Raw genomic sequence first — 57,671 nt, forward strand, 5'->3', positions numbered from 1 at the left:
GCCGGTTCGGATTTAACAGTATCGACGTGGATTGCGGAAATCTGTTCGCTAGTGTTGATGGAACCCATCGTGTAGATGAACTTCACGTCACGAGATGTGACCTTTTCACCATCGCTCCACTTTGCGGCCGGGTTCAAGTCAACGACGATAGAATCGTTGTTCCTGCTCACGAGAGAGCCGAGGAGGGATTCAATTTCACCCGTCAAAGAGTTGTAGGTGAGAAGCGGTTCGTACATCAAGTTGAAACGACCACTCACAGGCCAGGTTGTCATCCAGCTTTCTGCAAGGGGGTTGAACGTACCAGGAGCATCATTCTGCTGCCCAGACAAGTAGAGCGTTTCCTGACGCGGCAAGGAACCGCTGGCAAGCTCGTCTTGCGATGAGCTACCGCACCCAAAAAGTGCGCCAGTTGCCGAAAGCACCAAGGCCGTTCTAGCAATCGATTTCAATCCAATCATTTGAGTCCTCTTAGAATAGGGCCTTTGCAGGGGCCCCTTTTAATTGAAAATTCAAATCTAATATAGATTATTCCAATTCAAAATTATTTTCGAAAGAAATAAAAAAGCCTTGATGATTTCTCAAAACGGATTAACAAAATTTTACATTTAGGAATGTTTACAAACTAGTTGTTGGTCAACAGTCATTGGCCATTAGTTATTGGATAACAGCTGGAAGAGCTACGATTCTTCAGCGCCGCCAGCGCAGTATTCAGCGACTTGTTCGCGAAGTTTTGTGCCACGCACTTTGCCAAGCAAATCAATGATGTCTTCGAGCGGAGCGTCCATAAACGCTTCGGCACTCTTGTACTTGCTCAGAATCTTGATGCGGGTTTCGTGCCCGACGCCAGGCATTTTGAGCCATTCGACTTCGAGGTCTTTTTTGCGCTTGCTACGCTGGTACGTAATAGCAAATCGGTGCGCCTCGTCGCGAGCGTTCTGCAAAAGCTTCAACGCGGGACTCGTGCGGTGTAACACGATACTTTTGCGGTCATCAGGGAACACGATTTCTTCAAGACGCTTTGCAAGCCCAATCAGCGGCAAGTCCTTATCGTGACCAAGTTCCTTTAAAATCTGCATCGTGGCATCGACCTGGCCTTTACCGCCATCGCACACCCACAAGTCGGGCATCGGAATTCCTTCTTCTTCCAAACGGCGGATGCGGCGGGTCATCACTTCGCGCATGCTTGCAAAGTCATCGACACCCGTTACAGTCTTGATGATAAACTTTCGATAATTGCTCTTGTCGGGGCGCCCGTTCTTAAACGCGACCAAGCTCGCCACGGTGTTCGTACCGGACAAATGCGAAATATCCACGCATTCGATACGGAACGGAGTCTTCTTTAAGCCGAGAACTTTTTGCAGTTCGAAAACGCTGCTGTCGATTTCGCTGTACTTCTGCACTTCGGCGCGCATTTCCACGAGAATCATGTCGGCATTCGCGGAGGCGAGTTTCAGGAACCCGAGCTTTTCACCGCGCTGCGGATTCGTGAGCACGACCTTGTGCGTCGTCTTGGACGCAAGCGCCTGTTCAATAGATTCTCGTTCCGCCATGTCCGTCGGGAGCGGCACATCCGTTGCAATTTCGCCCGGAATAAATTCCACGTCCATGTACCATTGCACCACCATCTGGCGGAAAATTTCCGTTTCGTCATCTTCGAGCTTGCATTCCAGGCGGTAGTGGCGGCGCCCGCAAAGCACGCCGTTGCGGTACTCGAAAATCACGGCGGCAGCCATCGTGCCGTTACGCTTAAGCGAGAGCACGTCCACACAGAGGCTTGCATCGGACACATCCGTTTTCTGGTGCGCGCTCGTCGCCTTGAGCGCCTGAATCGCGTCGCGCTTTTTCGCCGCCGTCTCAAAATCCATGCGTTCGCTCGCCTCGAGCATTTCGCGTTCCCAAAGTTGAATCAAGTCATCGCGTTTGCCACCCAAGAGCATCTGCGTCTGCGCCACTTTTTTCTGGTATTCTTCACGCGTCACAAGCCCCGCACACGGAGCACCACAGCGCCCGATGTGGTAATTGAGGCAAGGGCGCACAGGCCGATTGAGTGGCAACTTCAGCTTGCATTCACGAATCTGGAACAGTCTCGCCGCAATATCCTGCAGCTGGCGGATCATACGCGAGCTCATATAAGGCCCGTAATACAAGCAGCCATCCTTCTTGACCGAACGGCTCAAAAAGAGCCTCGGGAAAGGTTCATTCACAGAGAACGCGAGATACGGAAAATGCTTATCGTCCTTGAGCAATACGTTGTACTTAGGCGTATGCTTTCGGATGAGGTTTGCTTCCAGGATGAGCGCTTCGGTTTCGCTCTCGGTGATAATCCACTCGATATCGCGGATATACGGGAGCATGAGCGTCGCCGCACGGTGGCCGGCATGGTCGCTGCCGTCAAAGTAGCTCGACACGCGGTTCTTCAGGACCTTCGCCTTCCCTATATATATAATCTTCCCCTGGGCGTTCTTCATGATGTACACCCCAGGTAGCAGAGGGAGTTCCGCCAGTCGCCGCTCAATGTGTTCACTTACTGGAATCATGTAAATTCAAATCTATTTAATTTTTTATATTGTCGCGCCCCAATAAAATCAACCCCTTACCTTTTCTCATTTATGAAATGGTGATCCCCGAATAAATCGGGGATGACAGCATAAAAGACAGGAGATCGCAAAGCCTCAAAAAAACGAAAATACAAAGGTCATTTTACATTTTATCATACTCTAGTTACAAGAAAATTTTATATATCTTACATAGTAAGTTTCGCACCCCGCCAAATATGGAGAAATAATGAATTTCGAAAACATGAACTTGTTGTCGCAGAAGGTTGAAAGCGTCCTCGGAACAGTACGCGCCCTGCGTGAAGAAAACGCCAAACTCAAACAGCTTCTGGAAGGCAAAGACGCCCAGGCTGAAGACCAGAAAAACCTATTGGACTCTGCCAACGCAAAGATCGCCGACTACGAAGCCGCCCTCAATGCAAGAGCCAACCAGGCGGCCGCTCAGGACGAAGCCATCAACGAAAAGAATGGCATCATCGACAACTTGAACGCACAAATTAACGAAAAAAACGGCATCATCGATGCTCTCAATGGTCAAGTCGCCGAAAAAGACAACACCATCAATTCTTTGAACGGACAAGTTAACGAAAAGAATGGCATTATCGACAGCCTCAACGGCCAGATCAACGAAAAGAACGGTATCATTGACGCCCTTAACGGCCAGGTCGCCGAAAAGAATGGCATCATCGATTCCCTCAACGGCCAGGTTGCCGAAAAGAACGGCATCATCGATTCCCTCAACGGCCAAGTCGCCGAAAAGAATGGCATCATCGATTCTCTTAACGGCCAAATGGACGAAAAGAACAACATCATCGATTGCCTCAACGGTCAGGTCGCCGAAAAGAACGACATCATCGACAACCTTAACAACCAAGTCCAGAACCAGGGCAACGAAATTTCCGAAGCCCAGAGCAAGTTCCAGCAGCTCCTTTCTACGATTGAAAGCGAACTCGGTACCGAAATCAACATCAACAACGAGCCGGCAGCAGAACAAGCACCTGCTGAACAGGCAGAAAACAAACCTCAAGAAGAAAACCCTGACCTGTTCGCGAGCAATGGAGGCTCGCAACCCGGTTTTTTCGGCTAAGGTGGTTGTTGGATAACGATCCATTCGGCGTAGGAATGAAATAATATGGCAAACGAGACACTTAGATCAGTCAGCATTAACGTCGCTCAAGAACGCATCCACATCCGCACAGACTTGCCCGATACGGACTTGAAGGAAATCGTCGATTTCATCGAAAGTCGTCTCGATAATTCCTCGAAATTTAAACTGGAACTGAAGAAGCAGCTGTGCCTACTGGCTGTGGAGCTCACTTCCGAGATTGTCGAGCTGCGCAAGCAATTGCGCAAGGCCAAAACATACCACGACCTGATGGATAAGGACCTTAGGGAACTTTCGCTCCAATTGGACGAGGGCCTCCCTAAAGCCGACAACCAAGTTTAAGCCAATCCGGATACATTTAATACACTTACGAAATCTCGGTATTTTTGCCGAGATTTTTTTTGTGATTTTCCCTTGTTTTTATCCATCAAGAAACATATATTATACGTGGGCATCCCACGGATTTTACACCCGATCTAACAGGAATAAATCAGCTCGTTGCTCTTGTGGTTCAGTTTAGGCGCGCATCGACGCGAAAAACAAATCCCCGAGGCGCTGCTATCATTGTAAAATAGTAGTTTCGAGTGTTCGTACCGTAGGAGATGCCCTTTTTTTATTGTGGCAAAATTTGCCGGGGCGAAAATGGAGATCTCCGAAAAACTATCCGAACTTTTAGAGAAAGCAGAATCCGAAGATATTTTTGACAAGGCCGTCGTAGGTTATTTGCTCCCAGACGGCACGAGCCACACCGTTACGCTCAACACTCCCGAAGACACTGTTTTCGACATCGCGTCGCTCACGAAGGTCTGCCCCACCTCGACGCTTGCGCTCTCGTACATTCTCGAAGGCAAGCTCTCCATTGATGCCAAAGTCATCGACTTTATCCCGGAACTCAAGACAAACTACCGCGACCAGATTTGCGTTTCGCACCTGCTCACGCACAGCCTCGATTACCGAGTGCCGATGAAGACGCTCAGAACGCTCTCGCCCGAAGGAATCCTCAACGCCCTTTACACGTACCAGTTCGCCGCCGCTCCGGGAACCATCTTTAATTACGGGAACCCCGCAAGTGTGCTACTTGGCATTTTGTTGCAGAGACTTACAGGCAAGAACTTGCAGGAACAAGGTAACGAACGATTCTTTACACCGCTCGGCATGACGCGTTCAGGCTACAACCCGCTCACGCGAGTCCCGAAATCAGAAATTGCGGCAACCGAGCTTTGCGAGTTCCGCCATCGCGAAATTCAAGGCGAAGTCCACGACGAAAGCGCCTGGGTTCTGCAAAAGCTGTTCCCCGTCGGGAGTGCCGGCATGTTCAGTTGCGTCCCCGACCTCCTCAAGTTCGTGAAAATGATTCTGATGGACGGCAAGTTTGAGGACAAGCAAATTGCCCCTGCCGGAATTCTGGACATCGTGAGCCACAACGCCCTTGCCGATAGCGTCGGAGCAGAAACCGCCCTCGGCTGGGAGCTGAACGCAACCAAGTTCATGGGCACAAAGGTCTCACCACAAGCATTCGGCAAGACAGGATTCACGGGTGCAAGCATCGTCGCCGACCCGGACAAGGGAGGCGCCATCATTCTCCTTAGCAACTTCACCTACCCGCACCGCGAACCGAACGCCGACAGGATTCACGCATTCCGCGCCACACTTGCAGACGCGTTCTTTGGCGCAATTTCGGAATAAAAGGAGAAGCCCGCTCGATGGCGGGCTTGACAAGTTCTACAATCGATAGATCCTTCGACTTCGCTCAGGATGACACATTAGCGGCCAGCGGCCTTGCGGAGCATTTCCTTGCGCTGAGCTTCAGCAAACATCTTTGCCATTTCCATGCGGTTGTCAAGGATTTCCTTTTTCTTGGTTTCTTCCTTGCAGTTCACGCACTTGGTAGCAGTCGGTACGGCCATAAGTCTCGCCTTCGGAATCAGCTGTCCACAAATCTTGCAAACGCCGAAAGTTCCATTCTTGATGCGCTTAAGAGCTTCTTCCAAATAAACGAGGTACTTGCCTTCGCGGGCTGCCAATGAAAGGTTGGTTTCGAGCGAGTTGATATCCGTTGCAGAATCTGCACCTTCGGAATCGCCACCGTCACCGGACTGATTCTTCTGGTCCAAAAACACGTTAGCCTTTTCAGAATCGCTCTGGGCGGTCACAAGCTCGCGTCTTTTTTCCAAAAGCATTTCTTCAAAAAACTTAAGATCAGCATCGCTCATCTTTACGGGTTTCTTCTCAGCCATATTAAACTCCTTCTTTGTGAGTTACACTGTAATAAGTACCGCTTTAAATTATCTTTTTTTTACAAAAAAGAACAATTAAAATAATATTTTTCAAAAAAAAATGTTGATAAGTCGGTAAAAAAGGAGTTGTCCGGCTAGAATATATCCACGTTGAGCTTGAGACCGTCTTTTTTGACACCACTGAGCAACGTGTCGAAGTCTTTTTTCAGGACATCAAAATCCTTATTCAGCTTGGAAGACCCATCGAGGAACATCCTTGCCGAGCCTTCGCTTTCGTCAAACTTGGTGACAATGGCGAGCGCCTCGTTCTTAGAAACTTCAACACGGTCCAACAGTGCACGCACGCGGTCCATAGCTTCGTTTGCCTTTGTCGCAGTTTCGCCACCGCGATCCGAAAGTTCCTGCAACGAGCGTTCAAGATTTTCACCTGCCGCCTGGTAACCGTCGAGAAGCTCATCCACCATGGATTTCCACTTGCGGATATCGGCATTGGTCACGCGCAAAAGCTTCTTGACCTTCTTGCCGACACGGTCCAAGCGCTTGCCCGTCTCGCCCACTGTTATCGAATCACAAAAATCGGTGATGGTCTGCTTGATATCGCCAATGTCCTTGAAAACTTCGGCAAGATTCTTCGAAATTCCGGAAGTACCTTCATCGTAAAGACCGCTTACGGTATCGCCATCTGCCACAAGTTTGCTCGAATTGCCGGTAATGATGCTCATTTCGCGTTCGCCCATGAGGCCCGCCGTCACAAGTCGGAATTCAGAGTTCACAGGAATCTTTGCTTCGGCAAGTACGCGTGCAGAGACATAGACCGCTTCGTCCGTAAGCTTCACATCGACAATCTCGCCCATCGCAATGCCACGGACGCGCACAAGGTTCCCTGGAGAAAGCGTACCGATAGTCTCGTATTTTACGACAAACGTATAGCGCTTGTGGTACGGGCTAGACGGATGGTAATAATAAATCGCCAGCCCACACGAGACCACGATAATGAGAAAAATAAGACTTGCTACAAAATTTTTTTTGATTTTAAACAGCAAACTATTCATAGAAAGACCAGTTCTGCGGATTAAAATCTAGCAAATCATCGGTGAATTCGCCCTTCGCCTTCGCCTTAATCTTTTGCAATAACGACTCGTTGAAATCCTTTGCCACGTTCTGGCCGCTCATTTTCATGAGGGCATTCATCGCAATGACTTCGGAAATCACAGTCATGTTCTTGCCGGGCGCCACAGGGAGCACCACCTTCGGGATGTTCACGCCCATGACGTTTTCTTCCATCTCATTTAAGCCAGTGCGTTCGTACGAGACGTCTTGACGCCACTGCTGGAGCTCGACAATCATTTCAATTTTCTTGACTTTGCGAATCGCGTGGATACCGAACATCGAACGGATGTCCAAGATGCCCACACCGCGAATTTCCATGTGATGGCGGATCAACGGATCTGGACGGCCAATAATCGACTTGCCCACATGGCTGATGTGAACAACATCGTCTGCCACCATGCGGTGCCCACTTTCGACAAGGTCGAGCACGCATTCGGACTTACCGACGTTACTGTCGCCCACGTAGAGCATGCCCACGCCATAAACGTCCACGAGGCTTCCGTGAATAATGGCATGCGGCGCAAAGAACTCGTCGAGAATTCTCTGGCCCATCTTGAAAAATTCAAAAGTATGGAGCGTCGTCGAGAACAGCGGGATGTGCAAACGGTTGCACATATTCCTAAGTTCATCGTGCGGGGTCTGTGCATGCGTCACGACCCACATCGGGGCACGGAACACAGACAAGTTCTCGAAAATTTTCGCACGCGCTTCAGGGCCGACCGACTCGAGGTAATTCCATTCCGTGTGTCCAATGACCTGAATCTGCTGCGAACTATAAACTTTAGTATAACCCGCCATGGCAAGGCCAGGGCGGTGAATTCCGCTTTCTTCGATGCAGGATTCCATATCCTCATCGGGGCAATGTTGCACCATCTGCAAATCTTTGCCGTAGCGGATAAAAAAGTCCCGCACCGGGAAGCGTTCCCGATGCAGGATCTTGATGTCATTTAATCTATCAGCCATTAGGTGAGTTCAGAAACCGGCTGAGATCTGTGATCGTTCTGCTTGTCGTTGGCCTTCTTGAGCTGGACCTTGATACGTTCAAGCGTGACATCGACAGCCTTGCCCATGTTTTCTTCGTCGGCAGAAGCGACAATGACGGAACCTGTGATGTTGACAGAAATTTCGCAATGACGCTGGTGTTCAACTTCGTGGTCGAGAATTACAGAGGCGCTAGTGATATTCGGGTAAAATTTGGCCAACTTATCCATTTCTTCCTGAATACGGTCCTGAAGACCTGCCGATGCGTTAAAATGACGAGCAGAAAACTGAATATCCATGATAAACCTCCGTATGTTAATGTTACGATTTATTTACGTTTAAAAACACTTTGGAACTACCGTTCCGCAATTAAAGTATATACATCTTTTTTTTTCAAAAGTCCACAACTAAATTGGATTTTGCAAAAAAATTCGTTCCATCTTGGAATATTTGCTATAGCGAATTGCCGAAATTTCGCTTTTTTTAGCGTTTTCTTTGGTTCTTGGGCAAAATCTTGAGCTCTTTTTCGCGGTATTTGGCGACTGTACGGCGTGCCACCTTGATTCCCTGCTTCAAAAGCTCGTCGCTGATGTCCTGATCGGAGAGCGGAGAGGACTTGTCTTCTTCGTCAATGAGCGTCTTGATGGCATCGATAATCTGCGCAGAACCGACTTCTTCGGCATCCGGAGCTGTGCCCTGCTTCACACCCGATGTAAAGAATTGTTTAAGTTCGTAGATGCCGTAAGGCGTTTCCACGTACTTTTTGTCGGTCGCACGCTGCACCGTGCTCACAGCTAAATGAACATCGTCGGCCACATCCTGGAGGATCATCGGCTTGAGGAATGCGGGGCCGTTTTCGAAGAATCCGCGCTGGCGTTTGACAATCGAGCGCATCACAAGCTCAATCGTCGAGAAGCGGTTATCGACCGCCTTGATGAGGTCCGTTGCCTTCGCTAGCTGCGCCTTCACATATTCCTTGTCCTGCTTCGATGCAGACGGGTCCGTAAGAATCGCCTTGTACGTCTGGTTGATGCGGAGCGACTTCTGCATCTTGGTCTTAAAGCAGACGACTTCGTAATTGCCCTTCTTTTCGACGACTTTCAAATCCGCATTGATAATGTGCGAATACGAATGCGAAAGCTGGAAGCCCGGATGCGGACGCAAACGCGAGAGGCTTGCGACAGCCGTCTTGACTTCGTCGGCGGAAACGTTCAACGCCTTTGCAATTTTTGCATAGCGGAGCTGCAAGAGGTTCTCGTATTCTTCTTCGAGAATGCGGATGGCAAGGCTCGGGAAATTTGGAATCGCGTACGCCTGGATGAGGAAGCATTCACGCTGGTCGCGGGCACCAATGCCGCTCGGCTTGAAGGACTGCAAAACGTGAACGGCTTCGCGCACCGGGAGGCTTGCGTCTTCGAGCTTGAGTTCCCCGCGGAGCATGCGTTCAATCTCGTCGATGTACTTGTCGTCCGACTGGACAACCATCGCTTCGGATTCATTGTCGCGGTTTGCATCGCAAAGGAATCCATCGTCATTAATGGAGTTGATGAGGTACTGGACCAGCTTGCGAAAATGTTCTTCAGTCACGCCGTTTTCTTGCAACTGTTCCTGCAATTCACGGGTGCCGTTCCAAAGTCGGAGCTGGTCTTCGAGCTGTTCCTGCAAGCTCTTGCCCACGTCCTTGATCGGGCGGTCCCAATCTTCGTCCGGGTCCTTCCCGCCAGAATTCAAATCGTTAAAGGGAGCGTCATCGTACGATGTGCCATCGCCCAAATAGCTATCCCAGTTCACATCCGAAGATTCCCCATCGAGGTAACTGCTATCGACATCGGCGGTATCGTCCAAAGAACCGCGAGCCTTGTCCTCGATATCATCGGGAATTTCATCGGAATCGTTTGCTCTCGGGTCGAGTTCTTCGGGGTCCTTGTCGACGGGAACTTCCTGATCGTCAAAGTCGCCATCGTCCACTTCCAAAAGCGGGTTGACTTCGACTTCTTCCTTGATGGCGGTTTCCAGTTCCTGCGAAGTTTTCTGAAGCATCTTCACAGACTGGAGAAGCGCAGGAGATAGAGTCTGCTCCTGCGTCTGTCCGATATTTGCCTGCATTCCAAGATTCATAAAAACTCCTAATCCAAGCGGAAAGAATCACCGAGATAAATGCGACGTGCTTCTGGGTCTTCGGCCAAGTGTTGCGAAGAACCTTCCGTGAGCACCTGGCTCTTGTACATAATGTAGGCGCGGTCCGTAATCGAAAGCGTTTCGCGAACGTTGTGGTCCGTAATGAGCACGCCCATGCCGCGGTCCTTGAGTTCCGAAATAATGGACTGGATGTCGGCAACGGCAATCGGGTCAATGCCTGCAAACGGTTCGTCGAGCAAGAGGAACGACGGATCGCTTGCCAGCGCTCGTGCAATTTCCAAGCGGCGGCGTTCGCCACCGGAGCAACTCATGGATTTCGTCTTGCGGATGTGCGTAATCTTGAATTCTTCGAGGAGCTGTTCCAACTTCTTTTTGCGCTCGGCACGCTTCATGTCTTGCGTTTCGAGGATCGCCATGATGTTGTCTTCAACGGAGAGCTTACGGAAGATGGAAGCTTCTTGCGGGAGGTAACCCACACCGAGACGGGCGCGCTTGTACATCGGCTTGTCCGTCATCTCGATATCGTCCAAAAAGATGTGACCTGCATCCGGGCGGACCATGCCCACAATCATGTAGAACGTGGTCGTCTTGCCGGCACCGTTCGGGCCGAGGAGCCCGACAATTTCGCCCTGCGAAACTTGAATGGAGACATCACTCACCACCTGGCGGTGGCCATAAATCTTGCGCAGCTTGTCGGTGCGTATCGTGCTAACCAAATTTTTCACTGTGCGTCCTCCGTTTTCGCAGTTTCGTCCGTCGACTTTGCCTTGTTTTTACGGCGGCCAAAAATGTTTCTCATTTTACGGTCTTTAAAAACTTTATCAACTTTTGCCGAATCGGCTGCAGTCAAATTCTTTTTCACGCTCGGATCTTTTGCGGCAAGCGAATCAAGCCTTGCGAGCGAATCCTTCTTGGCATTTTCCGCAATGCGGTTCGCCTTTTCCAAGTCGATAAATCGCCCACTTGCGTTTGTCTTTCTGCCCATGAGCTTGAGCGACTTCACCGCGTTCTTTTGAGCATCGAACAAGATGTGAATCGTGTCGCCCGTCGCTTCGTTCTTGCCAGAGACCGTCCTATCCTTTTTCACATAGAAGTAGGTGCTCTGAGCTTTGCCCGAAACAATCGCGCGGTCCATGCGGCCCTTTTTAAAATACAAATCGAGACGGTCGCCGTCCATCAAATTGCGGTATTCTTTTAAATCCGTTTCGTAGAAAAATCCCTTGGCGTTCACGTTCACGTAAAGGCGTTCAATTTTTCCTTTTTTGAATTCGCAGTAAAGCGTATCGCCGAAGGCTTCGGTCACGTTGCCGGGATTGCCTCGTTTCGGGGCTTCGTTCTGGATGCCGTGTGCGTTGCGGATCACGAGTGCGGACTTGAGCATCTTGCCCGTCTCGTCGAGCACGAGGAATATGGAGTCGCCCGTGAGGTGGTAATTTTTCATATCGCAAGTCGGGTGGCCCTTCAGGCTGAGCCAATTATCTTTGCGATTAAAGTAACCCGTATCGCAAGTGACCACGAGATCTTTCTGCGTGAGCTTCACATCTTGATAGGCTTGCGCAAAACTGTTCTTCTTGTCGAAAATGAGGGAGCGCGAAGAAATCGTTACGGTATCAATCGTACCATTTTTCTGCTTTTCGTACTGATAAAGTCTCGGCGACATCGGAATTGTCACGATGTCTTCTTTGCGGTCGTACTTGAGGTACTGACCGGTCATGAGGTAGTTGCCTGCGGAATCGCCTGCGCTCACTTCGCCAGAGGCAATCGCAATTTCGCTCTTTCTTTGGTAAGAGCCGTTCCTTGCGCGCACAAATCCAGACGGATGCGTGAAGAGGAACCCGCCGCCACATTCAACTGTTTCGGTGTTACGGTTCCAGGAGGCGCGCTGCGTCTTGAACGCAACACTATCGTGAACAAAGTGGACATTGCCGGTCAAGAGGAGAGTTCCGCGCTTGCGGGACACGTCGAGGTTGTCGGCGTGGTACATGATGAGCGGCGAGGACTGCGCAAATGCGAAATTAGCCGCAAAAATCAATGCGACGATGGAAAGGAGTGCGCGGAAATTCATTACGGCATCCCTGCCTTTGGCCTAAACGGGAGACCGCGCGGCGGAGCCTTCCTGGACGGTGACGAGGCAGGCTTTGCAGCCTGCGATGACGAGGACGGCGGATTGCTTAAACGTTCCGCCTCAGCCTGTCGTTTGTCTTCATCCTTCATGCGCTTTGCCGCATCCTGGAAAATACCCGTCACGTTCGAAAGGATTTTCCAGTTGTCGAACTGCGCATCGCTTTCAAAACCGACACCTTGCAACACGTCGCCGTCTTCGGAGACAACGCGCACATAGCTTGCGGTTCTGACCAAATTATCCTTCTTATTCCAAAGGAGCGAATCGGCACGGACCGAGGCGCCCTTCGGAGTCAGCGCATAAACGTGGCCGTAAGCGTAAACGTACGTGAACGTCATGTCGAGACTGCCGGAGTCCGCACGCAAGAACGCCACGCGCTCGCCGATGGAATCGTAAATGTCCACGAACACCGGACGCACCGTCACGATTTCCTTGTCGGCCCAGCGTTCCAGATAAGCGGTTTTCAATCGCCAGTTGAGCACGCCCTTGTCGTAGCTGTCGAGAAGAGTCGTATCGGTAAAGAGCATCTGCGGGCGCTCGACACGAATCCAAGGCTTGGGTTCTTCGATTTCTTCGCAACCGAGCAAAAATGGAGCAAGAATGGCACATGCGAAAACGCCCCACAAGCGAGATGCCTTGCGAGACACATTACGAGATGCACGGGATGCACAACAAGACGCCGCCGGGCGAGATGTCGGCGCAAACGCATTTTGGACATTCTGAATATTCTGCAAAAATTGTGCCACAAACACAAATTACAAATATAAAAGCACGTTATTTAGGGTTTTCTCGGAAATTTGAGGGAATTTGGGCGATTTTCCTCGTGACAAGCTCCATTTCAGCAGGACTCAATCCGAGATATTCGTCAACATCCCCTACTTTCCACCCTTTCTTTTCCAACTTTCGTTTCTTTAATTTGTCCATAAGCTAAAATCTTCCTCATTTCAGTCATTTTTTCTTCTTTCGTTCCACATCCAACAGAATTTCCGACTGAAGAAATTCTGCGTATTCCTTTTCAAAAGCCATCTTCTGTTTCAGGTCAGACATAACCCTTTCAAAAGTTGATTTCATCTTTTTCATGACAGACGCACTCCTCATACTAAAAGTATCATCCCTTTAATGTGGAGTCAAGGGAGCGATTTTCAAGAGATAACCAAAATATTCATTACAGCTAATATCAAAAGTATTGATTTGTAATGACATTTATAGTATATTTAATAAAAAAAAGGAGTCGAACATGGCGACATTGCAATTAAGAGTAGATGATGAATTGAAGAAAAAGTCAGACGACTTGTTCCAATCGCTTGGTTTGGACACATCCACCGCTATTCGCATTTTTTTGACATTCGCTATCGAAAAGAACGGCATTCCATTCGATGTCCGCCACGCCCCTGAAGATTTATCTCTTGAAAAGGCGATTAGTGATACGCGGAAGCAAGAGAATCTACACGGTCCCTATTCATCTGCGCAAGAAGCAGTAGCCTCCATGCTGGAGGATTAAGTTTGTACCAAATCAAATATACCAACAGAATGAAGCACGACGTCAAGACCATGCAAAAACGAGGCAAAGATTTAAACAAGCTCGTTTCTGTTCTTGACAAACTATCAAAAAACATTCCTCTCCCTCCCAAGTGTCATGACCACCAACTTGTCGGCAGTTTGAAAGACTTTAGAGAATGCCACATTGAACCCGATTGGCTTTTGATGTACCAAATAATCAACGACGAACTAATCCTTTCCGCTACCGCAACAGGAACACACGCTGATTTATTCGGGAAATAACACAATAAAGAAAAAAGGACTGCTCGGGGGCAGTCCTTTTGAAATGTTACTGGATCCTTCACTTCGTTCAGGATGACGAGTGAAAGCGGCGTCAGGATGACGCTATAAAAAAGGCGACCCCAGCACAGTGGCCGGGGTGACATTGTAAAGGTGATCCCGCAACAAGTGCGGGAATGACAACGCTAATTAGCCTTCTCGGCCGAGCATGAATGCCTTCTTGTTGCCTTCGTGGAACTTTTCGGCAAAGAGCTTGTTCAAAGCGACCATCCACTGATCGACGGTGAAGTCGAAGTGCTTGGAGAGCTTGCCGAGCATGGCGACGTTCAAAGCCTTCACGTTTTCGAGCTTCGAAACATCGATGTCCGCCGGCGTGAGGAGCACGCCGCCCTGCTTCATGTAGGCTTCGTTCACGACAACCTGCGTCTCGTCAAAGACGACGAGGTAGTCGGCTTCGCCGCACGGGATCATCGGGGACTGCACTTCTTCATCTTTTGCAAAACGCACGTCAGAAGCAATGGAACCGCCGCGCTGGCTCATGCCATGGACTTCGGCTTTCTTCACGTCGTAACCTTGTTCGAAAACAAGTTCGGCCATCACGTCACTAGCCTTGATAACACCTGTGCCACCGAGGCCTGCAAATTTAACGTTCATTACGCTCATAATTATTCAACCTCTCTATTAAAAGTTATTGTTCTTCTTGGCAGCGGCTTCTGCTTCGGCAAGTGCCTTTTCGGCCTTTTCCTTGTTCGCCTTGTCCCAGGCAAGGATGCTCTTGAGGGCGAGAATGCAGGGGCTCTTAGCAACGATAAGCGTGAGTTCGTCCTTTTCGAGGGATTCCTTCACGAGGCGCTTGAATTCTTCCGGTTCCTTGACCTGGTTCACTTCATAGACGTTGTCGAAACCGGCGACCTTTGCGACTTCCTTGTAGTCAATCTTGTATGCCGGAGAGTGGTCGAGGTGACGGCCCGTACCCGGGTGTTCCTGCTGACCGGTCATAGCGGTAATGCTGTTGTCGAGAATGATGACGACATGGCCAGTTTCCGGGCGGTTGTAACCCGCTTCCACAAGGCCGGTGATGCCGCTGTGAACAAACGTAGAGTCGCCAATCACGGAGACAACGCGCTTTGCCTGTTCGCGCGGAAGCACGTTACGGAGACCGATACCCATACCGATTGCGGCACCCATGTCAATCATGTAGTCCATGGCGCTGATCGGCGGGAGAGCGGCGAGCGTGTAGCAGCCGATGTCACCGGAAACGATGCAGTCGAGTTCCTTGAGAACTGCGAAGGAACTGCGGTGCGGGCAGCCCGGGCAAAGCATAGGCGGCTTACCCTTGACCGGAACCGGATCCGGGTTCTTGTCGCCTGCGATAATGCGGCGGACGCGGTTCACGTCGAGTTCACCAAAGCGGAAAATCGGGTCAAACTTGCTTTCGCACTGGATGCCAGCGGCCTTGATGTTTTCAGCAAGCCACGGGTCGTTTTCTTCGATGACCATGAGGCGCTTGCCTTCGAACTTCTTGGCGAAATCCTTGATGAGCTGCATCGGAAGCGGGTAGGTCATACCGAGCTTGAGGATGCTTGCTTCCGGGGCGGCTTCGCGGACGTGGTGGTAGCTGATGCCGCTCACGATGATACCGAAATCAGCGCTACGCATTTCGACCTTGTTCGGGCCTTCAGCAACGTTCCAGGCTTCCATTTCGTCCATCTTGGCGCGGAGGCGACGGCCAGCCGGCTTCGAGAAGCCAGGCACCATCACGTGCTGGGCGATGTTGCGTTCAAAGTTCGGCACCATTGCCGGGAGTTCTTCCTTCGGCACGACGATAGACTTGGAATGGTCCACACGGGTGGTCATGCGGAGGATGACAGGAATCTTGAACTTTTCGCTCGTCTGCATGGCGATACGGAAGAAATCATAGGCTTCCTGGGAGTTGGACGGTTCGAACATCGGGCAAACGGATGCCTTAGCGTGATTACGCGTATCCTGTTCGTTCTGGGAGCTGCCCTGACCCGGGTCATCGGCAACAATCCACACCATGCCGCCATCGACACCCGTGTAAGTTGCAGTATAGAGAACATCACTTGCCACATTCAAGCCAACCATCTTCATGGTGACAACACTGCGGGCGTGTCCAAAAGCGGCACCGAGAGCGACTTCGGCAGCGACCTTTTCGTTCGGAGCCCACTGGGCATAGCCACCCAGTTCAGAGTAATCTTCCAAGATTTCGGTGGACGGAGTTCCCGGATAACCTGCGGCAAGCTGTACATTGCAATGACGCATGGAAAGGGAAATGGCTTCGTTGCCCGAAATCAGCATCTTTTTCGCATTTGGATCAAAAGCTGGCATGATATTCCTTTTTTGTTTTAATCGTTTTTAAACGAACTGCAATATAGAAAAAAACTATTTTGTATATTCAGGCCATGGCACTAAACAGGCTCTTCATCGCTATCCTGACATTTTCATCCTTGTTGCTCACGGGCTGCTTTACAATGCTCATGATGCAAGATAACAAGAACACGCAGACTATTTCCATTAAATCGGGAGACGGTGAAAAATACGATTTTTACATCGAAGGGAAACTCCTTTGCAAAAACACAGATGTTTGCAATTACATCCACGATGCGGACACCCCTTGCCGGGTTTCAATCCTGATGAAACGGGGCGATGTCACCTACAGGCACATGCTTTACGGCTATTGGGGCGAAGGGGACAAGGTATACAGCCAAAACATGAACTATTGTCCTGGAAACAGCCTTACCATTGAACCCGACTCGGTCATCAAAAAACAAGAAGAAGCTAAACGAAAGAAGGCCGCAGAAGACGTTTGGGTCAATGGCCCAGCAAATTAAATTTCAAAAAGTTATTTTTTGTTATATATTGTCAAGGTTTTAAACAAAGAAGGAGATGCCCGCTCGGAGGCGGGCATGACAAGTTTAGGATTAAAATAAGAGGTAGAAAAATGATTGTTTCAGATTTTAGCGAAAGCATTAAGTTCGTGGGTGTGGATGACCGCGAGATTGATTTATTTGAAGGGCAGTACAAAGTTCCTGACGGAGTTTCGTACAATTCCTATGTAATTTTTGACGAGAAGATTGCGGTCACGGATTCCGTAGACGCACACAAAGTAAGTGAATGGTTGACAAATGTTGAAAATGCATTGCAAGGCAAAACGCCCGACTACCTGATTGTCCATCATTTGGAACCCGACCACGCCGGCGGCTTTTTCGAATTTATCAAGAAGTACCCGGACGCAACCATCGCCGCATCTGCAAAGGCACTTGCGTTCATTCCGCAGTTCGTCAAGCTCCCCGAGGGCACAAAGACGCTCACGCTCAAGGATGGCGACACGCTTTCGCTCGGCAAGCACACGCTAAAGTTTATCGCGGCCCCGATGGTCCATTGGCCTGAAGTCTTGCTCAGCTATGACGAATCCGAAAAGATTCTGTTCTCCGCCGATGCGTTCGGCACATTCGGACTTTCTGGAAAACTCGGCGATGACTGGGTGAGCGAAGCAAGACGTTACTACATCAACATCGTCGGGAAATACGGTATGCAGGTGCAGAGCGTTTTGAAGAAGCTCGCCGGTATCGAAGTCAAAACGATTTGCCCGTTGCATGGTCCGGTTCTTACAGACAATTTAAGTTTCTACATTGACAAGTACAACACCTGGAGCAGCTATGCGCCTGAAACACAAGGCGTATTTGTCGCTTACGCAGGCGTTTACGGCCACACGGCAGAAGCCGCAAAGAAGCTCGCGGAATCGCTCCGCGAAAAAGGCGTTGATGTAACGATTATGGATTTGGCCCGCACGTATTCTTCGGAGACGGTCGCACAGGCTTTCCGCTATAGTCATCTCGCCGTATGCGCAACAACGCTTGATGCCGGGCTCTTCCCCGCTGCCGAAAAGTTCCTCACGCACCTCAAGGCGAAAAACTACGGCAACCGCAAAGTCGGCATTGTCGAAAACGGCACATGGGCTCCGATGGCAGCCAAGAAAATGCACGAGATTCTTGACACGCTCAAGAACGTGACATTCTGCGAAACGACGGTCACGCTCAAGTCCGCACTCGACGAGACTTCTGCAGCAAAGCTCGAAGAACTTGCCGTAGAATTCGCGAAGGATCTCGGGAAAGCGTAGTAGACGATAAAGGAGATGCCCTGTCGGAGCAGGGCATGACAGAATCCATGCAAAAAAAAGTCGGCCTCCGCCGACTTTTTCGTTTAAATAATGAGACTGGATCCTTCAACCCTTACGGGTTTCAGGATGACAAGTATGGAAGTTCCGGCTCGGGGGCCAGAATGACATAAATTACTTTTTGCTGGCGAGTTCGTCTTCGAGTTTCTTGTTGCGGCTGTCCTGCATTTCGCAGATGTTCTTGAGGTTGTTGATTTCTGCGTTCTGCTTGGCCACCTGGTCCTTGAGGTCTTCGCACTTGGCGGCGTAGGTCTGTTCGGATTCGATGCGGCTGTTCAGCTCCTTGCGGAGGCTGTCCACAGAATTGCGGAGCTTTTCGACGGCATCGTCGGCATCCTTGATGACCGGGTTGTCGCAGGCTTCGTTTTCGTTGCAAGAGCAGCACTTAAAAAATTTCTTCGTCACGGCAACAGTCGCTGCGGCACCGAGAATGGCGCCGAATAAAAAGCTATTCGTCTTCATGGTCAAACTCCTTGTAATTAAATCCACCTAATAATATCCATTCTAAGAACGTAAAAGTCAAGAATTTTTTAGAAAAATGCCTTTTTTACGAGAAATTATGGATTCCCTCCCGTTGGTCGAGAATGACAAAAGCGCATAAGTCGGGATGATAAATGCATATGCCGACCCCGGCACGGAGGCCGGGGTGACAAGTGTAAAAGGCCGGGGTGACAAAGGTTAAAACTTGCAAAAACGGTACAAAAATCTTATATTGCATTACAGTAATCAAGGTGTATATGGCAGATTCTCTTTACTCTGTATTATCGTTCACTTGCGCGCTCGTGTTGCTGATTTTCATGAATCAGTTCAGGTCCGTGCTGGATAAAAGCGAAAAAACGGACAAGGACTTCCTTTTCCTGTCTAGCTGGGTGACCATTTTCTGCCTCCAAGACGGCATCTGGGGCGTTCTTGCGAGCGGCGCCGTCCCCAACAATACGCTGTTTTTCATTTCGTCCTCGGTTTTCCATGCCGCGGCAGCATTTTCGGCCTACATCTGGCTGAGCTACATCCTGAACTTCATCAGTATCGAACGCGAAAAGGCAATACCAGCCAAGATGCTCTCGATCGCCCTTGTGATTTTCCAACTCGTCTTGCTCCTCGTCAACATCAAGTCACGGTTCATTTTTGACGTGGGCGAAGACGGCTCGTACATCGCACGCCCGGGCAGAAACCTGCTTTATTACAGCCAGTACTTTACGTTCTTCGTCATCGCCATTTTTGCCGCCTACAGGATTGCAAGCGCAAAAAAGATCGCCTCGCGCCGCCATTACGCTGCAAGCTTTTTGTTCATCTTGGCGCCAGTCCTTTGCGGGCTCCTCCAGAAAGCATTCCCGCTTGCCCCATGCGATTCCATCGGGTTTATGCTCGGTTGCTGCACCATCTATGCATTTTTCATCTCGAAAATTAGCCGCAACAGGGACCTCTCGCAAAGGGCGGTCATCATCGCAGGGCTTTCTGCTGACTACGACCTGGTCATGTACGTGAACATCACCAAGAACCAGACAAAGTATTACCAGGTAAGCGACAGGTTTGCACCGCTCCTTGCCGAAAATCACATACTGCCTAGCCCGCAAAACTTTGACAACCTGATGAGGCGCATTTACGTCCCTAACGAGTTCAGCGGCTTTATCGAAAATTCGGCTTTAGCCAAGTGCATCGAAATTGTGCAGACGACGCCGTATTATTCCATTCCCTTCCTTGCAAATATTGACGGGCACGTGGAACACTACCGCATGAAAATTGCAAGCGACAAGGGCAACACGCAATCGTTTGTGGTCGGCATCATCAATGTCGAAGTCGAACACAAGCTCGAAGAAACCGCGCTGAAGTTGAGAAAGGACCTGCAACACACCAAGCTAATTGCCAACAAGGACCCGCTCACGGGTGTCGGAAGTGCAGCGGCGTTCAAGGCCAAGTGCGAACTTATAGACAGCGAGATTAAGGCTAAGGACAAAATAAAATTTGCGATTGTAGAATGCGACGTGAACGATCTGAAGGTCATCAACGACACGTTCGGGCACGACATGGGCGACGAATACCTCAAGAACTGCAGCAAGGTATTCTGCAATATATTCAAGCATAGCCCGGTGTACCGCATCGGGGGCGACGAATTCGCCATCATTTTGCTTGGCGAGCAGTACGACCTGCGTTCGTCGCTTTTCGAGAAGCTGAGGGCGTCTGTAAACCGCAAGCCGGATGCCCCGAAGGAGAGCATTTCGTTTGCCGCGGGGATGGCGGATTTCAGCCAGCAAATTGACGAATGCGTGAAGGACGTGCTCAAGAGAGCCGACACGTTCATGTATATAGATAAAGGGAAGTTGAAGAGCTAGGCGTTTGTTACGTGATGCTGACCCCGGCACGATGGCCGGGGTGACAAGTGTGTATGCTGACCCCGGAATAAATCCGGGGTGACAATGCAAAAGGTCGGGTGACGAGTGTAAGAAAAAACCCCGGGTCTTGCGACTCGGGGCTTTTCAGCGGGAAGAGCGAGATTCGAACTCGCGATAGGATTTAGTCCTATACGTCCTTAGCAGGGACGCGCCTTCGGCCAACTCGGCCATCTTCCCATCTTGGGGACCAAATTTTAACAAAATTCCGGCGAAATTTCAAGGGGTAACGGGCAAATTCATCGTTTTTCCACAAAAAAGCCCCTAATTTTTACATATTGCACGCCCCCAGGCAGGCCACCCCTCCAAAAGTTTTATATCTTGTAAGTCGTTAATACTCAATAATTTACGTAAATATGAATAAGTTTGTTAAAATCATCGTCGCTATCTTCCTTGTAGCCTTGATTTGCTACATCCCCTTTTATATCGTCGTGTTCAAGATTCTCCCCGAACGCGATCCGGACAACCAGTTTAACCGCGCCACCATCTTGCAGGTGCTCTCCGGCGAAACCCGCGTCTTCTACGAAGACGGTGAAAACCTGCTCGGCGCATTCTTTGACGCGAACCACCGCGTTTACGTGCCCTATGGCGATATTCCGGTCAACCTGATCAATGCCCTTATCGCTGCCGAAGACTCCCGCTACTGGACCCACAACGGCTACGACCTCAAGGGGTTCATGCGCGCCATGGTCAACAACGTCAAGTCTGGGCGAATGAGCCAGGGCGGTTCCTCGCTCACGCAGCAGGCAGTCAAAAACATTTTCGGCCGCGAAGAACGCAGCATCAAGGAAAAGCTCAAGGAATTCTTGAACGCGCTCCGCATGGAAAAGCACTTTTCCAAGGAAGACATCCTGGAATTTTACCTGAACCAGTTCCACGTCTCGGGTACGGGCAAGGGTGTGGCTATCGCAGCCCAGTACTTCTTCAACAAAGAACTCAAGGACCTGACGCTTGCCGAATGCGCATTCATCGCAGGCTCGGTGAAGGGACCGTTCAACTACGACCCGTTCATCCAACGCACCGAAGAACGCAGGCAAAAGGCAATCGAACGCGGCGAGACGCGACTCCGCTACGTGCTCAGCCGCATGGTCGAAGAAGGCTACATCGAGCAGGCCGACATGGACGCCGCCATCGCAAAGCCTTTGGAATTCAACCACGGCAATTTCCGCTTCACGATGAGCACGACGCTCGAACGCTTGGAAGAACGCCTCGACAGCGACTTTTTCCACGAGCTCTTCCAGCAGGAAGGTATCGAAGATTGGCGCAAAGCACAGCTCGAAATCACGACAACTTTGAACGCCAAGTCGCAGGACGCCGCCAAACGCGCATTGCAGACAAACATCAGCAACTTGCAATTACAGCTCGGTGGCTTTGTGCTCCCGAAGGCGCAATTCGCAAACCGCGCCCGCACCGCTCGCAAAGGCGACTACCTCTACGGCGCCGTGGATAGCGTTTTCTACGATACGACCGGCAGACTGCAATCGCTTAAGTTAAACTTCGGGCAGCTCAAGGGCATTGTCACGGAGCAGTCCGTAAACGACTTTGCCAAGCTCGCCGGTGGCGATGTGAACAAGATTCTTGCGACCCAGCTCAAGCCGGGCGCCATCCTCCTCGTGAGCATCATCGACGAAACACCGATTGACGGTTACGCACAGTGCAAGATTGAAACGGAACCGGTGCTGCAAGGCGCCCTCGTTGCGATCCAGAACGGCAAGGTGCTCGCGAGCCAGGGCGGGTTCCACAACACGGGATTTGACCGTAGCTTCAAGGCACTCCGCCAGCTCGGTTCTAGCTGGAAGCCGATTCTTTACGCGCTTGCTCTTAAGTACCACTGGAACTATCTCGACAATCTTGAAAACGAATTCAACGCCTTCCAGTACGGGAACCAATTCTACTTCCCGCGCCCGGACCACAAGAACAAAGGTGACGTTGTCAGCATTGCATGGGCCGCTACGCGTTCCGAAAACATCGCTAGTATTTGGCTGTTGGAACACCTGTTGGACAAGCTCTCAGACAAGGAATTCGAAGACGTTGCCCGCGAAAACGGCTTTGCTCGCAATCCGGACGAAGAACGCATCAAATTCGTGGAACGCTTGCGCGACAAGTTCGGCCTCATGATGAAGGAAGACGTCAAGCGCGAAATCGAATTCACGAAGGCACGCGATGCGCTCGTGGAACGTTATATGAACGACGGCAAGGTATTGCAGGCACGCGCCGTGCAGAACATGCGCTACGGCACGTTTACGGACATCGGTTTGAAACAAGCGAAGCGCGACCCGAAAATCACAAAGTACGTAAACCACAACTTTAAGCGTTACTCTGAAATCTGGCGTGCCCGCGAAATCCAGGAACTCGACCCGGATGAATCGACAAAGCTGTTGCCGCTCGATTCCGTACAGCTGATTGAAAACTTCACGCTCGCTGACTTTAAGCGCTTGAACGCCATGATTGAACCGGTCGATGGCGACGCAGACTACTTTGACATGGCTCATTTGCGTTACTGGCCGGATTACCGCCGTGCGCTTGCGATGGCCGACTATGCCCGCTTTGCAAACGAAATCGGCATCCACCAGAAATTGCAGAAAGTGTTCAGTATGCCGCTCGGCGTGAACGACATTACGCTTGCCGAAATCACGACCGCCTACCAGACGCTCCTCACAGGCAAGATTTTCAAATGCAAGGACGCTAACTGGACCGAAGCTTGCTTTATCAAGGAAATCAAGAACCGCGACGGCCGTACGATTTTCAGGAACAAGATGGAATCGATGACGGTGCTTGACGATACCGTGACAACGCAGATGGGCGTGATGTTGCGCTCCGTGTTCACGAACGGTACGGCACACAGCCAGCTCACCGCGCTTAGCGTCAAGAATCCTGAAGGGGCCTCGAAGCTCCGCTATCCGGTAATGGGTAAGACGGGTACAACAAACGATTACCGCAACGTGGCGTTCCTTGGAGCGCTCCCGACGTACGTCAAGGAAAAGAACGGCATCGCACTGGATTCCGTGATTGCTATTGGTAGCTATGTGGGCTTTGACGACAACAAGCCTTTGAAATCAGGACGCACGCGTATTGCAGGCGCCTCGGGTGGTTTGCCGCAGTGGGCTTCATTTGCGAAGGAAGAAATCGACATTCTTGGCATTCCAAAGCAAATCGACTTCCTTGACATTTCGATGATCGCCACGGGCGAAGTGCCGCTGATGCTGACAAATGAACGCGGCGAACTCACGGTGGACCCGATGACCGGTGAAGCTTTGATAAACGGAGAAAAAGGCCGCCCGCTCCCGTGGCTCGATGTGCCGGGATTCACGCCGCCGCAAGTGCAGAAGATTGCCGCCGAAACGATTGCAAAATCTGGAATTGTCGTGAGCTTGCCGATGCCGCAGACAAGCACGCCATCGCAAACCGGAAACGCAACAGATTCCGCGACGGTTAAAGCACAAGAAGCCGCACCCAGTGTCGCACAGCCCGCTACTTCGCAAGCTGGGACAGCGCCAATCACAAGTGCGCCGAAGCCGCAGCAAGTCATCCCTGCTGATGCAAGACCAGTTTCAGAAGTCATGAAGGCAGATTCCATCAAGAAGGCAACGGAAGCAGCAAAGCAGATTCCGCTTGATCCGCAGCAGACGTTCACGCCAGTTCAGCCGCCAAAACCGCAGGCCGCCATGCCCAAGGATGACGACTGGGATTTGCCCGAAAACTTCAGCAGCAAAAATGCATTCGTGCCTATCGAAGCCGATGCTGAGTAATTGCTATTTTTGTTCACGATTAAAAAACGGAGTGTTTCATGTCTAAATCAACGGTTTTCGTTCAGGCAGCCACATTCGCCGCAGCGTTCTCGCTCACCGCATGTATCGGGACTAGTCAATGCCCTTCTCCAGACGTAAAGCCTACTGAAACTCCGTTCACGAAAATCATCGGGCAAGATACAGTCCAGTCTGCAGAAACACAGACAGGCAAGTATTCCGAGATGCAGGTCGTCACCGGCGATAGCGCTTCGCAGATTCTCGACCAGTTCAAGCTCTCTACGCCCGACCAGATTTTGACTCCGGAACAGACGCCGACTATTCTCGTACAAACTCGAGTCGATACGGTTTTGATGATGTTGCCGCCGTGCGACAAGACGCACTTTTCGCATTGCACGCTCGAAACGACGATGGACCCGTACAAGGCATTCCCGGCGCTCGCCAATTACGTCTTTAGTTACGCCGACACGCTCAGCCGCGCAGGCCAAACGGACTCCGCCTCCGTCATCTTGAACAGTTTCTCGACAATGGCTCCGATGTGGGAAAAATGGCAAGCGCATTCAGATACGCTCCGCGAAGCATTCGGCAAGCGCCGTGAAGAAAAGGCAAAAGAATTTGAGTCAATGGCACTCCAAATTCAGAACATGAACCGCGTACAGGCCTCGTACAGCATGGTCGCCGAAACGGCCGACAGCTTGATTGCACAGCTCGCTCCGGGAGACTCGCTCGCGAACTGGGCACAAGGCCAGAAAAAAATCGCTTATTCGAACACGCTCAAGAAAGCTTCCAAGGAATTTGAATCCATCAAGGTTCTCGCTGACGAAAAGGCACAATTCGCCGAAGCTCGCAAGCAGACCGAGATGTTCCGCATCCGCTACCGCGATTTCGAAGACACGCTCCACGTGCAGGCATTCCTGAATCACGTTGACGAACTTGAAAAGGCTACCGATTCCGAGACCGCTAAAATGTGGGAAAAGCAAGACCCCGCCGCAGCACTCGCCCAGGCCGATACGCTCATCGCAAACGAAAAGTTCGATAAGGCCAAGGATTTGCTGAACAAGCTCAAGACGAGCAAGCTCCGCAAAGAAGCAAACGAAAAATACATCGTCCTTGCTGATGCTTACTGCAACAAGCAGCGCAAAACCACATCGCAGATTTTCTCAAAGTCCTTAAAGCAAACGGACGAAGAAAAGAAAAAGAAATTGCTGAACGACGCCCTCGCACCGCTCGACAAATGCCTTGCGGAATTCCCAGAAACAACGCAACGCGAGAAAGTCGAAAGCAACAGAAAGTTTATTGAAAAGGAACTCGCCAAGTGACAGACTGGTGGAATTACGCCCAGTACCCGGCGTTCTTTATTTTGGGAGCAGTCGTAAGCCTCATCAACAGCATCGCAGGTGGCGGTTCTACGCTTAGCCTCCCCATCATGATTTTCCTCGGGCTCCCCGCGACTGTTGCAAACGGCACGAACCGCATCGGGCTCATCATCGGGAATTTCAGCAGTGCCTACAACCTTGCGCGTCACGGCTACCTGAACAAAAAAATCTTTTTGCAACTCTTGCTGCCGACATTCTTCGGCGCACTCCTTGGCGCATGTTTCTTGGTCCGCATTGGAGACAAGCTCTTCCAGGCAATTCTCGCCGTCGTGATTTGCCTTGTGGTGGTCATGAGCAACTTGCGCAAGGACATTCTCGGAAAGCCTCCCGAGAACCCGCCCGAGAAACTCACCGTCAAAGGCGCCATCGGATTTTTCGCCATCGCTGTCTATGGATGCATTGTGCAGGTAGGCGTTGGGTTCGTGCAAATATTTGGACTCACGCGGTACACCGGACTAGACCCAATTCACGTGAACGCCATCAAGAATGCGCTCACGAACGTGTTCCTCATTGTAAGCACGGTCGCGCTGGGCCTCGCCGGAAAAATCGATTGGCCCGTTGCGATTATCATGGCGGCAGGCGCATGGTTCGGCGGCTACCTCGGCAGTTTCACGCAGCGCAAAAAAGGCAACAAGTTCATCCAGCGATTTATCAGCATTTGCAGTATCGGCATGGCGATTGCACTCGTGGTGGACTTGGTGATGAAATAACCCTAGCTCACCGGATTTCTGTGACTTTCGAAGAGTTGCCGTAGATTCACGGCATCTCTTTTTTCTTGCTCCGTTTTGAGGTCTTCCATAATCTGTGCGAAATAGGCGGCCCGTCCTGTATCTTTGGCGAGGAAGGCGTCTTCGTAACTGTCTTGCGCCACAGCAACGACTTCTGGATTGAAGGTTGGCATAAACCCATATTTTTTGCAAGTTTCAATCATGTCGTCATCGTTTATGCTGCTGTAGTCAAAATTCGTGCGCTTAAGGAGCGTGACCATATCGCCAACGATTTCGATGAGCACATTTTCAGAAGATGAAAAACGCGACCGTAAAAAACTGCAATATACAGCCACATCGTACATCTTTTTGTATATAAAATAATCCTTCAAAAAGCGGAAGCAATGAATCATATCGCTAGAGCGATACGTGTACTTCATGGCAGAAACGATTTCCTTGAGCAAGTTCTCCCAACGGCCTTCGGCACTGCAAAGCATCGCATACAAGATCCTGCATTTTGCAGAAGTCGGATTCCACTGGACCGCTTCGGTGACGCCCTTCAACGCCGTAGAATAGTCGCCCAAGTCCAAAGCGGCGAGCGCATATTGGCGGTAAATCCAGTCCATCGGGCAGACAACGCTCACGTTCTTTATCTGTTGCGACGGGTTCTGGTAAAAATGCTGATAAAGTGCCCATTCCATTTCGTCCGAGATAGCGACGTAGCTAACATCATCACTAGACACAAATGGATGTTCTTTAAGAACCTGCATTAGCGGTTCAAGAATCTTCAGCGACTTTTCATAGTCCTTATTCTTGTACGCATCCAGGGACAAACTCAAAATTTCCATCACGCCTTTTCGGCCGCCAATATCTTCGAGCTTCTTGCTCATGATGGCGGACTTGATTTGGAAGAGGTCTTCCTGATTTTTGGCGTCTTCGATGGATATCATAGTCTACTTTCAAAAAAGTTCTTTAATAAAATACACTATTTTGAAAGCAATAGGCAATCCCCCAAAGAAAGACTACACACGCTTTTTACGGCGTTTCTTTTTCGGCTTTAGGCGTTCGCCAAGGCCTGCTCGCAGTTCACCTTCTAATGCAGGATCACCCGCAGCAAGGAGTTCCTTTTGCGGGCGTTTAAGCTTTTTAATACGCGCTTCCAGGCGGAGCGCTTCTTCGCGAGTTTCAAGTTCGAATGTTTGTAAAATACATTCCGGCGGGAAAGCTTTGGTAAACCTCGCCCCACGCCCACTGCAATGTTCCTCATAGCGGGCGTCGACATCCACGGCATAGCCCGTGTAAATGCGGTCACCCTTGCAACGGAGCATGTAGACGAAATGAGCTTTGGTCATTACCGTATATGGAGATGCCGGCATGCTTCGACTACGCTCAGCACAGGCTGCGGCCGGCATGACATTCCTAAGTTCTAAGATCTAAGTTCTGCCAACTATTCTTTCTTAGATACGATACTCATGTAGATGGTGCCGAGAATGGCAGCGCTAAAGCTTCCAAGAAGGATGCCAAGCTTTGCAGAATCCTTGTTCGCACCGTCTTCAAAAGCAAGGCCAGCGACAAAGAGAGCCATCGTAAAACCGATACCGGCAAGCATGCCACCACCCCAAAGAACCTTCCAGGAGTAACTCGGCTTCTTGGAAACGCCAATCTTCACGGACAAGAGGCTGAAGAGGAAAATACCGATCGGCTTACCGAAAATGAGGGCAAGAGCCACAGCACCAAGCACAGGCACATCCAGACCGCCGAGTTTGATTTCGACACCGGCATTTGCAAGCGCAAAAATCGGCATGATGCCAAAGTTCACCCAAGGCACAAGCATCTTGTACAAGCGTTCCTGCAAGGAGACACTTTCGCTTGCACCGCGCTTGAGCATCGTAAACACTTCGTACTGTTCATTGCGGTCCTTCGTCTCGCCCGAAAGCACATTGCCCACGCCACTTGCAAACTGGGCCACCACGCCTTTCGCCACCACGGCCTTAGCAGGCACGGAGAGGCCAAGGAGCACGCCCGCAATCGTCGGGTGCACACCGGACTTGACAAAGAACGCCCACACGGCAATACCCGTGAAATGGAGCAGCAGCATGTTGCGCACGCCAATGCGGAAGAACACGTTGAACAAGGCAAGGAGCACAAAAGCCATTCCAAGAGCGCTAAAGTTGATGCCATCGCCGCTCGGGTAGCCAATCGCAATCACGAGGATTGCACCGATATCGTCCGCAATGGCCAAAGTCAAAATCATCACGCGGAGCGCATGCGGAACCTTCTTGCCGAGAATCGCCATGCAGCCCACCACAAACGCGATATCCGTCGCCGTCGGGATTCCCCAGCCATGTGACGTACCCGGAGGGCAAAGAGCCAAGTAAATCAGCGCCGGGAAAAGCATACCGCCAGCAGCCGCAATAATCGGGAGGCTCGCCGCCTTCGGATCGCGGAGTTCGCCATAAGTCATTTCGCCCTTGACTTCAAGCCCGATATTGAAGAAGAATATCGTCATCAGCGCATCGTTGATGAACCAGTGCAAGTCACCAGTGCCCACCCAGCTGCCAATCGTCACCACGAACGGCAGATGCCAAAAGTGCTCGTACGATGACGGACTCAAGTTCGCCCAGATGAGAGCCGCAAGCGTCATAATGATAAGCACTATGCCGCCCGTCGTCTCCACCTTCATCAGGCGTTCAATCGGGGTGATAATCTTACGTACCGGGGTTTCCGGAAACATGTCTTCAATTTTATCGCTGCTAGTTACTCGTGCTGACATATGTTTTCAATATAGATAACTTTTTACATTTTTTTGGAGTCATACCGCCGTTGTAACAGATAAATAGGAATAAAACTACAAGTCCGTTACAAGAACATCGCAAGCACGTCCTTCAGCTTTTCAATGCTGACCGGCTTTGCAATATGTTCATTCATGCCCGCCTCGAAAGAAGCTTGGCGATCTTCGTCAAACGCGTTAGCAGTCATAGCGATAATCGGGATTTCGGCTACATCCTTGTTTTCGAAGGCTCGGATGCGCTTTGTCGCCTCGTAACCATCCATCACCGGCATACGAACGTCCATCAAGACGACATCGAACGGTCTCGATTTCGCCTTCGAGAGCATTTTCACGGCAATATCGCCATCTTCGACCGCCGTCACGATAAAACCATTGTCCTGGAGGATTTCCATCGTGATTTCGCGGTTGAGGATATTGTCTTCGACCAAAAGAATTCTCTTTCCTGCAAATCCGGAGTTGACAAGCGCACCGTTTTCGTCATTTTTCTTGGACTGCACGAGCTTGAACTCAAACGTCATCGTCACTTCGGTACCGACATTCAAGCGGCTCGCAATTTCAATCTGGCCACCCATCATCTCAACGGAGTTCTTCGTAATCGCAAGGCCAAGGCCCATGCCGCGGACATCCCTCGACACCGTAGATTCTCTTGCAAACGGCTCGTAAACCGTCTTGAGGAATTCTTCGCTCATGCCGATACCATTATCCTTGATGCGGAACTCGTAGGCGGCATAGCTCGACTTTGTAAGCGGAGTCTCCTTGACACTCATCGAGACGGTACCGCCTTCCTTCGTAAACTTGATAGCATTCGAAAGCACCTTGAGAAGTGCCTGGCGCAAGCGTTCCCTGTCGCAGACGACTTCATCATCATTGATATCGACGCAATCCAGTTCAAACTTGAGGTCCTTCGCCTGCAAGTCATTGCGGATATCGCGTTCCACCTCGTGCACGACTTCGAACAAGTGCATCGGAGCCTCGTTGAGGTCGAACTTGCCCGATTCAATACGGCTCATGTCGAGAATGTCGTTGATAATCGAAAGCAGGCGGTCAGAACTCTGGTCAATTTTGACAAGGCAGTCCTTGACGCGATCACAATCCCCCAGATGCGACGAGGCAATCGAGGTAAGGCCAATGACAGCGTTAAGCGGGGTACGGATTTCATGGCTTATGCTATTGAGGAATTCCTTTTTGGCGCTGTTGGCCGCCTGGGCTGCCGAGAGCGCCTGCTTCAAGGCTTCGGCCTGCGTTTCGAGCTGTTCCTTCTGTTCGAGCTGCAAACGAGTAGATTCATCGACGCTGATAAAGCCCGCCACAATCTGTTCCTGGGCATCGGGCGCCTTGCCCGCCATCACGAACTTGAGCTGCCAATATTCAACCGCCCCGTTGATAATCATCCTGTAGTTGACATAATAGGCGCCCTTCGCGGCAAGACGTTCCATCACGACATCGCGGGTCGTCATCTCCATGAACATCTTACGGTCATCGGGGTGCACAAGCGTATTTGCAATCAGCTTCAGGCGGTCCTCGAAATTCCCAACCTTTTTCCAATTCGGGTTATCGGCCCAGTTGTTTTTCTTCACATAATAAAGATGGTCTTCACGCGTAGACGGGTTGATGAAGCTCACCAGCGTAAAGTCTTCCGAAAGGCCCTTGATCACAGAAAGTCTTTCGCGTTCGGATTCAATGGCGACCTTCTCGTCGTTCACGTCCTCGACGCCAATAAGCACGTAACCCTCGCCCTTGCCATCGGCAAAGCCAATCAACGTATGGCGCAGCCAAACCCAGTTGCCGTTAATGAACCAGCGCATGTCCACAACCTTTCGGGACTCGAACTGGCCCATCATCTCAAGGAAGGATTCCCTGTTGAACACGCTATGGCAAAGCTCCAGGTCGTCCTTGTGGATTTTCGTGAGCTCGTCATTGTTCATGATGTCGTACAGAGAAACGTTGCAGTCAAAACGGCTGAGGATTTCCTTGTACAAGTCGTTCATGGCGCTTGGATACACGACATACGAACCCGATTCGGGATTCACGTAATAGATGTGGATAAAGTTCTTGGACAAAAGGCCCAAAAGCTTCATCTGCATGTAACGCACCTTGCCCACGTCATCTTGCTTCGAGCGGTCAAACTCGCCCGCAATGCAGCGAATCGCCACACGGCGCAGCAAAATAAAATACGCCAAAAAGAGAACCAGCACCGCAATGCCAAAGCAGAGCAGAATAAAGCGAACCTGGTGTATTGCCGCCATCGCATTCTTTTCAGGAGACGAAATGACGATACTCCAGTGGTTTACCGCCAAGGGTTTGTAGAAGAAGCAGTTGGACTCTTCCCAATAGTTTTCAACGCAAGCCTCGCCCGTTGCCCCCACAAGCATGCTATCCACAAGCGCCGAGAACAATCCCCTTTCGTTATCCATCTCGTTCATGTAATCATGGATACTCTTCAGCGAATCATGCTTGGTGTCCGCAATAAAGCGTCCATCATCGCGGTTGACCACATAGACAAACATTTTACGGTCATAGCGCTTGTCCTTGCGTAAGTACTGGTGGATAAGTCCCAGGCTAAAATTCCAGAACGCCACGGCGACCACCTGCCCATGGCTCTTGATCGGCACAAAATGGTACAGGAGCTTTTCTTCGGGCTTGTCGCTTTCCAGGCGCACGGATACATGAGCATCGCCCTTCGATTCCGCTTCAAACGAGATTTGCATTTTCGAAGCATCCGTCACGACGCCATCCGGCAAAATTACGACATCTCCCGGCAAAAGGATATTGATTTTCTGGTCGCGCAAAAACGGCTGCATCTCGTTCAGCTTGGGCTGCAAGCTGTCTATAGAATAATCCGCACGGTCACTCAGGGCATCTGCCACAAATTGTAGCGTTCCGCCATAATGCAGATTGTTCATGATAAACTCATTCGATGCCACCTCGGCATATTCACGAAGTCTATTGTAACAGCCATCTTCTACAATTTTCAAAACCTTTTGACTGACAAACAAAAAGACAACAGCCGTCACGACAAGGAGGACAATGGCAAAAAACAGGTGATCTTTGCGCATCACCTTTTCGCCGTGGACACCGTCAACATTCTTCATTTTTCAATTATCACTTTTTAAGGAACTTAGACAAAATATACTTCATTTTGTCAATGTCAATCGGCTTGGATATATGCTCATCCATGCCCGCGTCAAGAGCGGCCTTGCGGTCTTCTTCAAACGCGTTCGCCGTCATCGCGACAATCGGAATACGCGACTGGTAGCCCGCCGGGAGCATGCGGATAGCACGCGTTGCCGCAAAACCGTCCATCACCGGCATCTGCACATCCATAAGCACAAGGTCATACTGGCCCGGGGTCGCATTCTTCATAAGCTCGACCGCCTGCTTTCCGTTTTCTGCCGTGGACACGATAAACCCATTATCGTCCAAAATATCACATGCAATCTGGCGGTTCATCTCGTTGTCTTCGACAAGCAAAATCTTCTTGCCCTTAAAATTGGAAATCCCGAGAGGAAGCTTGAACCCTGCACTATTCTTGTTATGCAGAACAAAATCTATATCCAGAACAACTTCCGTGCCCTTGTTCTCTTCACTGAAGATTTCAATCTGGCCGCCCATCATCTCGACAATGTTCTTGGTGATGGACATGCCAAGACCCGTTCCCTGGATTCCGCTCACCGTCGAGGAATTTGCACGCGTAAACGGTTCATAAATCGTCTTCAGGAACTCGGCATTCATGCCCATGCCGTTATCACGAATACGGAATTCGAATAAAGCGGACCCGGGCTTTTCAGATTCCTTCTCATCCACATGCATCTCGATGGAACCGCCCTCATGCGTGTACTTGATGGCATTCGAGAGCACGTTCAAGAGCACCTGATTCAAGCGGAGCTTATCGCACATGATTCCGGAATTACAGATATTCATCTGCACATCGAAAGCAAGCTTCTTGGTATCGACATCGGCCTGCACAATATCCTTGAGCGTATTGATGATATCGATAAGGTCTTCGGCATTTTCTGCAAGTACCATCTTGCCCGATTCAATGCGGCTCATGTCCAGCACATCGTTAATGAGCGAGAGCAAGTGATTAGAACTCTGGCCAAGCTTGTGCAGGTAATCGAGCACGACCTCCTTCTCGTCGATATGCGCCATCGCAAGGCCCGTGAAGCCCACAATGGCATTCATCGGCGTACGGATATCATGGCTCATGTTCGAAAGGAACGTCGTCTTTGCACGGTCCGAAGACTGCGCCATCGAAAGCGCCTTCTGGAGCATCACCTGCTGCTTTTCGAGCAAGTCGTTCTGCTCGGCAATCTTCGCATCAAGTTCCAGCTTTTCGACTTGGTCATCGCTCAAGAGCATGAACGAAAGCACAAACGAGACGACCTCGTTTTCATCATTGCGTTCAATGGTCGTAAACTTTGCACGTAGCCATTCGCCACTTGTAATCTTGAATTCCTGTTCGCGCTGGTCCGCATCCTTGAGGAACTTCTGCACGTAGAACAAGTTCGAAAGCTTGAGCCAATCCTGTTCATACTCGTCCTGGACAAGATTGCTGATTTTCTTAATCTCGGTAGAATAGGTGCTGTACAGCGGGCGCTTCTCGACCCAGGAGACATTTGAAGACTTGATGGTACGGAACGAATTGTCCTCGACATTCACAAAGTAAATGGACACGTAATCATCGTAAAGGATGTCGTTCACAAAATCCTTGAGAATCAGATCGTCCTTTTCGGCAAAGCCAAGCGCCACCGCCTTCGGGCTATCCAGTTCGTCGCCCACCTTCACGAACTTCATTTCACAATAGTGCGGGCGACCATCGACATTTCCACGATACGTTGTAATGAACGTCTTTTGCACGGACAGTTCTTTCTTGATATTCTCTATCGTGCCCGCTTCACGCATCATCCGCCTATCGCGTTCCCAGACAACGCCATCGACATATTCGTCAAACGCCTTGGAATACGAGACGCCCGAACGGAAACGGCTACCAAACAGCGATTCCGATTCCTTGTTCATCGAATACGGCGTAATGGCATCCTTCTCGAGATCGATGTAATAGACCGAAGAATATTCCGATGCCAAGACATCGATAATTTCAAGGTCCTGTTCAATCTTCTTCTGATGCATACGTACCGTACGGATCTGTTCATCCTTGTCGGCAAAGCCAATCACAAAAGCTTTTTGCCCCTTGTTGACGGCAACGATCTTGCATTCGCAGAACTTGTCCGAATAGCTCACAAACTCAAAACTCGTGATGCCTTTTTTCTGGAGGAGCGGTTTCAGATTCTTGATGCTGAGCTTCTTACTGACAAAATCAGCATTATCCGGAGAAACAACCTTGCTCACGATAAAATCAATGGCACCGTCATACGTCATTTCGCCAAGACTATCGCCCAGCATCTTCTGGATGTTCGCATTCAGCTTGTGCGCCTTCACCGTGTCCGATTCCAAATCGCAATAGAATATGCACGAGTAGTCCGAAGCCAAAAGCGAAGTCACGGCGGCATCTTCGTCCATGCGCTTTCTGCGGTTGATTTCGTTTTCGGCAAAACCCGCCACAAGTTTCAAGACGGCAAAGTTCTTCTGCGACTCCTTGGGGTTGTCCAAAACGAGGAAGCTGTAACGCTGTTCATTCGAAGCAATCGTCGAAACGCTTATGCTCTTGATATCTAGAACCGGCAACAAGCTGTACAGCCTTTCCCAGACACCGTATTCATCATCCTGCGATTCGAGATAGACGGCGTCCATATCGCCCACGGATTCAATCCACGGATTGATGATTTCCAATGGAATATGCTGGAGCCCCGCCTTGTTGGGCCTTACACCCTTGCGGCACCATTCATACGTGCTACTGAGGAATTCCCTTTCCTTGTCGCATTCCAGGATGTACGCCCTGTCGGCATCGTAATAAGAAGCAAGCGTCGCAAGCAGCTCTTCGATAGCATCCTTGGAACGATTTTCCTTATAAAGGACATCGATGCAATCGCGAATCGCGGCGTCCTGTTTCTGCTGTTCCGAGACGTTATAAGCGACCAACATCGCCTGGTATTCATTCAGGATTTCGTTTTTGGAAACGTAGCAGACAAAGCGGCTGTAATGCCAACCAATGTGCGGCGAATAAAAACGGCAAGTGTATTCAGGGATGGAATCACCCTTCTTGACCTGGCCTATAAGCGACTTTGCCGAGAGGTGCTGCACAAAAGCCTTACGGTATTCCTTATCCACGAGCTGGTCGGCAATCTTCTCGATAATGGCATCGTAATGTGGGAAGTCTTCGCCAAACGAATCGCTCACATCGACGGACTTTCCTTCAATAATCTGGATAAAGGGACGAGAGACTTTACCCTCCGACAAGTTCACCTTGAAATAGCTATACGCCTTATCGAGAATCGCCTTCCCATAAAGTTTTTCGTTGAGCGCGCTCTGCAAGCGTTCGCGCTTTGTATCAAGATCCATCGTCTTGATTTCGTCACGCAGCTCTTCTTCGGTGGTTTTCTGGATCAGCGCAAGCTCCGTGATATCCTTGTGCCAGCCTTCGAGCCTCACCCCTTTCTTATAATCGTAATTGCGGGTACCACCACAGCGGACAAAACGGACACGTCCATCTGGAGCATGCCAAGGGTACTGGATTTCGGGAGCCTCGCCTGCACTCATCTTGTCGACATACGCCTTGACCTCGGCAAAATGTTCCGGGTCGATATTATCAAACCAGGCGTGGAAAATATCTTCGGCAGAAACACCCTCTTCAAGCCCAAGCAACTTGAGCATAGTCGAATTCGCGGTCATGCGCGGAGCACAGCCGTCGTCAATTTCGACAGCCCAAAGCCCTATGCCAACCCCGTCCAAGATATTTGTCGTCAACGGTATCGAGTGTTCATCAGCCATAAATTGCTTCCCATATCCTATCTTATAAAAATAATACGTTTTATTATTAAAATTTCAAATCAGTGAAAATATTTATGTCAAGCTAAACAACACTTTCTCCGGACATTTAAACCACTTTTCCAGAAAAAAGTCCAAAAAACGAAAAAATCCGGACGCCTCACGACATCCGGACTTTTTTCCATATACAGACTCTATTAGAAGAATGCAGGCGGCCAACGCGGGTTCTTCGAGGACATATCGATCTTGTAGAAGTCCTTCTCGAAACGACCGTCATCCATGCCGTACATCTGCATCACGTGGCGAGCGATCCACTTGCCGAGCTTGAGCACGGTGAGTTTCTTGCGGAGGCGGCCCTGGCAGTCACGGTTCATGATATCCGGGAGCGTGGAGGTCGTGAGGATTTCGTCGATAGCCGGGCTGTTGAGCTTTTCGCGGGCTTCGGCACTGGTGTGGAAGTGCGTAACACCGAAGCAGACGCGGTTCGGGTTGCCCTTCTTGATGTGTTCGCAGCACTGCACGATTGTCGTACCGGTACGGACCATGTCGTCGAACACGATCACGTCCTTGCCTTCGATTTCTTCGATGCTGATGTCGGAGAGTTCCGGGTTGAAGGTCATGCTGATTTCACGTTCGCCAGTACGGACCTTGTCCATAACGACGCGCTTGCATTCCGGGAGCTGGAGAGCGTCGAACACGGCGTTCATGAACGGGCGTGCACCCTTGTCCGGGGAGACAATCACGAGATTGTTGCCGTCCTTACCGGTCTGGACAAAGTTGCTGTTCTTGATGTAGTGGGCGTAAACGTCCGTCGGGATCAAGTTGTGGAAGTTGCCTTCGAAAATTTCGTTGAAGAGGTTCTGCACCTTGATGCTGTGGTTGTGGCAGGTGACAACGGCATCGACACCAGCAGTCTTCAAAAGCTGGGCGTAAAGGAGGCTCGTGAATGCCTGGCCGTCGAACTTCTTGAGGTCGATGTCCGGGCGATCCTTTTCGAGTTCACCGATGCGGTGCGGGCCGCGGTCCTGGGCGCTGTAGAAGAGGTCCGGTTCAACCAAGACGACCTGTTCTGCACCGTTGTCCTTAGCGGCGCGAGCGAGGATGCAGTTACGCATGGCGTAGTCGTTACGGCTACGTTCATGGTTAGAAACAGAGCAAATCAAGACAATCTTGCCTTCCAGGCGCTTGCCGATATGTTCCAAGTCGTCCATATCCAGCATGTAGCGGGGGCAGAATTCGGAGTTGGCGAAAGTCTTCAGGGAGACCACGTCGGAGATATCTTCACGGAGGCCGATGTACTGAGCCATGTCGATGGCAAACGGATCATCGGTAAAGTTGCCGGTCACGATAAAACGATCTGACATTTTCCTAGCCTTGATTTAAGGGTTGTTTTTTGTGTTATTGCCAAATATAGTTAGAATCTATCCACGTTTCAAGTTTTAGGGCAAGAAAATTGCCAAATGCAAAAAAGCCCCGGCTTAACGCCGAGGCTCTTTTTTAGATACTTTGTTCTAAAAGAAGCTAATTACTTAGCCTTGCAGCCCTTCTTGCAAGCAGCCTTCTTAGCCGGGGCCTTAGCAGCCTTGCAGTTCTTGCGCGGGTCGCCAGCGTAGACAGCAGCCTTGCCGAGTTCTTCTTCGATGCGGAGGAGGCGGTTGTACTTGCAGACGCGGTCCGTACGAGAGAGGGAACCAGTCTTGATCTGGCCAGCGGCAGTACCGACGGCGAGGTCAGCAATGAAGGTGTCTTCGGTTTCGCCAGAACGGTGAGAAACGATCGGAGCATAGCCTTCAACCTGAGCGCGCTTGATAGCAGCGAGGGTTTCAGAAACAGAACCGACCTGGTTCACCTTGATGAGGATAGCGTTAGCGATGCCAGCCTTGATGCCTTCGTCGAAGATGGTCGGGTTCGTAACGAACAGGTCGTCACCAACGAGGTTGATCTTGCCACCGAGCTTGTCGGTAAGAACCTTCCAACCTGCCCAGTCAGCTTCATCGAGACCGTCTTCAATGGAGAAGATGGAGTACTTGTCGATGAGCTTTTCATAGAGCTTGACCATGTCAGCAGACTTGACAGTCTTCTTGGTGCTCTTCTTGAACGTGTAGGTAACAGCCTTGGAGCCTTCCTTTTCAGTTTCCTTGTCGCAGAATTCGGAAGAAGCAACGTCAAGAGCGATCTTGATGTCCTTGCCGAAAACGTAACCAGCGTTTTCAGTAGCGGTCTTCAAAGCAGCGAGAGCCTTTTCGAGGGTCATCACGTCCTTGATTTCGTAACCGAACTTGTTCTTAGCCGGCTTGATAGCAACGCCAGGAGCAAAGCCACCTTCGTCACCAACCGTCGTATCGAAACCACCCTTCTTGAGGACAGCCTTAAGAGCGTGGAAGATTTCAGTCACCATCTGGAGACCCTTGGAGAAAGTCTTAGCGCCAACCGGAGCGATCATGAATTCCTGGAAGTCGATCGGAGCGGAAGAGTGAGCACCACCGTTAATCACGTTGCACATCGGGCACGGGAGGGTGAGCTTTTCAGTGCCATGGAGCTTAGCAATGTACTGATAAAGCGGAAGGCCAGCATCCTTAGCAGCAGCAACGCAAACAGCCATGGAAACGCCGAGGATAGCGTTTGCACCGAGCGTGTTCTTGAGCATGCGGTTGCCGTCGAGTTCGATCATAGCGTCATCAACTTCAGTCTGCTTGGACGGATCCATGCCAACGATCTTCTTAGCGATCTTGGTGTTGACGTTCTTCACGGCAGTGAGAGTGCCCTTGCCGAGATAGGTCTTCTTGTCGCCGTCGCGGAGTTCGCAAGCTTCGCGTTCACCGGTGGAAGCACCACTCGGAACAGCTGCGTGACCAACGATACCGTTGTCAAGAGTGACATCGACTTCGAGAGACGGATTGCCACGGGAATCCAAAATCTGACGAGCCCAAACTTTAGCGATTTTAGCCATTTTATTAACCTTCTGTTAAAGTGAAAATTTTTTGTGCTTTAAATATAAAAAAGTGGTTAGTGATTCGTGGTTAGTTGTTAGAAAAAAATGTGAAGAAAAAGTGTGCAAAGAGAGAAACGCCGTTAATACGTCTTGTGGCTTCTCACGATATCCAACAAAATTTTTTCGATATCCGTCTCGCGATTTTTCTGGTTGACTTCAACCGTGAAATAGTTATTGTTCTTCGTCATGAGTACCGCGTACGCAACGCTGTACGAGCCATTGGAAGTCACCATCCATCCAAACGCATCGTCATCTTGCCTTTCGAATTTCGTCTCGCTATACTGAATCGGCTTATCAGAATTTTCAGCTTTAGTCATCGTCTTGTAATGATCGAAAAGTCCCATGAGAATCAACGAATCCGACTGGCCAAAATCTACACCGCTTTCGGTTTCAAGACTTTCGAACAAGCTCTTAGTCTGACCATCAATCGCCACCTTCACATACGAATCGGCCACACCTTCTGCAAGCTCGACCCGCGTATTTACACCTTCCTTCTTTTGAATTTTAAGAGGAGTCCATTCAGCAGACGGGAGTTCAAAAGTGAGCGATTCAGGATACGGGACATCCAATTCAATCGCCGGACTCCCCGACCAAAAAGTCTTTGTCTTATGAAGAATGATATCGTTATGGTTCTTGGCACAACCGCCAAGGAACAGCAACGAAGCTGAAAATAGAAGTACGATGGATTTCTTTATGGTTTTCATGATTAAAAATTCCTTTATAAAAAAATACTTTATTTCTCTACAACATGCCCTGATAGCTCACGGAAATCGCCTTTTTTATACAAGGTAATACCCGGCGAAACCAAGTGAAACACAGACTGTTCAGCAAGCGTTTCCACGTTGAACTCGAAAGAATCCAGGCGGTTGCGGTAGCTATCCGTAGAGTTGTCGAACGAAACCATGTAAGGCGGGTGCAAAATCTTGCCCTGGTTCGCAAGCGAAATAAGCTCGACACCGACCCTGTCGTTAGAAACAACCCACGCATCCACAGGCGGGATTTTTTTCACGAGCGACATTAAAATTTGTCTATAACGGGCATGTGCACGCGGTTCCTGCATAAAGTCATAAGGGCTCGCATGCGAGGCATCAGTCGCTTCGAACACCTCAAACCCCACATTCTTGAGACCTTTCAAGCGGTCCCTCGACCACATGCTCATGTGGTAAGGCGAAACAAAGGCAATTCGCGTCAAGCCTTTTTTCTTCAAAAAGCGCCCGACAATGCGCCCCGGAAATTCACCAAAAGCGAGGTTGAAAAACGCAAATCGCTTTTCTTTTTTTAGCGCACGCGGAATGTCGTACAGCGGATGTTCCCACCACACTGCCACAGGGAAACGCGTTGTCGCAAGTTTTGCAAACAACTTATTGATATCGAATACAAGCATCGTCGAGACAACGGCTCCAAAGCAGTCTCGGCATTCTTCCAGCTTGATGCGGTTGCCGTTTGCATCCAAAAATGCGCCCTCTTCTTCGTAATAGCCAAGCGCCTTGACATTTAAGTTATTGCGATGCGCCTCCACATAGACTTTCTGCATAAACGAAAGTTCACGTTCGCCAAGGCAATTAAAATCCCCGTTAGGGTTACAACGCATAATCAGGAGAATTTCCGTCGTTTCAGAAGTCACCCGTGCACTAGCAAAATAATATCGCCCTTGCCCCTTGCGTTCTAGAGTCCCTTTCGCACGGAGCTGCTCCAGCGTACGCCGCATTGTCCCCAAAGTAGTCGCATAAGACAGACACATGTCCTTGATTGATGGAAGCGGATTATCGACCGAAATTTTTCCCGATTTCCAAGCATCCAACAATAAACGCTCTACGCGTTCTGTTTCGTACTCGCGTGCAGAGGCCTCGATTTTAGGCTTCGTCCCCCAAAAAAATCCATTGCCATGTTCCGCATAAATTTTCCCTTGAGAGGCAAGCTTCTTGTATGCACGGAAAACGGTGAACGTCGAAGCCCCCGAAGACGCCGCCACCTCGCGCACGGAAGGGAGCCGATCCCCATCCTTATAGCCAACAGATTCAATCCACTTGCAAAAATCTTCGACTGTCATGGTGAACCTCAATATAACACTAGATACACTATAACACGAACATACAAAAATTTCAGCTACAGGGAACACCTAGTAACCTAATTTAAGTAAGGAAACAAAATACAATCTTTGAATATCGAGGCTACTATGTTCAAATCACTACTCTTCACATTAGGGATTTTGCCTATGACCGCTTTAGCATTCCAAGTCGGCGCCTGGGTCGGTGGCCCCGGCCAATACCCGCAGCCCACTCAAGAAAACGTGCAGGCATTCCAGGATTTGCAGGGCACGCATATCGACCTCATCAGCTATTTTGCGCTCTTCGACATCAACGATTGGAACGCAACCGAAGAGTACGCAAACGTCGCGAAAGACAACGGCTCCACGCTTGTGGTGACCTGGATGGCAAACGGCTACAACGCGCAAGATTTGGTGGACGGCAAGGCCGATGAATATATCCGCGACTACGCCAAGGGTGTTAAAGGCTATGGCGAAGAAATCTGGCTCAGGCCGCTCCATGAAGCGAACGGCGACTGGTACGACTGGGGTGTAGGCAAGGCTGGCGCCGGCAACACCGATGCAAATGTCGCCGAAGCATTCCGCCATATCGTGAAAATTTTCAAAGAAGAAGGCGTAACAAACGTCAAATGGGTCTGGACAACGAACGCTTCGAACTCAGGAAAGGGTTCCACGCTTACGGGCAACTACCCTGGCGACGAATACGTGGACTACATTTCCATTGACGGCTACAACTGGGGCAAATGCCAAAGCTGGTCTAGCTGGCAGACGTTCTCGCAGGTGTTCAAGAAGGCATACAACGCACTCGCGAACATCAACAAGCCGCTCTTCATTGCTGAAATTTCCAGCTCCGAACTCGGCGGTAACAAGGCCGAATGGATTACAGACATGTTCGAGCACTTTGCTACAGACTTCTCCCGCGTATTTGCGGTGATGTGGTTCAGCCAGAGCAAGGAAGATAACGAAGGCGACTGGGCGCTCAACACTTCGCAGGCTGCAGTTGATGCATGGAAAGCAGGCATCGCGAAGATGAAGGCCTTGGACAGCAGCACCTCCATCAAACCAGCCGGGAGGGCCGCCCGCAGCTCCTTTCGCCAGCAAGACGGCAAGCTCTACATGCAGACCGACAAAGCATTAAAGGCAAGCGTCGTGCAGTTTGACTATCAGGGCCGCGTCCTGTGGCAGAGCCAGGTGCAGCACTTTACCGCGGGTGTGCACGCTATCGACGCCCCCAAGGCAAGCACGCGAAGCATTTACAAGTTATCCGTGAAGCGCTAAACAAAACTTATTCATAAAACTCCTTGAACAACCCCCATTCTAGTTCCTTCAAAAAGCAACGCTAGAGTGGGGGATTTTTTATTCCTACTAAGTTTCTCCAAACGGAATAGCCATAATCGCCGCTTCATGGAATCAATCAGAGCCGAGTTTTTGACCGATTGAAACGGCTCTTAGAATTTGTATGCACGCAAAAGGGAACATCACCAATAATTCTGATTTTCCGCAAAGAAAACGTCAAGAACGTCAAATGGGTCTGGACCAATATTCTACCATATCCAGCCGTCTCGAAGCATAACAACTTCCCATTTCCCCGAACGCTTGGACAAGTAGTAAAAGCTTCCATGGCCGTAGCCGTCACTCACATTCAAATTTACCATATCCCGGCTCTTGTTAAATACCGCACTCACTATGGTCGGAAATGAGTGAAAGAAAAAATCATCATCATGAAAATACTGCATTACGGGAATCTCCCACATCAAAAAACGGCGGTCCCCTCGCGCTTTCGTTTTCATAAAATTGTTCAACAACGATTTATATTCCTTGTTTAGAACAAGAACCTGCTGGCCTATCGGAGTTTTTTCCATGCAGGCCGATTTCGTTTTTTTCCACTCTTCCCGCTTTATATCGAACGGCTCAATCTTTTGAAAAGACTCCATATCAGCAGCTACAGTATCAACATAACGCACCTGCAACTCTTGAACAAAATAGGCGACTTTAAACATACTAGTAGAATCCTTTTTCAAGGCCGACAAAGCATCTTTAAACGGAATACCCATAATCGCCGCTTCATGATCTTCCTTAGTCTCCCATTTCCACCCAGGCGCAGTCAGTTCTACTTTTTGTGTACGATCTACCTTCCTAAGAAGGGATTCATGCCTTGCTGAATCAAGCATAAGCCAATACATATGCTTAAGATGATATTCATAAAAATATTTCGAAACCGCTTCATTGATTTCGCGTAAATCAGCCGCGAGGGAATCATCTGCCGTGATCGTTCTACAAAGAGAATCCGTAGACCGTTTCCACCTCGCAAGGAAGTGGCTTTTGTAATCGTCCATGGAATCGCGTAGCAGCGTGTCATTCGTCGCCTGGAACTGCTCATAAAACGCAAACGCACGCGAAAGAACAGTATCCAGAGGCAGAGTCTTCAATTCCTCAAACCGTTTTGCGCTTTTCAAATCATCTTCATTAGACTCTGAACACCCGCAAAGGAGCGCTACAAACGTCACCGCCAGCAAACAAAAATTTCGTAGAAACTTCATATACAACATAAATACAAAATTTAATCCAACAAAAGCAGAAAAGGCTCCGCAAAAGCGGAGCCCTTCTCTAGGATAATTCTGTGCTTGCGCAAGAATTAGAAACGGAAGTGAGCGAAAGCCTTGTTGGCTTCGGCCATCTTGTGCGTATCGTTCTTCTTGCGGACTGCGTTGCCTTCGCTGTTCTTAGCGGCAACGAGTTCTGCTGCAAGACGTTCTGCCATGTTGGCTTCGTTGCGGTTACGAGCTGCATCGAGGAGCCAGCGGAGAGCGAGAGCCTTGGCGCGATCCGGAGCAACTTCCATCGGGACCTGGTAGTTTGCACCACCAACGCGACGGGACTTGACTTCGACACGCGGCTTGATGTTTTCAAGGCAGAGTTCGAACTTTTCGAGCGGGGTTTCCTTGCCTTCGACCTTCTTGTCGAGCATGTCGAGAGCGGTGTAGACGATCTGTTCAGCGATGGTCTTCTTACCCTGCTTGAGCACGACACCGACGAGTTCGGTGACGAGCGTGGAGTGGAAACGCGGATCCGGGAGGATGGAGCGATGGAGAGCCTTTCTTCTTCTAGACATAGATTACTTCCTTACTTCTTGGCCGGAGCGGCACCTTTCTTCTTAACACCGTACTTGGAGCGGCCGTTCTGACGGCCGTTGACTGCCTGGGTATCGAGCGTACCACGGATGATGTGGTAACGAACACCCGGAACATCCTTAACACGACCACCGCGGATGAGCACGATGGAGTGTTCCTGGAGGTTGTGGCCTTCACCCGGGATGTAAGCGGTAACTTCCATCTTGTTGGAAAGGCGCACACGGGCAATCTTACGAAGAGCGGAGTTCGGCTTCTTCGGGGTGCTGGTGTAAACACGGGTGCAAACGCCGCGCTTCTGGGGGCAGGACTTCAAAGCTACGGAAGCGGTCCTGTTGCTGATCTGTTCACGTCCGTTGCGGACGAGCTGTTGAATAGTTGGCACTGTTTAATCTCCTAGATTTTGGAGTGCAAATATAGTTTTATTTCCAAATATTTCAAGTACTTAGCTGTTAATTATCTGATTCTTCCTCGTCAGAAGAGCCGATTTCGTTATCCAAGAGCTGGATTCCGGAACCAGAATCGAGACTTTCAGCCTGTACATTCTGCAAACGAGAGCGTTCTTCCATTTCGTCGGCATCGGCATCGATCACTTGGACGTTCCTCAAGTGACGGGCACCAGTACCGCACGGAATAAGTCGACCCATAATCACGTTTTCCTTAAGACCCATGAGCGGATCCACGCAGCCTTCGATGGAGGCGCGAGTAAGGATTTTTTGGGTTTCCTGGAAGGAAGCTGCAGAGATGAAGCTGTCCGTTGCCAAGGAAGCCTTAGTGATACCAAGGAGCATCGGTTGATACTTAGCTTCGGCCTTACCGAGAGCGCGCAGACGTTCGTTTTCGGTACGGAGACGGATCTTGGAAATTTCTTCGCCTGGCAAGAATTCGGATTCACCCGGATCTGTAATGCGGACCTTGCGCATCATCTGACGAACGATACATTCGATGTGCTTATCTGCAATAGCCACACCTTGCAAGCGGTAAACCGCCTGAATTTCGTTCACCAAGTGGCGCTGCACATCCTCGGGTCCGAGAACGTCGAGGATATCGTGCGGGTCCACACTGCCTTCGCTGATCTTCTGACCAGCACGGACACGGTCACCGTCATTGACCGCCAGATGGATACCACGCGGAACCAGCACTTTCACTTCGTTGCCATCCATCTGCTGAATAATAACTTCTTGGTTGTTGCGCACTTCGTTACCGTACTTGACGAGACCGTCAACCGGTGCGATGAATGCCTTGTTCTTCGGAACGCGAGCTTCGAAGAGTTCAGCGACGCGCGGAAGACCACCAGTAATATCGCGGGTCTTACCAGCTGCACGCGGAAGCTTTGCGATAACCTGACCGGAAGTAACGCGGTCACCCTGATGCACGGCGAGGATAGCGCCGTCAGGCAACATAAAGTGGCCAACCTTTTCGCCACGGTCGTCATTGATGACGATAACCGGACGCAATTGGTTCTTACCGTGCTGCTTGTCGCTAATGACGATCCACGTTTCGACGTCGGTCATTTCATCGCGTTCAATACGGTAAGTTCTGTTTTCAATAAGATTGCTAAATGCGATCGTACCGGAAACGTTCGTGATAATCGGGCTGTTATACGGATCCCATTCGAACATGCTTTCGCCCTTCTTGACGGTAGCATTGTTTTCGACGTGCAAGATTGCACCATACGGAATCTGGTAACGACCCTTGTTAATGCCGGTCGTATCGAAAATAACGAGTTCGCCCATACGGGAGACGACAACCTTCTGGCCTTCGTGGTCGACAGTTTCGACCTGTTCGAGTTCGATGTGGCCATCGACTGTAGCCTTCTTGTCGCTTTCAACCGTCAAACGGGAAGAAGCACCACCGATATGGAACGTACGGAGGGTAAGCTGCGTACCCGGTTCACCGATGGACTGTGCAGCAAGCACGCCAACAGCTTCGCCGAGGTCAACCGGACGACCGGAAGCAAGCATACGGCCGTAGCACTTGGCGCAGACACCAGTCTTGGAGTCGCAAGTGAGCACGGAGCGCATCTTGATGTGTTCAAGACCCGTAGCGGAAATCTTCGGGAGGTCACGTTCAGTGACGAGTTCGCCAGCCTTGACGATCACTTCGCCCGTAACCGGGTGCTTGATGTCATCGACCGGAGCGCGACCGAGGAGACGTTCTTCAAGAGGAATGACAGTATCGTCACCGTCCTTGAATGCGGAAACTTCGATACCGTTCGTCGTACCGCAGTCCGGTTCGGTAATCACGAGGTCCTGGCCCACGTCGACGAGACGACGAGTAAGGTAACCAGCGTCAGCCGTCTTAAGAGCGGTATCAGCAAGACCCTTACGAGCACCGTGAGACGAAATGAAGTATTCCATCACGTTCAAGCCTTCACGGAAGCAGGACTTAATCGGGTTTTCAATAACTTCCTGACCACCGAGCTGCTTGATCGGCTTCTGCATCAAACCACGCATACCGGACAGCTGCTTAATCTGTTCGCGGCTACCACGAGCGCCGGAATCAGCCATCATGTAGACCGGGTTGAAACCGTCACGGTCGTGAGAGAGCAAATCCCACTGCTTGGCAGCAACGTCGGACGTCGTCTTGGACCACACGTCAATCGTCTGGTTATAACGTTCACCGTCAGTAATGACACCGTCTTCGTAAAGGGCGCGAATCTTGGAAACCTGTTCGGCAGCCTTGTCGAGCATTTCCTGCTTTTCCTTCGGGATCACCATTTCGGCGATAGCCACAGAGGAACCAGCGCGAGTTGCCCACTTGTAACCGTTGGCCTTGAGGTCGTCGAGGTAGTCGACGGTCACGCGGTTGCCGGTGCGACGATAGAGGTCGTCGATGGACTTTGCAATCACCTTCTTGCCGAAGGTTTCGTTGGCGTAGCCGAGAGCGTTCGGGACAAATTCGTTGAAGATGATACGGCCGACAGTCGTCTTGATGACGTTGTCTTCCTTGAGCGTAAGGAACTTGACCTTTTCGCCAGCCTTGACCTGGACTTCGAGATTGCCATTGTCATCGGCCATTTCGCGGATGCAGGTGCAGTCCTTTTCGAGAGCGCCCATATAGATCTTGCGACCAGCCGGGAGCTTCAAGTAAACATTGGCGTTCAAATCCACGACGTCGTTTTCGTAAGCGCGAACGGCTTCGGCCGGGTCGTAGAAGTGCATGCCTTCACCCTTGCGGTTCGGACGCGGCTTGGTCAGGTAGTAGAGCCCTAGCACGATGTCCTGGCCCGGCACAGCGATCGGCTGACCGGAAGCCGGGTGAAGAATGTTGTTCGAAGAAAGCATCAACACGCGGCATTCGAGCTGAGTTTCGAAGCTAAGCGGAAGATGGCAAGCCATCTGGTCACCGTCGAAGTCAGCGTTGAATGCTGTACAGACGAGCGGGTGGAGGCGAATCGCGTTACCTTCGATGAGCTTCGGATAGAAGGCCTGGATACCCAAGCGGTGAAGCGTCGGAGCGCGGTTCAACATGACCGGGTGGTCTTCAATAATCTGTTCGAGAATGTCCCAAACTTCAGGACGTTCTGCGTCAACGTACTTCTTAGCAGACTTGAGCGTGTAGACAATGCCTTCTTCTTCCAAGCGCTGGATGATGAACGGCTTGTAAAGTTCAAGAGCCATGCGCTTCGGGAGACCGCACTGGTGCATGCGAAGTTCCGGTCCCACGACAATCACGGAACGGCCGGAATAGTCAACACGCTTACCGAGCAAGTTCATACGGAAGCGGCCCTGCTTACCCTTGAGGAGTTCAGCGAGGCTCTTGAGCGGACGTGCAGAACCAGCACGAGCGGTGCGGCGGCCGCTATCGAACAACTGGTCGACAGCTTCCTGGAGCATACGCTTTTCGTTGCAGAGAATCACGTTAGGGGCACGGATGTCAATCAACTTTTTCAAGCGGTTGTTGCGGTTGATGACACGGCGATAGAGTTCGTTCAAGTCGGAAGTAGCAAAGCGACCACCTTCGAGCGGTACGAGCGGACGAAGATCAGGCGGGATAACCGGAAGGACGTCGAGGATCATCCAGGACGGCTGGTTAGCGAGCAAGCGAGCTTCGTTCGGATACTTGTGGCGGAATTCTTCGTAGGCATCGGCAAGCACAAAGTCAGAGTGCTTGGATTCGTAGTCTACCTTGAATTCGGCAACAGCTTCGGCAAGACCCTTGAGCCAGGCCTTGCTTGCGTCGCGGGCCGGATCCGGATTCTTGTAGTAGCTGCGGAAGCTTTCCATCTGGGACTTCTTGAAGGCTTCGACGACCTTGAGGCGCTTCACGGCGTCGTCCTGCTTTGTCTTGGACTTGGAAGTAGCCTGCAAGCGGAGTTCTTCGGAGAGCTTGGTCAAGTCGACGCGGTCGAGCAACTGCTTGATAGCAGATGCGCCCATCTTGGCTTCAAATTCACGGCCTTCGGCAACGAGGTCCTGATACTGAGCTTCATCGATCAGGGAGTTCGGTTCGAGGTCGGTCGTACCCGGATCAATCACCACGTACTTTTCGTAGTAGATGATATGGTCGAGGTCCTTAGTATTGAGGTTGAGGAGTGCACCGATGACGCACGGCTGGTTACGGACGAACCAGGTGTGGGTCAGAGGGATAGCAAGTTCGATGTGGCCCATGCGTTCGCGACGGACCTTGGAGTGAGTCACTTCAACGCCGCAACGGTCGCAGATGACGCCCTTGTAGCGGATGCGCTTGAACTTACCGCAGTTGCATTCCCAGTTCTTAACCGGTCCAAAGATCTTTTCGCAGAAAAGACCATCCTTTTCAGGCTTGAAGGAACGGTAGTTAATCGTTTCCGGCTTTGTCACTTCGCCATAGGACCAGTAACGGATCAGGTCCGGGGAGGCGAGATGAATAGAAATGTCGCCAAACTGTTCAGTCATTTCTTCAGCCATAATTACTTGTCTCCAGTGGTCTCGATATCAAGACCCAAAGAATGAACTTCGCGAATCATAACATTGAAGGATTCAGGGATACCCGGCTTCGGAGTATTCTGACCCTTGACAATGGCGTCATAGACCTTGGAACGGCCCTGCACATCGTCAGACTTGACGGTGAGGAGTTCCTGCAACGTATAAGCGGCGCCGTAAGCTTCCATAGCCCACACTTCCATTTCACCGAAGCGCTGACCACCGAACTGGCTCTTACCGCCAAGCGGCTGCTGCGTCACGAGAGCGTAGCTACCGATAGAACGTGCGTGAATCTTGTCGTCGACCAAGTGACCGAGCTTGAGGTAGTACATGTAACCGATGGTCACCGGGTTCAGGAGGGCTTCACCGGTCTTGCCGTCGTAAAGCTTGGCCTTACCGATAATCTTGTTGTTATCCGGATCCATTTCGTAGTTCACGATCGGGTTCTTCTGGTAAGCCTTTTCGAGTTCCTTGCAGATATCTTCGAACTTGGCACCGTCGAACACAGGAGTCGTCACCTTGAAGCCGAGAGTCTTTGCAGCCCAGCCCAAGTGAACTTCAAGCACCTGACCGATGTTCATACGAGAAGGCACGCCCAGCGGGTTCAGAAGAATCTGGAGCGGACGACCGTCTTCAGTGAACGGCATGTCTTCGACCGGAACGATTCTCGAGACGACACCCTTGTTACCGTGGCGACCTGCCATCTTGTCACCGATAGAGAGGCAACGCTTCTTTGCGATGTACACCTTGACGCTCTTGAGAACGCCCGGCTTGAGTTCGTCACCCTTCGTGACCTTGTCGATTTCCTTTTCCATCGTGCGGGTAAGGGTATCGAGGTTGTCGCGAGCGACGAGAACGAGAGAGAGCACCTTGTCCTGGAGGTCATCGTCATCCACAACGAATGTGGAGAGCGGAGAGACCTTCGTCACGTCGATGAATCTGAGGTTCTGTTCGTTATAAGTCTGACCTTCGCGGATCAAAAGTTCGTGAGTTTCGTTGTCCATCACCTTGCCAGCAGACTTGCCTGCGAGGAGGTCGAACAAGTGTTCACGGCATGCATCCTTGATGCGGTCGATTTGGCTCTGGAAATTCTGACGAATTTCTTCGATCGTTTCCTGATCCTTTTCCTTGCTCTTCTTGTCGGCCTTGTCCTTCTTGCTGAAGATACGGGTTTCGAGCACGACGCCCTTCATTCCCGGAGGAGCCTTGAGGGAAGAGTCACGCACATCGCCGGCCTTTTCGCCGAAGATGGCACGGAGCAAACGTTCTTCCGGAGTGAGTTCGGTTTCGCCCTTCGGGGTAACCTTACCGACGAGGATATCGTCCGGACCGACTTCAGCACCGACGCGGATCACGCCGTTTTCGTCGAGGTTACGGAGAGCGTCTTCACCGACGTTCGGAATTTCACGAGTCAATTCTTCCGGACCGCGCTTGGTGTCGCGGACTTCCATTTCGTATTCTTCGATATGGATAGAAGTGAACGTGTCCTTGATGGCAAGTTCTTCGGAGATAATGACAGCGTCTTCGTAGTTATAACCATTCCACGGGAGGAAGCCGATGAGGATGTTCTTACCGAGAGCGAGTTCGCCGTGGTCAGTAGAAACACCGTCAGCCAACACGTCACCGACCTTCACAAAGTCACCAACGTTCACAATCGGCTTCTGGTTGATGCAGGAATCCTGGTTAGAACGTTCAAACTTGCGGAGTTTGTATTCGTCAATCGGATCCTTGCCGAGGAATTCATAGTTTTCGCCAAGGCCAGTGAGCGGTTCAAATACGCCGTTCACCATCTTGCCGCGCTGCACAGTGATGTTGCGAGCGTCAACGAACGTGACCTTACCATCGTGCTTTGCACGGACAACCGTACCCGAGTCAAGAGCGGCACGGCGTTCGAGGCCAGTACCCACGACCGGAGCTTCGGCGCGGAGCAGAGGCACAGCCTGGCGCTGCATGTTAGAACCCATCAATGCACGGTTAGCGTCATCGTGTTCGAGGAACGGGATAAGACCAGCAGCCACAGACACAATCTGCATCGGGGCCACGTCCATGAGGTCGATACGTTCAGTTTCGGTGTCGCCGATGGCGATGGAATCCTGCTTCATCAAGTGCGGGTATTCGCTCTTGTCGCGGACGATGACGTAGCCGTCCATGTCGCCCTTGAAGCGGTTGTTTTCGTCAAGTTCGGTAGAAGCCGGAGCGACCTTGAAGGAGTCTTCTTCGTCTGCAGTGAGGTAGCTGATGTAGTCGGAAACGATCTGTTCCACGACGTCGCCCACCTGCACGTAGTCCGGAGTGCCGTCGAAATCGTCGAGGGCAAAGCCGTTCTTGCTGTAAGAAACGTTACCGTCGGCATCCTTGAGCTGGAACACCTTGTTCACGAAGCCTTCGAACAATTCGCGCTGGCGGTTGTCGAGGTTCAAGCGGACAGTGTCGATTTCCTTCTGGGTGAGTTCAAGTTCCACGAAGAGGTGCGGGTCATGAACGAAACCCTTGAAGATGCCGAAATGCCACTTTTCTTCCGGGAAGTAGCACTTGTTGCCCTGAGCGTCCTTGAATTCAACGAGACCCACAATACGGTACGGGGTTTCGATGAAGCCGAAGTGGTTCACCACGGCGTAAGATGCGAGGGAGTTGATAAGACCGATGTTCGGACCTTCCGGAGTTTCGATCGGGCAGAGACGGCCATAGTGCGTGTAGTGAACGTCACGGACTTCGAAGCCTGCACGTTCACGGGTAAGACCACCAGGACCAAGAGCGGAGAGACGACGCTTGTGAGTAAGTTCAGAAAGCGGGTTCATCTGGTCCATGAACTGGGACAACTGGCTCTGGCCAAAGAATGCCTGGACGACAGTAGAGACCATGCGAGTATTCACGAGTTCGCGCGGAGTCGTCTGTTCTTCTTCGGAATGGAGAGAAAGGTTTTCGCGGATGACGCGAGACATACGGGAGAGGCCGACGGAAATCTGACCGGCAAGGAGTTCGCCCACGGAACGTGTACGACGGTTGCCCAAGTGGTCGATATCGTCAAGAGTGTAGCCTTCATCGCCGTTGAAGAGGCCGACCATGTATTCGATGATAGCGAGGAAGTCAGTCTTGCTCATCGTCATCTGGGTCACAGACGGCATCTTGAATTCGTTCACGCGGTCGAAGCGTTCAGCAACTTCCTTAACCTTGGCAAGAATAGCAGCGGTGTAAACCTTTGCGTTCAAGCGGTAACGACCGACTTCGCCAAGATCGTACTTGTGCGGGTCGTTGAGGAAGAGTTCGTCAAAGTAGCGTTCGGCGGTCTGGAGGTTCGGAGCTTCTTCCTGCTGCTGGTGGGTCACGGAGTAGACAGCCTTGAGGGCGTCTTCGCGGGACTTCGTCTTGTCGGCAGCGAGCGTGTAGTGGATGAGGAGGTTGTCTTCTTCCTTGGAAAGCACGGTGATCTTTTCGACACTGCTTTCGCGGAGGCGTTCGAGCTTCTTGTCGTCGATGACAGTGTTAGCTTCGAGGATGATTTCACCCGTTTCTTCGTCAACGACATCATTGAAGATGATGCGGTTGATGAGGGTGCAGACACCTTCCTTGTCAAAGTCATTGAATGCGGCATCGTCGAGAACGATTTCGTCGGTCTTCTTGTAGAAGAGGTTCAGGATGTCCTGAGTCGTTTCGAAGCCGATGCAGCGAAGCATGGCGGTAGCGGCGATCTTCTTCTTGCGGTCGATGATGAGGTAAAGGATGTCGCCTTCGGTGTTGAATTCAACCCATGCGCCGCGATGCGGAATAATACGGCTCTTGTAGTCGGAGCGGCCGTTGGGTTGCATTTCTTCGTCAAAGCTCACACCAGGAGAACGGTGCAACTGCGAAACGACGACGCGTTCGGCGCCGTTAATGATAAACGTTCCGTTCTCGGTCATGATAGGAAGTTCGCAAACCAAGACATCGTTCTTGATTTCTTCCTTGAGCTTGCTTTCTTCTCCGTCCTTTTCAAACACCTGGAGGGAGAGAGTTGCAAAAAGTTCCATGGAATACGTGAGACCGCGCTCACGGCATTCGGGGATGCTGTATTTCGGGATGCCGAAATAATATCCTTCATACTTCAAGGAATACAGATCCTTGTCATCGGTGATCGGGAAGATATCGCGGAACACGCGTTCAAGCCCGACGTTCATCCTTTTTTCTTGCGGAATGTCCTTTTGAAGGAATTGCTCGTACGAAGCCTTCTGGACTTCGATCAGGTACGGGAGTTCCAGGTGGAACTTGTTGGAGGAATAAGACTTTCGCTCCGTCGTCATTAGAAATACCTCATCCGGTGAAGAGCCTAATAATAGTCAAAAAACACCAAAAGCCCGCACTGTTGTGCAGGCAATTGGTAAGGAAGAATTAATGCAGCAAAAGCATTACTTAAGGGTAACCTTTGCTCCGAGTTCTTCGAGTTTCTTCTTGAGAGCTTCGGCGTCAGCCTTCGGTGCAGCTTCCTTGATGACGCTGTTGGCAGTTTCGACGACCTTCTTGGCTTCAGCGAGGCCGAGACCCGTGATAGCGCGAACTTCCTTGAGGATAGCCATCTTCTTGGCCGGATCGATTTCGGCGAGGATGACGTCGAATTCGGTCTTTTCTTCAGCAGGAGCTGCAGCAGCTGCAGCCATAACTACAGCGCCACCGGCAGCGGCTTCGATGCCGTGGGTTTCTTTAAGGTAGTCAGCCAAAGCCTTGGCTTCGAGAAGGGTAAGACCAACGATTTGATCGCCCAATGCCTTGATATCAGTTGCCATGATGTGTTTCTCCGATTATTCCGTTTAAAATTTTTGGTTTGTGGTTTGTTGTTAAGCTTCCGCTGCAGCAGGGGCTGCTTCGGAACCCGATTCTTTTTCCAGTTTTTCCTGGAGGGTCTTGAGCTGACCGGCGATCGTGGAGCCAGGTCCGAGAGCGATAGAGACGATCATTGCGATCATGCCCTTACGATCCGGAATCTTGGAGAGGTTCACGACTTCGGAGCCCGGCATTGCCTTGCCATCAAGGTAAATGCTCTTGGCAACCAAGAAATCAGGGTTTGCTTTGTGGAATGCTTCAATTTCGCGAGCCGGCAGGAGCGGGTCTTCTTCGAAACCGACCATCACAGACGTTGCGCCAGTGAGGGAGTCGTTGAGACCTTCAACCTTGAGTGCTTCGAGAACGCGCTTGAGAAGAGTGTTCTTCACAGCGTGGTACTTGACACCCTTAGCAGCGAGGGCCTTGCGGAGGGCATTGTCCTTATCGACAGTGATGCCCTGGAAATTGAGCAGATAGACGGCGGTAGCGCCCTTGAAGGACTCGACGAGCGCGTCCACGGTCTGTTGTTTTTTAACTACAGCTTTCATGGTTTCTCCTAGCGCGTCAGTGCCATATCAAGTTTGATGCCCGGGGCCATCGTAGCCGTCAATGTGAGGCTCTTGATGTAAGTGCCCTTAGAAGATTGAGGCTTGTTCTTCACAACAGAGTCGATAACAGACTTCGCGTTTTCAACGAGCTGATCGGCAGTGAAGGAAAGCTTGCCAACCGGAGCGTGGACGTTAGCGCCCTTGTCAACGCGGTAGGAAATCTTACCGGCCTTGAGTTCCTTGACGGTCTGAGCGACGTTAACAGTCACCGTACCAGCCTTGGGGCTCGGCATCATACCACGAGGACCGAGGACACGTGCGACCTTACTAATCACCGGCATCATGTCGGGAGTAGCAACGACGGCGTCGAAGTCCAGCCAGCCTTCCTGAATCTTCTGAACCAAGTCGGCACCACCAGCGTAGTCAGCACCTGCGGCTTTGGCAACTTCAAGGTTGTTGTCCTTGCAGAACACCAAGACGCGGACCTGACGACCGGTACCATGCGGAAGCACGACAGTGCCACGAACCACTTGGTCGGAATGTTTTGGGTCCACACCGAGATTGAAGTGTACTTCGACCGTCTGGTCGAACTTCAATTCGGACTTTTTGAGTATTTCGATTGCTTCCTTCAAATCGTACGCCTTGGTGCGATCGAAAGATTCAGCAATCTTTTTGTATTTTTTTCCTCTGAACATGAAATTTTCCTGTCAGATACGTAACGGTGAATTACCTGCCTCAGTCAACCACTTCAATACCCATGGAACGAGCAGTGCCCGCAACCATGCGCTTGGCGGCTTCGAGGTCGATTGTGTTTAGATCCGGCATCTTCTTTTGGGCGATTTCCGTGATCTGGGCTTGAGTGATCTTGCCAACTTTCTTACGGTTGGGTTCACCAGAGCCGCTCTGCACGCCAGTAGCCTTCTTGATGAGGGCCGGAACCGGCGAGACCTTCGTGATGAAGGTGAAGCTCTTGTCAGCGTAGACCGTGATGACGACCGGCACAATCATGCCCTTGTCATTCTGAGTCTTAGCGTTAAACTGTTTGCAGAACTCCATGATGTTCACGCCCTTCTGACCAAGGGCAGGACCTACCGGCGGAGCTGGGTTAGCTGCGCCACCGGGAATCTGGAGCTTAATATAACCTGTGATTTTCTTTGCCACTGTATTATCTCCGTTTCAAAGACCGTAATCAATTATGCGTCGGCGGATTCAACCTGGTTAAAGGCGAGTTCGACTGGCGTAGAACGACCAAAAACGGAAACCATGACCTTGATCTTGGCTTCCATAATTTCGTCTACGACGCCCACAAAGCCCTTGAACGGACCTTCCTTGATGCAGACATTTTCGCCAATTGTATACGGAATTTGGATCTCGCCTTCGATGGAGTTTTCAGGATCAACACCCAGAAGACGATCGACCTCGCTCTGACGAAGCGGAATAGGTACTCGAGAAGCGCGAGTCATTCCGCCGAAATGGGTGACACCATTGATGGTGGACACCAGGTGCTGGGTGAGCTCGTCCAGCTCCATTTCAATAATGATATATGCAGGAAACAAATTTTGGACGCTAACACGACGCTTACCGCGAACGTTGGAAACAACTTCGCGGATAGGTACGAGTATACGTCCAAACTTATCTTGAACGCCTTCGCGTTCAATCATTTGCTCAAGGCGTTTCTTGATATTGTTTTCTTGTCCGGTAAAGGTGTGGACTGCATACCATTGCATGGACATACATTAACCTCTACCCATAATAAGATTTACAATCAAAGAGAGAACAAAATCAAGTCCTGCAATATAGAATCCCATGATAACGCTGAAAAGCATTACAACAAGAGTAGAACCCTTCAGTTCTTCCCAGGTGGGCCAAGTAACCTGTTTCAGTTCTTGGACAGATTCTGATACATATTGCTGAACCTTACGCATTTTTTCTCCGGGAAGTGAGCAGGTCGAGAGGGACTCGAACCCCCAACCAACGGTTTTGGAGACCGTGACTCTACCAATTGAGCTATCGACCTATTCGGACTTCCTTACTTGGATTCCTTGTGAACAGTATGCTTGCGGCAGAAGCGGCAGTACTTCTTGTATTCCACGCGGGAAGGATGAAGACGCTTGTTCTTGTCGCAATCATAGTTGCGCTGATTGCATTCTGTGCATTCAAGCACGATGAGTTCTCTAGGCATTTTTTATCCTGATTACTTGATGATTTCGGTTACAGAACCTGCACCAACCGTGCGGCCACCTTCACGGATAGCGAAGCGGAGCTGCTTTTCCATAGCGATCGGAGCGATGAGGTTCACGTGGATCGTGACCGTGTCACCCGGAGTAACCATTTCGACACCTTCCGGGAGCTGGATCGTACCAGTAACGTCGGTGGTGCGGAAGTAGAACTGCGGACGGTAGCCATTCATGAACGGCGTGTGACGGCCACCTTCGTCCTTCGTGAGAACGTAGATTTCAGCCTTAAATTCGGTGTGCGGAGTGACAGACTTCGGAGCTGCGAGCACCATGCCACGGACGATGTCCTTCTTTTCAGCGCCACGGAGGAGGAGGCCAACGTTGTCACCGGCCTGAGCGTCATCGAGGAGCTTACGGAACATTTCAACACCGGTAATGACGTATTCGGTGGTTTCACCGAGACCGATACGTTCAACCTTGTCGTTGAGGCGAACGACACCGCGTTCGATACGGCCAGTAGCGACAGTGCCGCGGCCAGTAATCGTGAACACGTCTTCGATCGGCATGAGGAACGGCTTGTCGGTATCGCGCTGCGGGAGCGGGATGTAGGTGTCGCAAGCGTCCATGAGTTCCATGATCTTGTCCTGGTATTCCGGATCGCCTTCGAGAGCCTTGAGTGCGGAACCACGGATGATCGGGGTGTTGTCACCGTCATAGTCATACTTGGAGAGGAGTTCGCGAACTTCCATTTCGACGAGGTCGAGAATTTCAGCATCGTCAACCATGTCGCACTTGTTCATGAACACGACGATCTTCGGCACGCCAACCTGGTGAGCGAGAAGGATGTGTTCGCGAGTCTGCGGCATCGGGCCGTCAGTAGCAGCAACGACGAGGATAGCGCCGTCCATCTGAGCAGCACCAGTCACCATGTTCTTCACATAGTCAGCATGCCCCGGGCAGTCA

The 57,671-nt window shown here is 50.8% G+C and carries 49 protein-coding genes and 2 tRNA genes (2 of these 51 cut by a window edge); 12 read left to right on the forward strand and 39 right to left on the reverse strand.

What is annotated here, in order from left to right; translation table 11 throughout:
• Together B7982_RS07100 and uvrC are read right to left on the reverse strand one after the other, a co-directional pair.
• Positions 1-458 carry the start of an ABC transporter substrate-binding protein gene (locus tag B7982_RS07100; RefSeq protein ID WP_088660153.1) on the reverse strand. 1,360 nt of this gene lie to the left of the window's left edge, so the window shows 458 of its 1,818 coding nt (coding positions 1-458); its start codon is at positions 456-458; its stop codon lies off the left edge, out of view.
• A 219-nt stretch (positions 459-677) separates the two neighbouring features.
• The gene (gene uvrC / locus B7982_RS07105; protein ID WP_088660154.1) at positions 678-2,537 is read right to left on the reverse strand and encodes an excinuclease ABC subunit UvrC; all 1,860 of its coding nucleotides are present in this window, start codon (positions 2,535-2,537) and stop codon (positions 678-680) included.
• Between the two features lie 247 nt (positions 2,538-2,784).
• On the opposite strand from uvrC, the gene B7982_RS07110 reads away from it, so the two are divergent.
• The 3 genes from B7982_RS07110 (at position 2,785) to B7982_RS07120 (ending at position 5,346) form a co-directional block, all read left to right on the forward strand.
• Positions 2,785-3,642, forward strand: coding sequence for a glycosyl transferase family 2 (locus B7982_RS07110; RefSeq protein WP_088660155.1), 858 nt, complete (start codon positions 2,785-2,787; stop codon positions 3,640-3,642).
• A gap of 45 nt (positions 3,643-3,687) precedes the next feature.
• Entirely contained in the window at positions 3,688-4,002 is a 315-nt protein-coding gene (locus tag B7982_RS07115; protein ID WP_014545952.1) for a hypothetical protein, read from the forward strand.
• A 300-nt stretch (positions 4,003-4,302) separates the two neighbouring features.
• Positions 4,303-5,346: a serine hydrolase gene (locus B7982_RS07120; RefSeq protein WP_088660312.1), complete on the forward strand. Its 1,044-nt coding sequence runs from the start codon at positions 4,303-4,305 to the stop codon at positions 5,344-5,346.
• A 77-nt stretch (positions 5,347-5,423) separates the two neighbouring features.
• Here the strand turns inward: B7982_RS07120 and B7982_RS07125 are convergent, their stop codons facing one another.
• The 10 genes from B7982_RS07125 to B7982_RS15140 all read right to left on the reverse strand — a co-directional run bounded on the left by B7982_RS07125 (position 5,424) and on the right by B7982_RS15140 (position 13,329).
• On the reverse strand, positions 5,424-5,897 hold the full coding sequence (locus B7982_RS07125; protein ID WP_014545954.1) for a TraR/DksA C4-type zinc finger protein: 474 nt from the start codon (positions 5,895-5,897) through the stop codon (positions 5,424-5,426).
• A gap of 134 nt (positions 5,898-6,031) precedes the next feature.
• Positions 6,032-6,886, reverse strand: coding sequence for an MlaD family protein (locus B7982_RS07130; protein WP_233138425.1), 855 nt, complete (start codon positions 6,884-6,886; stop codon positions 6,032-6,034).
• Positions 6,887-6,941: 55 nt separating this feature from the next.
• Positions 6,942-7,970, reverse strand: coding sequence for an HPr(Ser) kinase/phosphatase (gene hprK / locus B7982_RS07135; RefSeq protein ID WP_088660157.1), 1,029 nt, complete (start codon positions 7,968-7,970; stop codon positions 6,942-6,944).
• Complete coding sequence (gene hpf / locus B7982_RS07140; protein ID WP_014545957.1) at positions 7,970-8,287, reverse strand: ribosome hibernation-promoting factor, HPF/YfiA family; 318 nt, start codon at positions 8,285-8,287, stop codon at positions 7,970-7,972. The genes hprK and hpf overlap by 1 nt, the downstream gene beginning before the upstream one ends.
• A gap of 184 nt (positions 8,288-8,471) precedes the next feature.
• Complete coding sequence (rpoN, locus tag B7982_RS07145; protein ID WP_088660158.1) at positions 8,472-10,106, reverse strand: RNA polymerase factor sigma-54; 1,635 nt, start codon at positions 10,104-10,106, stop codon at positions 8,472-8,474.
• Positions 10,107-10,114: 8 nt separating this feature from the next.
• Positions 10,115-10,843, reverse strand: coding sequence for an LPS export ABC transporter ATP-binding protein (gene lptB, locus B7982_RS07150; RefSeq protein ID WP_014545959.1), 729 nt, complete (start codon positions 10,841-10,843; stop codon positions 10,115-10,117).
• Positions 10,844-10,848: 5 nt separating this feature from the next.
• The gene (locus B7982_RS07155; RefSeq protein ID WP_088660159.1) at positions 10,849-12,192 is read right to left on the reverse strand and encodes a hypothetical protein; all 1,344 of its coding nucleotides are present in this window, start codon (positions 12,190-12,192) and stop codon (positions 10,849-10,851) included.
• Positions 12,192-12,995 carry an LPS export ABC transporter periplasmic protein LptC gene (gene lptC / locus B7982_RS07160; RefSeq protein ID WP_233138426.1) on the reverse strand — a complete coding sequence of 268 codons (804 nt, stop codon included), beginning with the start codon at positions 12,993-12,995 and terminating at the stop codon, positions 12,192-12,194. Before lptC ends, B7982_RS07155 begins: the two co-directional genes overlap by 1 nt.
• 28 nt (positions 12,996-13,023) lie before the next feature.
• Positions 13,024-13,173 carry a hypothetical protein gene (locus B7982_RS14890; RefSeq protein ID WP_158212980.1) on the reverse strand — a complete coding sequence of 50 codons (150 nt, stop codon included), beginning with the start codon at positions 13,171-13,173 and terminating at the stop codon, positions 13,024-13,026.
• Positions 13,174-13,197: 24 nt separating this feature from the next.
• On the reverse strand, positions 13,198-13,329 hold the full coding sequence (locus B7982_RS15140) for a hypothetical protein (protein ID WP_255396747.1): 132 nt from the start codon (positions 13,327-13,329) through the stop codon (positions 13,198-13,200).
• Between the two features lie 157 nt (positions 13,330-13,486).
• Here B7982_RS15140 and B7982_RS07165 point away from each other — a divergent pair, with 157 nt between their 5' ends.
• On the forward strand, positions 13,487-13,750 hold the full coding sequence (locus tag B7982_RS07165; protein WP_072829918.1) for a type II toxin-antitoxin system RelB/DinJ family antitoxin: 264 nt from the start codon (positions 13,487-13,489) through the stop codon (positions 13,748-13,750).
• A 2-nt stretch (positions 13,751-13,752) separates the two neighbouring features.
• Positions 13,753-14,031 (forward strand): type II toxin-antitoxin system YafQ family toxin, encoded by a 279-nt coding sequence (locus B7982_RS07170; protein ID WP_088660161.1) that lies wholly within the window; start codon positions 13,753-13,755, stop codon positions 14,029-14,031.
• Positions 14,032-14,217: 186 nt separating this feature from the next.
• Here the strand turns inward: B7982_RS07170 and B7982_RS07175 are convergent, their stop codons facing one another.
• Both B7982_RS07175 and B7982_RS07180 read right to left on the reverse strand, forming a co-directional pair.
• Positions 14,218-14,691 carry a 2-oxoacid:acceptor oxidoreductase family protein gene (locus B7982_RS07175; RefSeq protein WP_088660162.1) on the reverse strand — a complete coding sequence of 158 codons (474 nt, stop codon included), beginning with the start codon at positions 14,689-14,691 and terminating at the stop codon, positions 14,218-14,220.
• An 18-nt stretch (positions 14,692-14,709) separates the two neighbouring features.
• Positions 14,710-16,377 carry a thiamine pyrophosphate-dependent enzyme gene (locus tag B7982_RS07180; RefSeq protein ID WP_072829924.1) on the reverse strand — a complete coding sequence of 556 codons (1,668 nt, stop codon included), beginning with the start codon at positions 16,375-16,377 and terminating at the stop codon, positions 14,710-14,712.
• 74 nt (positions 16,378-16,451) lie between these two features.
• Here B7982_RS07180 and B7982_RS07185 point away from each other — a divergent pair, with 74 nt between their 5' ends.
• Both B7982_RS07185 and B7982_RS07190 read left to right on the forward strand, forming a co-directional pair.
• A complete protein-coding gene (locus B7982_RS07185) occupies positions 16,452-16,880 on the forward strand; it encodes a hypothetical protein (RefSeq protein ID WP_088660163.1) in 429 nt (142 codons plus the stop codon).
• A 110-nt stretch (positions 16,881-16,990) separates the two neighbouring features.
• Positions 16,991-18,169 (forward strand): FprA family A-type flavoprotein, encoded by a 1,179-nt coding sequence (locus B7982_RS07190; RefSeq protein WP_088660164.1) that lies wholly within the window; start codon positions 16,991-16,993, stop codon positions 18,167-18,169.
• 171 nt (positions 18,170-18,340) lie between these two features.
• On the opposite strand, the gene B7982_RS07195 is transcribed toward B7982_RS07190, so the two are convergent.
• Entirely contained in the window at positions 18,341-18,688 is a 348-nt protein-coding gene (locus B7982_RS07195; protein WP_088660165.1) for a hypothetical protein, read from the reverse strand.
• 275 nt (positions 18,689-18,963) lie between these two features.
• Here B7982_RS07195 and B7982_RS07200 point away from each other — a divergent pair, with 275 nt between their 5' ends.
• Positions 18,964-20,556: a GGDEF domain-containing protein gene (locus B7982_RS07200; protein WP_088660166.1), complete on the forward strand. Its 1,593-nt coding sequence runs from the start codon at positions 18,964-18,966 to the stop codon at positions 20,554-20,556.
• Between the two features lie 148 nt (positions 20,557-20,704).
• On the opposite strand, the gene B7982_RS07205 is transcribed toward B7982_RS07200, so the two are convergent.
• Positions 20,705-20,793, reverse strand: a tRNA-Ser gene (locus B7982_RS07205).
• A gap of 176 nt (positions 20,794-20,969) precedes the next feature.
• On the opposite strand from B7982_RS07205, the gene B7982_RS07210 reads away from it, so the two are divergent.
• Genes B7982_RS07210 through B7982_RS07220 form a run of 3 tightly spaced genes read left to right on the forward strand, consistent with a single transcriptional unit; the run spans position 20,970 to position 26,445 of the window.
• The gene (locus tag B7982_RS07210) at positions 20,970-24,362 is read left to right on the forward strand and encodes a transglycosylase domain-containing protein (RefSeq protein WP_088660167.1); all 3,393 of its coding nucleotides are present in this window, start codon (positions 20,970-20,972) and stop codon (positions 24,360-24,362) included.
• A 38-nt stretch (positions 24,363-24,400) separates the two neighbouring features.
• Positions 24,401-25,678, forward strand: coding sequence for a hypothetical protein (locus B7982_RS07215; protein ID WP_088660168.1), 1,278 nt, complete (start codon positions 24,401-24,403; stop codon positions 25,676-25,678).
• A complete protein-coding gene (locus B7982_RS07220) occupies positions 25,675-26,445 on the forward strand; it encodes a sulfite exporter TauE/SafE family protein (protein ID WP_088660169.1) in 771 nt (256 codons plus the stop codon). The genes B7982_RS07215 and B7982_RS07220 overlap by 4 nt, the downstream gene beginning before the upstream one ends.
• A gap of 2 nt (positions 26,446-26,447) precedes the next feature.
• Here the strand turns inward: B7982_RS07220 and B7982_RS07225 are convergent, their stop codons facing one another.
• The 9 genes from B7982_RS07225 to B7982_RS07265 all read right to left on the reverse strand — a co-directional run bounded on the left by B7982_RS07225 (position 26,448) and on the right by B7982_RS07265 (position 41,157).
• Entirely contained in the window at positions 26,448-27,392 is a 945-nt protein-coding gene (locus B7982_RS07225) for a hypothetical protein (protein WP_088660170.1), read from the reverse strand.
• A gap of 72 nt (positions 27,393-27,464) precedes the next feature.
• Positions 27,465-27,794 (reverse strand): GIY-YIG nuclease family protein, encoded by a 330-nt coding sequence (locus B7982_RS07230; RefSeq protein ID WP_233138428.1) that lies wholly within the window; start codon positions 27,792-27,794, stop codon positions 27,465-27,467.
• A 95-nt stretch (positions 27,795-27,889) separates the two neighbouring features.
• Positions 27,890-29,176 (reverse strand): Na+/H+ antiporter NhaA, encoded by a 1,287-nt coding sequence (gene nhaA / locus B7982_RS07235; protein ID WP_233138429.1) that lies wholly within the window; start codon positions 29,174-29,176, stop codon positions 27,890-27,892.
• 125 nt (positions 29,177-29,301) lie between these two features.
• Positions 29,302-32,325: a response regulator gene (locus B7982_RS07240; RefSeq protein ID WP_088660173.1), complete on the reverse strand. Its 3,024-nt coding sequence runs from the start codon at positions 32,323-32,325 to the stop codon at positions 29,302-29,304.
• A 10-nt stretch (positions 32,326-32,335) separates the two neighbouring features.
• Positions 32,336-36,118 carry a response regulator gene (locus B7982_RS07245; protein WP_088660174.1) on the reverse strand — a complete coding sequence of 1,261 codons (3,783 nt, stop codon included), beginning with the start codon at positions 36,116-36,118 and terminating at the stop codon, positions 32,336-32,338.
• Positions 36,119-36,312: 194 nt separating this feature from the next.
• A complete protein-coding gene (locus B7982_RS07250; protein ID WP_014545977.1) occupies positions 36,313-37,479 on the reverse strand; it encodes a ribose-phosphate pyrophosphokinase in 1,167 nt (388 codons plus the stop codon).
• A 161-nt stretch (positions 37,480-37,640) separates the two neighbouring features.
• Positions 37,641-39,065, reverse strand: coding sequence for a phosphopyruvate hydratase (eno, locus tag B7982_RS07255; RefSeq protein WP_088660175.1), 1,425 nt, complete (start codon positions 39,063-39,065; stop codon positions 37,641-37,643).
• A 122-nt stretch (positions 39,066-39,187) separates the two neighbouring features.
• On the reverse strand, positions 39,188-39,811 hold the full coding sequence (locus tag B7982_RS07260) for a hypothetical protein (protein ID WP_088660176.1): 624 nt from the start codon (positions 39,809-39,811) through the stop codon (positions 39,188-39,190).
• Between the two features lie 29 nt (positions 39,812-39,840).
• Positions 39,841-41,157, reverse strand: coding sequence for a GntR family transcriptional regulator (locus tag B7982_RS07265; RefSeq protein WP_088660177.1), 1,317 nt, complete (start codon positions 41,155-41,157; stop codon positions 39,841-39,843).
• Positions 41,158-41,322: 165 nt separating this feature from the next.
• Between B7982_RS07265 and B7982_RS07270 the strand changes: the two genes are divergently transcribed.
• Positions 41,323-42,432: a glycoside hydrolase family 26 protein gene (locus tag B7982_RS07270; RefSeq protein ID WP_233138430.1), complete on the forward strand. Its 1,110-nt coding sequence runs from the start codon at positions 41,323-41,325 to the stop codon at positions 42,430-42,432.
• Between the two features lie 266 nt (positions 42,433-42,698).
• Here the strand turns inward: B7982_RS07270 and B7982_RS07275 are convergent, their stop codons facing one another.
• From B7982_RS07275 to tuf, 14 genes are all read right to left on the reverse strand, one after another.
• Positions 42,699-43,694 (reverse strand): hypothetical protein, encoded by a 996-nt coding sequence (locus tag B7982_RS07275; protein WP_088660313.1) that lies wholly within the window; start codon positions 43,692-43,694, stop codon positions 42,699-42,701.
• A 95-nt stretch (positions 43,695-43,789) separates the two neighbouring features.
• Positions 43,790-44,266: a 30S ribosomal protein S7 gene (gene rpsG, locus B7982_RS07280; protein WP_014545985.1), complete on the reverse strand. Its 477-nt coding sequence runs from the start codon at positions 44,264-44,266 to the stop codon at positions 43,790-43,792.
• Between the two features lie 11 nt (positions 44,267-44,277).
• Positions 44,278-44,667, reverse strand: coding sequence for a 30S ribosomal protein S12 (gene rpsL / locus B7982_RS07285; RefSeq protein ID WP_015731968.1), 390 nt, complete (start codon positions 44,665-44,667; stop codon positions 44,278-44,280).
• A gap of 67 nt (positions 44,668-44,734) precedes the next feature.
• Positions 44,735-49,174, reverse strand: a complete 4,440-nt coding sequence (gene rpoC, locus B7982_RS07290; protein ID WP_088660179.1) for a DNA-directed RNA polymerase subunit beta' — start codon at positions 49,172-49,174, stop codon at positions 44,735-44,737.
• Between the two features lie 2 nt (positions 49,175-49,176).
• A complete protein-coding gene (gene rpoB / locus B7982_RS07295; RefSeq protein WP_088660180.1) occupies positions 49,177-53,466 on the reverse strand; it encodes a DNA-directed RNA polymerase subunit beta in 4,290 nt (1,429 codons plus the stop codon).
• A 105-nt stretch (positions 53,467-53,571) separates the two neighbouring features.
• Entirely contained in the window at positions 53,572-53,946 is a 375-nt protein-coding gene (gene rplL, locus B7982_RS07300; protein WP_015731969.1) for a 50S ribosomal protein L7/L12, read from the reverse strand.
• Between the two features lie 51 nt (positions 53,947-53,997).
• The gene (gene rplJ / locus B7982_RS07305) at positions 53,998-54,531 is read right to left on the reverse strand and encodes a 50S ribosomal protein L10 (RefSeq protein ID WP_014545988.1); all 534 of its coding nucleotides are present in this window, start codon (positions 54,529-54,531) and stop codon (positions 53,998-54,000) included.
• 8 nt (positions 54,532-54,539) lie between these two features.
• A complete protein-coding gene (gene rplA, locus B7982_RS07310) occupies positions 54,540-55,226 on the reverse strand; it encodes a 50S ribosomal protein L1 (protein WP_088660181.1) in 687 nt (228 codons plus the stop codon).
• Positions 55,227-55,266: 40 nt separating this feature from the next.
• On the reverse strand, positions 55,267-55,692 hold the full coding sequence (rplK, locus tag B7982_RS07315) for a 50S ribosomal protein L11 (RefSeq protein ID WP_014545990.1): 426 nt from the start codon (positions 55,690-55,692) through the stop codon (positions 55,267-55,269).
• Between the two features lie 32 nt (positions 55,693-55,724).
• Complete coding sequence (gene nusG / locus B7982_RS07320; protein WP_088640951.1) at positions 55,725-56,264, reverse strand: transcription termination/antitermination protein NusG; 540 nt, start codon at positions 56,262-56,264, stop codon at positions 55,725-55,727.
• Between the two features lie 3 nt (positions 56,265-56,267).
• Positions 56,268-56,456: a preprotein translocase subunit SecE gene (gene secE / locus B7982_RS07325; RefSeq protein ID WP_088660182.1), complete on the reverse strand. Its 189-nt coding sequence runs from the start codon at positions 56,454-56,456 to the stop codon at positions 56,268-56,270.
• Between the two features lie 19 nt (positions 56,457-56,475).
• Positions 56,476-56,548, reverse strand: a tRNA-Trp gene (locus tag B7982_RS07330).
• A gap of 12 nt (positions 56,549-56,560) precedes the next feature.
• Positions 56,561-56,713, reverse strand: a complete 153-nt coding sequence (gene rpmG, locus B7982_RS07335) for a 50S ribosomal protein L33 (RefSeq protein ID WP_014545993.1) — start codon at positions 56,711-56,713, stop codon at positions 56,561-56,563.
• Between the two features lie 12 nt (positions 56,714-56,725).
• On the reverse strand, positions 56,726-57,671 hold the 3' portion of the coding sequence (tuf, locus tag B7982_RS07340) for an elongation factor Tu (RefSeq protein ID WP_074209359.1). Its footprint extends 239 nt past the window's final position; only the last 946 of its 1,185 coding nucleotides appear in the window; its start codon lies off the right edge, out of view — the gene reads right to left on this strand; its stop codon occupies positions 56,726-56,728.

Source organism: Fibrobacter sp. UWB2, from assembly GCF_002210425.1.
In the GTDB taxonomy this organism is placed as follows: Bacteria; Fibrobacterota; Fibrobacteria; order Fibrobacterales; family Fibrobacteraceae; genus Fibrobacter; species Fibrobacter elongatus.

Bases quoted from the DNA above. Each gene is read 5' to 3' on its own strand.
- uvrC (WP_088660154.1), bottom strand. From the start codon at position 2,537: ATGATTCCAGTAAGTGAACACATTGAGCGGCGACTGGCGGAACTCCCT.
- B7982_RS07110 (WP_088660155.1), top strand. From the start codon at position 2,785: ATGAATTTCGAAAACATGAACTTGTTGTCGCAGAAGGTTGAAAGCGTC.
- B7982_RS07115 (WP_014545952.1), top strand. From the start codon at position 3,688: ATGGCAAACGAGACACTTAGATCAGTCAGCATTAACGTCGCTCAAGAA.
- B7982_RS07120 (WP_088660312.1), top strand. From the start codon at position 4,303: ATGGAGATCTCCGAAAAACTATCCGAACTTTTAGAGAAAGCAGAATCC.
- B7982_RS07125 (WP_014545954.1), bottom strand. From the start codon at position 5,897: ATGGCTGAGAAGAAACCCGTAAAGATGAGCGATGCTGATCTTAAGTTT.
- hprK (WP_088660157.1), bottom strand. From the start codon at position 7,970: ATGGCTGATAGATTAAATGACATCAAGATCCTGCATCGGGAACGCTTC.
- hpf (WP_014545957.1), bottom strand. From the start codon at position 8,287: ATGGATATTCAGTTTTCTGCTCGTCATTTTAACGCATCGGCAGGTCTT.
- rpoN (WP_088660158.1), bottom strand. From the start codon at position 10,106: ATGAATCTTGGAATGCAGGCAAATATCGGACAGACGCAGGAGCAGACT.
- B7982_RS07155 (WP_088660159.1), bottom strand. From the start codon at position 12,192: ATGAATTTCCGCGCACTCCTTTCCATCGTCGCATTGATTTTTGCGGCT.
- B7982_RS14890 (WP_158212980.1), bottom strand. From the start codon at position 13,173: ATGGACAAATTAAAGAAACGAAAGTTGGAAAAGAAAGGGTGGAAAGTA.
- B7982_RS15140 (WP_255396747.1), bottom strand. From the start codon at position 13,329: ATGAAAAAGATGAAATCAACTTTTGAAAGGGTTATGTCTGACCTGAAA.
- B7982_RS07165 (WP_072829918.1), top strand. From the start codon at position 13,487: ATGGCGACATTGCAATTAAGAGTAGATGATGAATTGAAGAAAAAGTCA.
- B7982_RS07175 (WP_088660162.1), bottom strand. From the start codon at position 14,691: ATGAGCGTAATGAACGTTAAATTTGCAGGCCTCGGTGGCACAGGTGTT.
- B7982_RS07180 (WP_072829924.1), bottom strand. From the start codon at position 16,377: ATGCCAGCTTTTGATCCAAATGCGAAAAAGATGCTGATTTCGGGCAAC.
- B7982_RS07185 (WP_088660163.1), top strand. From the start codon at position 16,452: ATGGCACTAAACAGGCTCTTCATCGCTATCCTGACATTTTCATCCTTG.
- B7982_RS07190 (WP_088660164.1), top strand. From the start codon at position 16,991: ATGATTGTTTCAGATTTTAGCGAAAGCATTAAGTTCGTGGGTGTGGAT.
- B7982_RS07195 (WP_088660165.1), bottom strand. From the start codon at position 18,688: ATGAAGACGAATAGCTTTTTATTCGGCGCCATTCTCGGTGCCGCAGCG.
- B7982_RS07200 (WP_088660166.1), top strand. From the start codon at position 18,964: ATGGCAGATTCTCTTTACTCTGTATTATCGTTCACTTGCGCGCTCGTG.
- B7982_RS07210 (WP_088660167.1), top strand. From the start codon at position 20,970: ATGAATAAGTTTGTTAAAATCATCGTCGCTATCTTCCTTGTAGCCTTG.
- B7982_RS07215 (WP_088660168.1), top strand. From the start codon at position 24,401: ATGTCTAAATCAACGGTTTTCGTTCAGGCAGCCACATTCGCCGCAGCG.
- B7982_RS07225 (WP_088660170.1), bottom strand. From the start codon at position 27,392: ATGATATCCATCGAAGACGCCAAAAATCAGGAAGACCTCTTCCAAATC.
- B7982_RS07230 (WP_233138428.1), bottom strand. From the start codon at position 27,794: ATGACCAAAGCTCATTTCGTCTACATGCTCCGTTGCAAGGGTGACCGC.
- nhaA (WP_233138429.1), bottom strand. From the start codon at position 29,176: ATGTTTCCGGAAACCCCGGTACGTAAGATTATCACCCCGATTGAACGC.
- B7982_RS07240 (WP_088660173.1), bottom strand. From the start codon at position 32,325: ATGAAGAATGTTGACGGTGTCCACGGCGAAAAGGTGATGCGCAAAGAT.
- B7982_RS07245 (WP_088660174.1), bottom strand. From the start codon at position 36,118: ATGGCTGATGAACACTCGATACCGTTGACGACAAATATCTTGGACGGG.
- B7982_RS07250 (WP_014545977.1), bottom strand. From the start codon at position 37,479: ATGTCAGATCGTTTTATCGTGACCGGCAACTTTACCGATGATCCGTTT.
- eno (WP_088660175.1), bottom strand. From the start codon at position 39,065: ATGGCTAAAATCGCTAAAGTTTGGGCTCGTCAGATTTTGGATTCCCGT.
- B7982_RS07260 (WP_088660176.1), bottom strand. From the start codon at position 39,811: ATGAAAACCATAAAGAAATCCATCGTACTTCTATTTTCAGCTTCGTTG.
- B7982_RS07265 (WP_088660177.1), bottom strand. From the start codon at position 41,157: ATGACAGTCGAAGATTTTTGCAAGTGGATTGAATCTGTTGGCTATAAG.
- B7982_RS07270 (WP_233138430.1), top strand. From the start codon at position 41,323: ATGACCGCTTTAGCATTCCAAGTCGGCGCCTGGGTCGGTGGCCCCGGC.
- B7982_RS07275 (WP_088660313.1), bottom strand. From the start codon at position 43,694: ATGAAGTTTCTACGAAATTTTTGTTTGCTGGCGGTGACGTTTGTAGCG.
- rpsG (WP_014545985.1), bottom strand. From the start codon at position 44,266: ATGTCTAGAAGAAGAAAGGCTCTCCATCGCTCCATCCTCCCGGATCCG.
- rpoC (WP_088660179.1), bottom strand. From the start codon at position 49,174: ATGGCTGAAGAAATGACTGAACAGTTTGGCGACATTTCTATTCATCTC.
- rpoB (WP_088660180.1), bottom strand. From the start codon at position 53,466: ATGACGACGGAGCGAAAGTCTTATTCCTCCAACAAGTTCCACCTGGAA.
- rplL (WP_015731969.1), bottom strand. From the start codon at position 53,946: ATGGCAACTGATATCAAGGCATTGGGCGATCAAATCGTTGGTCTTACC.
- rplJ (WP_014545988.1), bottom strand. From the start codon at position 54,531: ATGAAAGCTGTAGTTAAAAAACAACAGACCGTGGACGCGCTCGTCGAG.
- rplA (WP_088660181.1), bottom strand. From the start codon at position 55,226: ATGTTCAGAGGAAAAAAATACAAAAAGATTGCTGAATCTTTCGATCGC.
- nusG (WP_088640951.1), bottom strand. From the start codon at position 56,264: ATGTCCATGCAATGGTATGCAGTCCACACCTTTACCGGACAAGAAAAC.
- secE (WP_088660182.1), bottom strand. From the start codon at position 56,456: ATGCGTAAGGTTCAGCAATATGTATCAGAATCTGTCCAAGAACTGAAA.
- rpmG (WP_014545993.1), bottom strand. From the start codon at position 56,713: ATGCCTAGAGAACTCATCGTGCTTGAATGCACAGAATGCAATCAGCGC.